The organism is Advenella sp. EE-W14 (genome assembly GCF_012923605.1).
GTDB classification, from domain to species: domain Bacteria; phylum Pseudomonadota; class Gammaproteobacteria; order Burkholderiales; family Burkholderiaceae_B; genus Advenella; species Advenella alkanexedens.
The window spans coordinates 1-57671 of record NZ_JAAVNG010000006.1 but is presented as its reverse complement, the minus strand read 5'-3'; the positions used below and the strand labels follow the sequence as shown (position 1 = coordinate 57671).

Annotated in this window: 58 protein-coding genes and 1 pseudogene; 21 read left to right on the top strand and 38 right to left on the bottom strand. The window is 51.2% G+C overall.

Going from position 1 to position 57671, the window contains the following annotated elements; genetic code table 11:
• Window positions 1-60: 60 nt before the first annotated feature.
• Window positions 61-2940, top strand: coding sequence for an excinuclease ABC subunit UvrA (uvrA, locus tag HCX92_RS02665; RefSeq protein WP_169293382.1), 2880 nt, complete (start codon window positions 61-63; stop codon window positions 2938-2940).
• On the opposite strand, the gene HCX92_RS02660 is transcribed toward uvrA, so the two are convergent.
• The 7 genes from HCX92_RS02660 to HCX92_RS02630 all read right to left on the bottom strand — a co-directional run bounded on the left by HCX92_RS02660 (window position 2920) and on the right by HCX92_RS02630 (window position 9532).
• Window positions 2920-4542: an acyl-CoA synthetase gene (locus HCX92_RS02660; protein ID WP_169293381.1), complete on the bottom strand. Its 1623-nt coding sequence runs from the start codon at window positions 4540-4542 to the stop codon at window positions 2920-2922. The two genes, uvrA and HCX92_RS02660, sit on opposite strands and share 21 nt — an antisense overlap.
• An 84-nt stretch (window positions 4543-4626) precedes the next feature.
• On the bottom strand, window positions 4627-5346 hold the full coding sequence (locus tag HCX92_RS02655) for an LrgB family protein (RefSeq protein WP_169293380.1): 720 nt from the start codon (window positions 5344-5346) through the stop codon (window positions 4627-4629).
• Window positions 5336-5719, bottom strand: a complete 384-nt coding sequence (locus HCX92_RS02650; RefSeq protein ID WP_169293379.1) for a CidA/LrgA family protein — start codon at window positions 5717-5719, stop codon at window positions 5336-5338. Before HCX92_RS02650 ends, HCX92_RS02655 begins: the two co-directional genes overlap by 11 nt.
• 69 nt (window positions 5720-5788) lie before the next feature.
• The gene (locus HCX92_RS02645) at window positions 5789-6613 is read right to left on the bottom strand and encodes a DNA-binding response regulator (protein WP_169293378.1); all 825 of its coding nucleotides are present in this window, start codon (window positions 6611-6613) and stop codon (window positions 5789-5791) included.
• Window positions 6614-6754: 141 nt separating this feature from the next.
• Window positions 6755-7879 carry a deoxyguanosinetriphosphate triphosphohydrolase gene (locus tag HCX92_RS02640; RefSeq protein ID WP_169293377.1) on the bottom strand — a complete coding sequence of 375 codons (1125 nt, stop codon included), beginning with the start codon at window positions 7877-7879 and terminating at the stop codon, window positions 6755-6757.
• Between the two features lie 6 nt (window positions 7880-7885).
• Complete coding sequence (aroB, locus tag HCX92_RS02635) at window positions 7886-8968, bottom strand: 3-dehydroquinate synthase (protein ID WP_169293376.1); 1083 nt, start codon at window positions 8966-8968, stop codon at window positions 7886-7888.
• Between the two features lie 3 nt (window positions 8969-8971).
• Window positions 8972-9532 (bottom strand): shikimate kinase, encoded by a 561-nt coding sequence (locus HCX92_RS02630; RefSeq protein ID WP_246587263.1) that lies wholly within the window; start codon window positions 9530-9532, stop codon window positions 8972-8974.
• Between the two features lie 156 nt (window positions 9533-9688).
• Here HCX92_RS02630 and HCX92_RS02625 point away from each other — a divergent pair, with 156 nt between their 5' ends.
• Window positions 9689-12139 (top strand): penicillin-binding protein 1A, encoded by a 2451-nt coding sequence (locus HCX92_RS02625; RefSeq protein WP_169293375.1) that lies wholly within the window; start codon window positions 9689-9691, stop codon window positions 12137-12139.
• A gap of 65 nt (window positions 12140-12204) precedes the next feature.
• On the opposite strand, the gene cyaY is transcribed toward HCX92_RS02625, so the two are convergent.
• Window positions 12205-12534, bottom strand: a complete 330-nt coding sequence (gene cyaY / locus HCX92_RS02620; protein WP_169293374.1) for an iron donor protein CyaY — start codon at window positions 12532-12534, stop codon at window positions 12205-12207.
• Between the two features lie 37 nt (window positions 12535-12571).
• On the opposite strand from cyaY, the gene HCX92_RS02615 reads away from it, so the two are divergent.
• The 4 genes from HCX92_RS02615 to cydC all read left to right on the top strand — a co-directional run bounded on the left by HCX92_RS02615 (window position 12572) and on the right by cydC (window position 17730).
• Complete coding sequence (locus tag HCX92_RS02615; protein WP_169293373.1) at window positions 12572-12817, top strand: lipoprotein; 246 nt, start codon at window positions 12572-12574, stop codon at window positions 12815-12817.
• A gap of 45 nt (window positions 12818-12862) precedes the next feature.
• Entirely contained in the window at window positions 12863-14155 is a 1293-nt protein-coding gene (gene lysA / locus HCX92_RS02610; RefSeq protein ID WP_169293372.1) for a diaminopimelate decarboxylase, read from the top strand.
• A 141-nt stretch (window positions 14156-14296) separates the two neighbouring features.
• The gene (cydD, locus tag HCX92_RS02605; protein WP_248289980.1) at window positions 14297-16012 is read left to right on the top strand and encodes a thiol reductant ABC exporter subunit CydD; all 1716 of its coding nucleotides are present in this window, start codon (window positions 14297-14299) and stop codon (window positions 16010-16012) included.
• Window positions 16009-17730 (top strand): thiol reductant ABC exporter subunit CydC, encoded by a 1722-nt coding sequence (gene cydC / locus HCX92_RS02600; RefSeq protein ID WP_169293371.1) that lies wholly within the window; start codon window positions 16009-16011, stop codon window positions 17728-17730. Before cydD ends, cydC begins: the two co-directional genes overlap by 4 nt.
• 198 nt (window positions 17731-17928) lie before the next feature.
• Here cydC and ccsB read toward each other — a convergent pair whose 3' ends face one another.
• The 3 genes from ccsB to HCX92_RS02585 form a co-directional block, all read right to left on the bottom strand.
• Complete coding sequence (gene ccsB, locus HCX92_RS02595) at window positions 17929-19281, bottom strand: c-type cytochrome biogenesis protein CcsB (RefSeq protein WP_169293370.1); 1353 nt, start codon at window positions 19279-19281, stop codon at window positions 17929-17931.
• Window positions 19282-19290: 9 nt separating this feature from the next.
• Window positions 19291-21381, bottom strand: coding sequence for a cytochrome c biogenesis protein ResB (locus HCX92_RS02590; protein ID WP_248289979.1), 2091 nt, complete (start codon window positions 21379-21381; stop codon window positions 19291-19293).
• 116 nt (window positions 21382-21497) lie between these two features.
• The gene (locus HCX92_RS02585; protein WP_169293369.1) at window positions 21498-22196 is read right to left on the bottom strand and encodes a c-type cytochrome; all 699 of its coding nucleotides are present in this window, start codon (window positions 22194-22196) and stop codon (window positions 21498-21500) included.
• Window positions 22197-22369: 173 nt separating this feature from the next.
• Here HCX92_RS02585 and yihA point away from each other — a divergent pair, with 173 nt between their 5' ends.
• The 5 genes from yihA to dsbD all read left to right on the top strand — a co-directional run bounded on the left by yihA (window position 22370) and on the right by dsbD (window position 26784).
• Window positions 22370-22993, top strand: a complete 624-nt coding sequence (gene yihA / locus HCX92_RS02580; RefSeq protein ID WP_169293368.1) for a ribosome biogenesis GTP-binding protein YihA/YsxC — start codon at window positions 22370-22372, stop codon at window positions 22991-22993.
• Complete coding sequence (gene hemB / locus HCX92_RS02575; RefSeq protein WP_169293367.1) at window positions 22990-24003, top strand: porphobilinogen synthase; 1014 nt, start codon at window positions 22990-22992, stop codon at window positions 24001-24003. Before yihA ends, hemB begins: the two co-directional genes overlap by 4 nt.
• Before the next feature lie 169 nt (window positions 24004-24172).
• Window positions 24173-24436: a SinR family protein gene (locus tag HCX92_RS02570; RefSeq protein ID WP_169293366.1), complete on the top strand. Its 264-nt coding sequence runs from the start codon at window positions 24173-24175 to the stop codon at window positions 24434-24436.
• A gap of 94 nt (window positions 24437-24530) precedes the next feature.
• Window positions 24531-24863, top strand: a complete 333-nt coding sequence (gene cutA, locus HCX92_RS02565) for a divalent-cation tolerance protein CutA (RefSeq protein WP_169293365.1) — start codon at window positions 24531-24533, stop codon at window positions 24861-24863.
• A gap of 10 nt (window positions 24864-24873) precedes the next feature.
• Window positions 24874-26784: a protein-disulfide reductase DsbD gene (gene dsbD / locus HCX92_RS02560; RefSeq protein ID WP_169293364.1), complete on the top strand. Its 1911-nt coding sequence runs from the start codon at window positions 24874-24876 to the stop codon at window positions 26782-26784.
• A 29-nt stretch (window positions 26785-26813) separates the two neighbouring features.
• Here dsbD and HCX92_RS02555 read toward each other — a convergent pair whose 3' ends face one another.
• The 27 genes from HCX92_RS02555 to HCX92_RS02425 all read right to left on the bottom strand — a co-directional run bounded on the left by HCX92_RS02555 (window position 26814) and on the right by HCX92_RS02425 (window position 46586).
• On the bottom strand, window positions 26814-27452 hold the full coding sequence (locus HCX92_RS02555; protein ID WP_169293363.1) for a glutathione S-transferase family protein: 639 nt from the start codon (window positions 27450-27452) through the stop codon (window positions 26814-26816).
• Window positions 27453-27460: 8 nt separating this feature from the next.
• Entirely contained in the window at window positions 27461-29164 is a 1704-nt protein-coding gene (locus tag HCX92_RS02550) for a Rieske 2Fe-2S domain-containing protein (protein WP_169293362.1), read from the bottom strand.
• A gap of 35 nt (window positions 29165-29199) precedes the next feature.
• Window positions 29200-30042, bottom strand: a complete 843-nt coding sequence (locus tag HCX92_RS02545; RefSeq protein WP_211182229.1) for an aromatic ring-hydroxylating dioxygenase subunit alpha — start codon at window positions 30040-30042, stop codon at window positions 29200-29202.
• Window positions 30043-30257: 215 nt separating this feature from the next.
• Complete coding sequence (gene rplQ, locus HCX92_RS02540) at window positions 30258-30647, bottom strand: 50S ribosomal protein L17 (RefSeq protein WP_169293361.1); 390 nt, start codon at window positions 30645-30647, stop codon at window positions 30258-30260.
• 159 nt (window positions 30648-30806) lie between these two features.
• A complete protein-coding gene (gene rpoA, locus HCX92_RS02535) occupies window positions 30807-31790 on the bottom strand; it encodes a DNA-directed RNA polymerase subunit alpha (protein ID WP_169293360.1) in 984 nt (327 codons plus the stop codon).
• 224 nt (window positions 31791-32014) lie between these two features.
• On the bottom strand, window positions 32015-32638 hold the full coding sequence (gene rpsD, locus HCX92_RS02530; protein WP_169293359.1) for a 30S ribosomal protein S4: 624 nt from the start codon (window positions 32636-32638) through the stop codon (window positions 32015-32017).
• Between the two features lie 17 nt (window positions 32639-32655).
• Window positions 32656-33054 carry a 30S ribosomal protein S11 gene (gene rpsK, locus HCX92_RS02525; protein ID WP_169293358.1) on the bottom strand — a complete coding sequence of 133 codons (399 nt, stop codon included), beginning with the start codon at window positions 33052-33054 and terminating at the stop codon, window positions 32656-32658.
• Window positions 33055-33069: 15 nt separating this feature from the next.
• Entirely contained in the window at window positions 33070-33435 is a 366-nt protein-coding gene (gene rpsM / locus HCX92_RS02520; protein ID WP_169293357.1) for a 30S ribosomal protein S13, read from the bottom strand.
• Window positions 33436-33467: 32 nt separating this feature from the next.
• Entirely contained in the window at window positions 33468-33581 is a 114-nt protein-coding gene (rpmJ, locus tag HCX92_RS02515; RefSeq protein ID WP_014752488.1) for a 50S ribosomal protein L36, read from the bottom strand.
• 24 nt (window positions 33582-33605) lie between these two features.
• Window positions 33606-33824: a translation initiation factor IF-1 gene (gene infA, locus HCX92_RS02510; RefSeq protein WP_169293356.1), complete on the bottom strand. Its 219-nt coding sequence runs from the start codon at window positions 33822-33824 to the stop codon at window positions 33606-33608.
• 5 nt (window positions 33825-33829) lie between these two features.
• On the bottom strand, window positions 33830-35164 hold the full coding sequence (secY, locus tag HCX92_RS02505; RefSeq protein ID WP_169293355.1) for a preprotein translocase subunit SecY: 1335 nt from the start codon (window positions 35162-35164) through the stop codon (window positions 33830-33832).
• A gap of 12 nt (window positions 35165-35176) precedes the next feature.
• Window positions 35177-35617: a 50S ribosomal protein L15 gene (gene rplO, locus HCX92_RS02500; RefSeq protein WP_169293354.1), complete on the bottom strand. Its 441-nt coding sequence runs from the start codon at window positions 35615-35617 to the stop codon at window positions 35177-35179.
• A 10-nt stretch (window positions 35618-35627) separates the two neighbouring features.
• Window positions 35628-35816 (bottom strand): 50S ribosomal protein L30, encoded by a 189-nt coding sequence (gene rpmD, locus HCX92_RS02495; protein WP_169293353.1) that lies wholly within the window; start codon window positions 35814-35816, stop codon window positions 35628-35630.
• Window positions 35817-35819: 3 nt separating this feature from the next.
• Window positions 35820-36341, bottom strand: coding sequence for a 30S ribosomal protein S5 (gene rpsE / locus HCX92_RS02490; protein WP_169293352.1), 522 nt, complete (start codon window positions 36339-36341; stop codon window positions 35820-35822).
• Between the two features lie 15 nt (window positions 36342-36356).
• The gene (gene rplR, locus HCX92_RS02485) at window positions 36357-36722 is read right to left on the bottom strand and encodes a 50S ribosomal protein L18 (protein ID WP_169293351.1); all 366 of its coding nucleotides are present in this window, start codon (window positions 36720-36722) and stop codon (window positions 36357-36359) included.
• Window positions 36723-36743: 21 nt separating this feature from the next.
• The gene (gene rplF, locus HCX92_RS02480) at window positions 36744-37277 is read right to left on the bottom strand and encodes a 50S ribosomal protein L6 (protein ID WP_169293350.1); all 534 of its coding nucleotides are present in this window, start codon (window positions 37275-37277) and stop codon (window positions 36744-36746) included.
• A gap of 10 nt (window positions 37278-37287) precedes the next feature.
• Complete coding sequence (gene rpsH / locus HCX92_RS02475) at window positions 37288-37683, bottom strand: 30S ribosomal protein S8 (RefSeq protein ID WP_169293349.1); 396 nt, start codon at window positions 37681-37683, stop codon at window positions 37288-37290.
• Between the two features lie 10 nt (window positions 37684-37693).
• On the bottom strand, window positions 37694-37999 hold the full coding sequence (gene rpsN, locus HCX92_RS02470) for a 30S ribosomal protein S14 (protein ID WP_169293348.1): 306 nt from the start codon (window positions 37997-37999) through the stop codon (window positions 37694-37696).
• An 11-nt stretch (window positions 38000-38010) separates the two neighbouring features.
• Window positions 38011-38550: a 50S ribosomal protein L5 gene (gene rplE / locus HCX92_RS02465; RefSeq protein WP_169293347.1), complete on the bottom strand. Its 540-nt coding sequence runs from the start codon at window positions 38548-38550 to the stop codon at window positions 38011-38013.
• 13 nt (window positions 38551-38563) lie between these two features.
• Window positions 38564-38884, bottom strand: a complete 321-nt coding sequence (rplX, locus tag HCX92_RS02460; protein WP_169293346.1) for a 50S ribosomal protein L24 — start codon at window positions 38882-38884, stop codon at window positions 38564-38566.
• A gap of 10 nt (window positions 38885-38894) precedes the next feature.
• Window positions 38895-39263, bottom strand: coding sequence for a 50S ribosomal protein L14 (gene rplN / locus HCX92_RS02455; protein WP_169293345.1), 369 nt, complete (start codon window positions 39261-39263; stop codon window positions 38895-38897).
• A gap of 314 nt (window positions 39264-39577) precedes the next feature.
• Complete coding sequence (locus HCX92_RS02450) at window positions 39578-40318, bottom strand: SDR family NAD(P)-dependent oxidoreductase (RefSeq protein WP_169293344.1); 741 nt, start codon at window positions 40316-40318, stop codon at window positions 39578-39580.
• Window position 40319: 1 nt separating this feature from the next.
• On the bottom strand, window positions 40320-41159 hold the full coding sequence (locus tag HCX92_RS02445; protein WP_169293343.1) for an ABC transporter permease: 840 nt from the start codon (window positions 41157-41159) through the stop codon (window positions 40320-40322).
• Window positions 41156-42415 carry an ABC transporter permease gene (locus HCX92_RS02440; RefSeq protein ID WP_246587253.1) on the bottom strand — a complete coding sequence of 420 codons (1260 nt, stop codon included), beginning with the start codon at window positions 42413-42415 and terminating at the stop codon, window positions 41156-41158. The genes HCX92_RS02445 and HCX92_RS02440 overlap by 4 nt, the downstream gene beginning before the upstream one ends.
• Window positions 42416-42485: 70 nt before the next feature.
• Complete coding sequence (locus HCX92_RS02435; protein WP_169293342.1) at window positions 42486-43598, bottom strand: ABC transporter ATP-binding protein; 1113 nt, start codon at window positions 43596-43598, stop codon at window positions 42486-42488.
• A gap of 18 nt (window positions 43599-43616) precedes the next feature.
• A complete protein-coding gene (locus tag HCX92_RS02430; RefSeq protein WP_169293341.1) occupies window positions 43617-44987 on the bottom strand; it encodes an aspartate aminotransferase family protein in 1371 nt (456 codons plus the stop codon).
• A 120-nt stretch (window positions 44988-45107) separates the two neighbouring features.
• Entirely contained in the window at window positions 45108-46586 is a 1479-nt protein-coding gene (locus HCX92_RS02425) for a PLP-dependent aminotransferase family protein (RefSeq protein ID WP_169293340.1), read from the bottom strand.
• Window positions 46587-46986: 400 nt separating this feature from the next.
• Here HCX92_RS02425 and HCX92_RS02420 point away from each other — a divergent pair, with 400 nt between their 5' ends.
• From HCX92_RS02420 to HCX92_RS02375, 10 genes and pseudogenes are all read left to right on the top strand, one after another.
• A complete protein-coding gene (locus tag HCX92_RS02420; protein WP_169293339.1) occupies window positions 46987-48030 on the top strand; it encodes an ABC transporter substrate-binding protein in 1044 nt (347 codons plus the stop codon).
• A gap of 158 nt (window positions 48031-48188) precedes the next feature.
• Entirely contained in the window at window positions 48189-49379 is a 1191-nt protein-coding gene (locus HCX92_RS02415) for an amino acid aminotransferase (protein WP_169293338.1), read from the top strand.
• 57 nt (window positions 49380-49436) lie between these two features.
• A complete protein-coding gene (locus tag HCX92_RS02410; protein ID WP_169293337.1) occupies window positions 49437-50870 on the top strand; it encodes an NAD-dependent succinate-semialdehyde dehydrogenase in 1434 nt (477 codons plus the stop codon).
• A 234-nt stretch (window positions 50871-51104) separates the two neighbouring features.
• Window positions 51105-51875 carry an ABC transporter ATP-binding protein gene (locus HCX92_RS02405; protein WP_169293336.1) on the top strand — a complete coding sequence of 257 codons (771 nt, stop codon included), beginning with the start codon at window positions 51105-51107 and terminating at the stop codon, window positions 51873-51875.
• Window position 51876: 1 nt separating this feature from the next.
• A complete protein-coding gene (locus HCX92_RS02400) occupies window positions 51877-52596 on the top strand; it encodes an ABC transporter ATP-binding protein (protein ID WP_169293335.1) in 720 nt (239 codons plus the stop codon).
• A gap of 31 nt (window positions 52597-52627) precedes the next feature.
• A complete protein-coding gene (locus tag HCX92_RS02395; protein WP_169293334.1) occupies window positions 52628-53845 on the top strand; it encodes an ABC transporter substrate-binding protein in 1218 nt (405 codons plus the stop codon).
• A gap of 107 nt (window positions 53846-53952) precedes the next feature.
• Window positions 53953-54840, top strand: coding sequence for a branched-chain amino acid ABC transporter permease (locus tag HCX92_RS02390; protein ID WP_200236323.1), 888 nt, complete (start codon window positions 53953-53955; stop codon window positions 54838-54840).
• Window positions 54837-55820, top strand: coding sequence for a branched-chain amino acid ABC transporter permease (locus tag HCX92_RS02385; protein ID WP_169293333.1), 984 nt, complete (start codon window positions 54837-54839; stop codon window positions 55818-55820). The genes HCX92_RS02390 and HCX92_RS02385 overlap by 4 nt, the downstream gene beginning before the upstream one ends.
• 181 nt (window positions 55821-56001) lie before the next feature.
• On the top strand, window positions 56002-56973 hold the full coding sequence (locus tag HCX92_RS02380) for a tripartite tricarboxylate transporter substrate binding protein BugE (RefSeq protein WP_169293332.1): 972 nt from the start codon (window positions 56002-56004) through the stop codon (window positions 56971-56973).
• A gap of 104 nt (window positions 56974-57077) precedes the next feature.
• Window positions 57078-57524 (top strand): annotated as a pseudogene (locus HCX92_RS02375) (tripartite tricarboxylate transporter TctB family protein); the annotation flags it as partial.
• Window positions 57525-57671: the final 147 nt, after the last annotated feature.

Sequence of the window (57671 nt, the reverse complement as noted above, 5' to 3'; positions counted from 1 at the left end):
ATATATTCCACTGACAAAAACCAGACTCATCTTACTGGAAGCTAGTATTAAACAATGGTAATGGATACATCCCCCGACACAAACGGTGATTTCAACAGGGATGCAATCCGCATCCGCGGTGCCCGCACGCATAATCTCAAGAATATTTCACTTGATTTACCCCGTCATAAACTGGTGGTCCTGACCGGCCTGTCCGGTTCGGGCAAGTCTTCCCTGGCGTTTGACACCCTGTATGCCGAAGGCCAGCGCCGTTATGTGGAAAGCCTGTCAGCCTATGCCCGCCAGTTCCTGCAGCTCATGGACAAACCTGATGTCGACCTGATCGAAGGTTTGTCGCCGGCCATTTCCATCGAACAGAAAGCGGCCGGCCACAATCCGCGCTCCACCGTTGGTACCATTACTGAAATTCACGATTACCTGCGCCTGCTGTTTGCCCGCGTGGGCACGCCCTATTGCCCCGAGCACGGTGAACCGCTACAGGCCCAAAGCGTGGCCCAAATGGTCGATTTCATCCTGGCCCTCAAACCCGACACCCGAATTGCCCTGCTGGCTCCCATTGCCCGCAATCGCAAGGGTGGCTTCGAAGATGAATTCGCTCAATTTCAGGCCCAGGGCTTTATTCGCGTTCGCATTAACGACACCATGGTCGAACTTGACCGCATTACCCCCCTGAACAAAAACGAGAAGCACAATATTGACGTGGTGATTGACCGCCTGAAAGTGCGTGAAGACAGCAAGCAGCGCCTGGCCGAAAGCATTGAAACCGCGCTCAAGCTGGCCGATGGCCGGGTGATTGTGCTGGACCTTGATGAAAATATCGAACACGCTTTTTCCAGCCGCTATGCCTGCCCTGTCTGCAACCACAGCCTGCCCGAACTGGAACCCCGGCTGTTCAGTTTCAACAACCCGGTGGGGGCCTGTCCACGCTGTGACGGCCTGGGTCATGTCCAGGTTTTTGATCCCAGGAAAATTGTCGCCTTTCCCGAACTCAGCCTGGCCAGCGGCGCCATCAAGGGCTGGGACAAGCGCAATGCCTTTACCCATTCCCTGCTGCACAGTCTGGCGATTCATTACGGTTTCGATATTGATGAAGCCTTTGAATCACTACCCGAGAACATACAACACATCGTGCTGTACGGTTCCGGTACAGAGGAGATTTCTTTCCTGTACCTGGACAACAAAGGACACAGCACCTTCAAGACCCATGCCTTTGAAGGCATTATTCCCAACCTGGAAAGACGCTGGCTGGAGACCGATTCCAGTGCCGTTCGCGAAGAGCTGGGCAAATACCGCACCCTGCAAAGCTGCCCCGAATGCGAAGGCTCGCGCCTGCGCGCCGATGCCCGGAATGTGCTGATTGGCAATGAAATACGGGAAGGCACCAAGCGCGGGCTGGGCATTTTTGAAGTGGAAGCCATGGCGCTTTCCGAATGTCTGGAATGGTTCCAGGCCCTGCAACTAAGTGGCGCCAAGCAGGAAATCGCCAGCCGGATCGTGCGGGAAATCCAGTCGCGCCTGCAGTTCCTGAATGACGTGGGACTGAACTACCTGTCCCTGGACCGCAGCGCCGACACCATCTCCGGTGGCGAAGCCCAGCGCATCCGCCTGGCCAGCCAGATTGGTTCCGGGCTGACCGGCGTCATGTATGTGCTTGATGAACCCTCTATTGGCCTGCACCAGCGCGATAATGACCGCCTTATCCATACCCTCCAGCATCTGCGTGACCTGGGCAATAGCGTGATTGTGGTGGAACATGACGAAGACATGATCCGGGCCGCCGACTGGGTCGTGGACATGGGCCCCGGTGCCGGAGAACACGGTGGCAGGGTCATTGCCCAAGGCACGCCCAAAGAGGTCGAAGCCGATCCGCAATCACTGACCGGCGCTTACTTAAGTGGCCGCCAAAAAATCAATGCCGGCAAAATCCGGCCTCTCGAGGCCGAACAACCTTGGCTGAAACTGTACGGCTGCACCGGCAACAACCTGAAGTCGGTGAATTTGCGCATTCCGGTGGGCAAGCTGGTTTGTATTTCAGGCGTTTCAGGTTCGGGCAAGTCCACCCTCATCAACGATACCCTGGCCACCATCATGGCCAGGGAGCTCAACCGTGCCCAGTCAGAGTCTGCCCCTTACTCCCATATCGAAGGGCTGGAACATTTCGACAAAATCATTAATGTGGACCAAAGCCCGATCGGTCGCACCCCGCGCAGCAATCCGGCCACCTATACGGGCCTGTTCACTCCCATTCGCGAATTGTTTGCCGGCACTCCGGAAGCCCGCACCCGTGGCTATGATCCGGGCCGCTTTTCCTTTAACGTCAAGGGCGGGCGCTGTGAAACCTGCCAGGGCGATGGCGTGATCAAGGTGGAAATGCATTTCCTGCCCGACATGTACGTGCCCTGCGACACCTGTCATGGCAAACGCTACAACCGGGAAACACTGGAAATCCGCTACCGTGGCCGCACCATCAGCGATGTGCTGGACCTGACCGTGGAACAGGCCCTTGAATACTTCAGTGCCGTGCCCCTGGTGGCCCGCAAGCTGCAAACCTTGATGGATGTGGGCCTAAGCTATATCCGCCTGGGGCAAAGCGCCACCACGCTTTCCGGTGGCGAGGCGCAACGCATCAAGCTGTCGCTGGAACTGTCCAAACGCAGTACCGGCAAGACCATGTATGTGCTGGATGAACCCACCACCGGCCTGCACTTTGCCGACATTGCCCTTTTGCTGAAAGTGATTAACCAGCTGGTGGAGGCCGGCAATACCGTGGTGGTGATCGAGCACAACCTGGATGTGATCAAGGCTGCCGACTGGGTGGTGGATATGGGCCCCGAAGGCGGCCAGGGCGGCGGCACCATTGTGGCCGAAGGAACACCACGGGATATTGCCAACCACCCCCAAAGCCATACGGGACGTTATTTAAAAATACTGCTGACGTAATTCCCGGCGAATGATTTTACCGGTGGTGGTCATGGGCAATTCACGCACAAAGTAAATCTGGCGCGGATACTCATGAGCCGCCACCCGGTGGCGAACGTGGGCCTGGATGTCCTTTTTCAGTTCCTCGCTTGGGGCAACGCCCTCGTTAAGTACCACAAAAGCGCTTACCACTTCCGTTCGCTCGGCATCGGGCAGGCCAATTACCGCCACCATGCTGACCGCCGGATGTCCCAGAATGCAGTCTTCTATCGGTCCCGGGCCAATCCGGTAACCGGCACTGGTGATCACGTCATCGTTACGGCCTACAAAGCGGATGAAGCCGTCAGCGTCACGCACACCTATATCTCCGGTCACCAAATAGGCACCGGCAAATTTTTCCCGGGTCGCTTCGGGGTTTTGCCAGTATTCCAAAAACATGACCGGATCAGGTGTCCGCACGCCAATATTGCCTTCCTGCCCGTTAGGCAAGGCATTTCCCTGTTCATCAACAATGTCCAGAACATGCCCTGGCACTGCTTTGCCAATACTGCCAATCTGCGGTTCAAACAAAGCTGAACAGGCGGAAACAATCATATTGCATTCAGTCTGGCCATAAAACTCGTTGATGGTAATCCCCAGATTGCGTTTACCCCATTCAATCAGCTCCAATCCCAGGGATTCGCCGCCACTGGCAATGGTACGCAGCTTAAGCTGCCAGCGTTGTTGCGGGTTTTCTATATGGCGCATCATTTTCAGTGCCGTAGGTGGCAGGAAAGTATGGGTTACCTGATGCCGCTCCATCAGCGCAAAGGCTGCTTCGGTGGTGAACTTTTCAAACCGGCAAGCCACCACCGGGATACCGTGGTGCCAGGCGGGCATCAGGACATCAAACAGGCCACCAATCCAGGCCCAGTCGGCCGGTGTCCACATGACGCGGTCTTTGCCCGACAGAAAATCATGGGACATTTCTACCCCGGGCAAATGCCCCAACAATACCCTGTGGGCATGCAAGGCGCCCTTGGGCTTGCCGGTTGTGCCAGAAGTATAAATAATCACGGCCGGGTCGTCGGCCAGCGTGTCCACCGGTGTAAAGTCAGCCGCCTCGTGCTGCAGGGTTGGCCAGAAAGCCTGGGCATGATGATCGGATTGCCCGGCATCGATATTGAAAACCGCCTGCAACTGGGGCAGGCTGCCACGTATGTCCTGTAATTTGGCCATCCCTTCCTGGTTGGTCACCAGCACCCTGGCCCCCGAATTGGACAGCCGGTACTGCAAGGCATCTATCCCGAACAGGGAAAACAGGGGAATCGCAATCGCCCCCAGCTTGTACACGGCAATGTGGGCAATCGCTGTTTCCACGCCCTGCGCCAGCAAAATACCCACCCTGTCACCCTTGCCTACGCCTGCTTTTTGCAGCACACGGGCAAACTGGTTGGAGTATTGCTTAAGCTGGTCAAAGGTATAACAGCTGATATCGGTGGGCGATTTTTCCTGGATCAGGGCCAGGCGACTGCTGCCATCGGCCCATTTATCGCATACATCCACCCCGATGTTGTAATTTTTCGGGATTTCCCATTTGAATTCCTGATGGGTTTGCCCATACGTTGGCTTCTGGATTAGCACCCTGTCTCCTGATTCCGGATTATTATTAACCTGATTCTAGCATCAGGCTTTTCGGTCCTGCCATCAGGGAAAATCATATTGATCCTAGAACAGGACAAAGTGCAAGGTCACCACCAGTGGCACCAGAAAAGCGGTCAGCAAGCCATTCAGGCTCATGCCAAGGCCGGCGAAGGTGCCTATTTCATTGCTGATCTGGAAACCACGCGCCACGCCAATCCCGTGCGCGGTCAGACCCAGCATGAAGCCCCGGATTTCCGGTGACTCGATCCGGATGACTTTAAAAATATAACGGGCGGTCATGACACCAAAAATACCGGTCCCCATGACCCCCACTGCTGCCAGTGAAGCCAGGCCACCCAGTTTTTCACTCACCCCCATGGCAATCGGCATGGTGGCCGATTTGGGGGCCAGGGAAATAATCAATACATCCTCAGCCCCTAACAACGCGGCTACCAGAACCACCGACAAGACCGCCACCAGCGAACCCGCCAGCAAACCGCAAACCAGTGGCAACCAGGCTTTTCTGACGCGTTCAAGCTGCCTGGCCAAGGGGACGGCAAGAGCAACCGTGGCAGGGCCAAGCAGAAACGAAATGTATTGTGCGCCCACCATATAGTCTTCATAGGAAACCCCGGTATACACCAGGAAAGGCACAATCAGCAGGACCGACAGGGCAACGGGATTGACCAGGGGATGAAAGCGGCTTTTTTGGGCCAGCCAGGCAACCAGGACATAAACCAGCAGGGTCAGCAAAATGCCGAACAAGGGTGTTTTGGTAAACGGGAGCCAGAACTCATTCAACATCGCTCACCGCCTTTTTCTGGTTGTGGGCCTGCTTTTCAAGATGCTTCATGACCTTGTGCATCACCAGCGCCCCCACCGCCATGGCCAGAACCGTACTAATGACGATGGCGACCACCAGGGCCAGCCACTGGCCCTTCAGCAGGGTGTAAGAAGTCATGATACCCACGCAAACCGGAATAAACATGACCATCATGGATTTGAGCAGTTGTTCGGAAGCGGCGGCAATATGATGATTCAGGCCCGGCTTGAGCAGCAGGGTAATAAACAAAAACACCATACCCAGCACCGGCCCGGGGATGGGTAAACCCGAAAGCACCGATACCCATTCCCCCAATGCCTGGAAAAAACATAAAATGGCCAGCGTCAGTAACATTACACCCCCTGATGGTGATTCTTGTTCAAATGCTGCCATCTTAACCGTTAACGCACAGGACTTCCAAAATCATGCGTGGACAGCCTGTTTGGCCTCTTCAACATTACCCTTGTATTTTCTGAATACAGAGGGAGAAACACCGTAAAACTGCTGGAATGCCGTTGAAAAGTTGGCCGAGCTTGAATAACCGATTTCTGCGGCAATGGTAAGGGTACGCAAGGAGGTTTCCAGCAACAGGCGTTTTGCCTCGTGCATGCGGGTATCACGCACGAATTCGAAAACACTGATATTGAGCTGGTCCTGGAAAGCCTTGGTTAAGCGCTTTTCATGCATGCCAGCCACTTCCGCCAAATGACTGATTGAAAGCGGCTCATTCAGATGCTCTTGGACATATTTTTGCACAATGGATACCACCAGGACATCATCCAGGGTTTCCTGGCAGGAGACAGGCCGGGGCGAAAAAGTGGACAATGAATTCATGTCCTGGCTCTGGTTCAGACTCATGGATTGAAGCAGGCGCTTTTTACTGGCCAAAGACAAATGCACGGTGATCCGGGCGATCACCTCGAAGTCGGAACAGTCGTTGGGAATGTAATCAACCGCCCCGCTACGAAAGGCTTCCAGACGATTTTCCGGATTTTCTTCCTGCCCGTAAAAAATCATGGGGATATCGTTGGTAAAAGGATTGGCTTTCAGGCGACGGCACAGCGTGACGCCATTCAGTTTGGGTAACTGTATGTTTGAAAGAATCAGGTCGGGACGATTGGCCACTGCCCGTTCATATCCCTGTAAGCCATCAAAAGCATGGCTGATGCGGCAGTTTTTTTCCCGCAGAATATTCATCAGTGCGTTACGTCCATGTATTTCATTGTCGATAATCAGTATATGGGACAATGAAAAATCATCATTAGCTTGCATAATTGTGGGGTTTTTAAATTAATAACAATTGAGTCATTTCTAATTGTAAACAAATCTACACAAGATTGTTTTTGATTTTATTTTTTGGCAAAACAAAAGTTATTAAAATAAAAACCATCAAATCAAAAACAATCTTTTATGCTCTTTAATTGCATACCGGTCCGTCATTCCAGCAATATAATCGGCTATCAAACGGGCCTGCCGGACTTCATCCTGCGCACGGTAATCCTTGGGTAACAAACGTGGATCTTCCAGAAAAGCACTATATAAATCAACGATAATGCGTTTTGCTTTACCTGACATGCGCATGACTTTGTAATGCCGGTAAAGATTTTCCATAAGGAACCGTTTAAGCTCGTTTGCCTGCTTTCTGATGGGGTCTGAAAATGCAACAAGCATGGGTGCATTATATACATCTTTTAGTGTTTCGATCTGAAATGTTTTGATATTAAGCGCTGTATTTTGTGCCAGATCAACAATTAGAGTATTTATTATCCGCCTGATTGTTTCGGAAATCAGCCTTTTTTCTGAAACATTTTGATATATACCACAAACATTTTGATAATGATTTGCAAACAACTCCACCGACAACAATTGTTCAACCGTGATCAAGCCTGATCGAAGCCCGTCATCGACATCATGATTGTTATACGCAATTTCATCGGCCAGATTCGCCAATTGTGCCTCAAGGCTGGGTTGTGTCTTGTTGATGAACCGCTGGGCGACCTCTCCGAGACTGTGGGCATGGGAAAGGGAACAATGCTTAAGAATACCTTCCCGCGTTTCAAAGCTCAGATTCAAGCCGTTAAATAAGGCGTAGCGCTCTTCAAGCTCATCAACCACCCTCAGGCTTTGCAGATTATGTTCAAAGCCGCCTGCTTGCGGCATTTTTTCACGCATACAGGCGTTCAGGGCATCCTGGCCGGCATGCCCAAACGGGGTATGCCCAAGGTCATGGGCCAGACAGATGGCTTCCACCAGATCCTCATTCAGACGTAATGTCCTGGCCAGCGCCCGACCGATCTGGGCAACTTCAAGGCTATGGGTAAGGCGAGTCCGGAACAGGTCGCCTTCATGATTGACAAATACCTGGGTTTTATATTCAAGCCGCCTGAAAGCAGAACAGTGAATAATCCGGTCTCTGTCTCGCTGGAACGGATTGCGACCTGGGTCTTCGATTTCCGGATGAATCCTGCCTCGGGTATCTTCGGATTTGGTTGCATAAGTTGCCAGCGTTGTCATGTTGATTTACCTTTCCTGTGTTGTTTTCTTCAAAACCAGCGCCAAGTCTTCCCGGGGAACCGTTTGACTTTTCGCCTGACCGATGCCCGGCATGACAATGAATTTGATTTTGCCTCCTTCTGCCTTTTTATCGATCTGCATCAGCTCGATCCATCGGTCTATTCCCAGATCGGGCGCGGTTACCGGGCAACCAATGGCAGCGACCAGTGCCCTGACCCTTTCAACGTCAGCCTGTGGAAAACCGCAAACCCTTGCCGACAGTTCGGCTGCCTGCACCATGCCACAACCCACGGCTTCGCCGTGTAGCCAGGTACCAAAGCCCAGACCGGCCTCGATGGCATGGCCAAACGTATGTCCCAGGTTCAGGATGGCACGCATGCCGGTTTCCTTTTCATCTTCCGACACCACATAGGCCTTGAGCTCGCAGGAACGCTGGACGGCATAACCGATGGCCTCAGGATCCAATGCTTTCAGCTTGGCCACGTTTTGTTCACACCACTCAAAAAATTCGGCATCCAGAATAAGACCGTACTTGATGACCTCTGCCATACCTGCTGCAATCTCACGTTCGGGCAGCGTACTTAGCACAGCGGTATCGATATCAACGGCAATCGGCTGGTAAAATGCACCAATCATGTTCTTGCCCATGGGGTGATTGACGGCGGTCTTGCCGCCCACCGAGGAATCCACCTGCGCCAGCAAGGTAGTGGGCACCTGAATGAAACGGATACCCCGCATATAGGTGGCCGCGGCAAAACCGCACATATCGCCAATCACGCCACCGCCCAGCGCCACAATAACGGCACGGCGGTCCAGACGCTGTTCTAGCAAAAAGGTATAAATACTGTTAAGGGTTTCCAGGGTCTTGTAGGCTTCACCGTCGGGCACCTCGAAGACGCTGATTTTCTTCCCGCTGGCTTCCAGTGACTGCAAAACGGTTTTTCCGTATAACCCAAATACAGTCGGATTGCTGATCAGAACCACCGAGGTGGCGTCAGGAGGAATGGAGGTACCTACCTGTTGCAATAAGTTGGGGGCAATATGAATGGAATACGCACCTCCTTCCGTGTTGACCTTGACAATACTCATACTCTACTCCTGATTTTTTTGCAACAAATTATGAATGGTTTTGACAACCGAAGAAATGGACCCTGAACCGGTTTCTATCGTCAGGTCGGCAACACTCTCATATAAGGATTCGCGCTGTGCCAGCAATTCGGCAATGCGGGCTTTAGGATTGGGTGTAGCCAGCAAGGGCCGGTTCCGGTCTTTGGCAACCCTTCGATAAAGCTCATCGGCACTGGCCTTCAGGTAAATCACGATGCCCCGACGACGCAAAATGGCCCTGTTGGCCTCTCTTAACACAGCGCCTCCTCCTGTTGCCAACACGATACCGTCAATCCGGGCCACTTCTTCAAGCACCATGCTCTCCCGATTACGGAACCCTTCCTCACCTTCAATGTCGAAGATGACGGGTATGCTAACCCCACACCGCCCGACAATCTCATGATCCAGATCCAGAAAATCCCGATTCATGGCCCGGGCCAGGGCCCGGCCTATTGTTGTTTTGCCTGCCCCCATCATGCCCACCAGGAATACCGGCTGCCTGGTGGACAGCCCGACTGGGGCAGTATCATGTATTATTTCACTCATATATTTAAAAATGTCGGTAATTTGAGACTTATTTTGCACAGTTTTGCATATTATCACTTGCAACCTAAGTGAGGAGCGCTAAACTGCACAATTCAGTTACAGAAACCCATGAGTTTTTCAGGAAATTCTGCCCACAAAGCTTTAAAATCCCGTGTAATGAGTAAAACTACCACACCCAAAAAAGAGAAATCGTCTTCCGGCTCATGGCTGGGACGGTTTATCATGAAATCCATCGTATTTTGCGCAGGCATCGGGCTTTGTGGCGCCTTGCTGGTCATCATGGCTATTGGTCTTACCTGGCCGAACCTGCCCGACCTTCAGGCCATGACCGATTACCGGCCGCGCATTCCCTTGCGCATCTATTCCGAAGACAAGGTCCTGCTGGCCGAGTATGGTGAAGAACGACGCAACGTCATGCGTTTCAACGAAATTCCCGATGTCATGAAACTGGCCGTGCTGGCCGCTGAAGACGACAATTTCTATAAACACAGCGGGGTTGACTGGTCTGGCGTAGGTCGGGCGGTCCTGGCCAATATCACCTCGGGCGCCAAAGCCCAGGGGGCCAGTACCATTACCATGCAGGTGGCCCGTAACTTCTACCTGTCATCCGAGAAATCGTTCATTCGCAAATTTTATGAACTTTTGCTCACCTACAAAATAGAAGACACCCTCACCAAAGACCAGATTCTCGAGCTTTATCTGAACCAGATTTACCTGGGCCATCGCGCTTACGGTTTTGCAGCAGCAGCCCGGACTTATTTTGGCATTCCCCTGTCAAAAGTCAGCATTGCCCAGGCCGCCATTCTGGCCGGTGTGCCAAAGGCACCCTCACGCTTTAACCCAAAGACCAACCTGAAACGTGCTATCGAGCGTCAGCACTATGTCTTGAGTCGCATGCTGAAACTGAACTACATCACCCAGGCGCAGTACGATGAAGCCATGAAGGAAAAAATCGTGGTCAAGACACGTGACAACAGCGCACCCGAAACCCAGTTTGCCCTGCATGGACAGTATGTTGCCGAACTGGCCCGCCAGCTCATGTACAACATCTACAAAGATAACGTGTATGGCCGCGGCCTGAATGTCTATACCACCGTCAATTCCAAAGACCAGGAAGCCGCCTATAAGGCTGTCCGTGACGGGATTCTCACTTACACCCGGCGTAAGCCTTATCCCGGCCCGGCGGCCCAGCTGGAATTGCCGGCAGGGTTTGAACAGAACCAGGAAAAAATGGAAGAGTTCCTGGATAAAGTCAAGCACGACTACCCGGACAGCAATGACATGCACACATACCTGGTGCTTTCCGCCAGCCCCACCAAGGTAGTGGCCATCCGTGATGCCGGCCATCCCATTGAACTAACCGGTGCCGCGCTGAACAATGCCAAACGTGCCCTGGTCGCCAAGCCCAATTCAAAACGGCACATCATGAGGGGTTCGGTCATTTACCTGCAAAAGGTCAAAGACAACTGGACCATTATCAATATGCCCGAAGTTGAAGGGGCGTTTGTAGCGCTTGATCCTACTAATGGGGCCATCAAAGCCATGATTGGCGGTTTTGATTTCAACCGTGGCGACTTCAACCGGGTTACCCAGGCCTGGCGCCAGCCCGGCTCAACCTTCAAGCCGTTCATTTATGCCGCCGGCCTGGAACGCGGTTTAACCCCTGAAACCAATATTTCAGACCAGCCGTTTTATTTAAGTGCGGCTAAAACCGGCAGCAAACCCTGGACACCCAAAAACTACGGGAACAGCTACACCTATAGCCAAACCATGCGCCAGGGCCTGTATAAATCCAAAAACATGATTTCCATTCGTATCCTTGAGGCCGTAGGCCCCGATTTTGCCACGGAATTCATTGAACGCTTTGGCTTTGATCCTGCCCGCCATCCCCCCAAAGGGGCCTACCTGACCATGGCACTGGGTGCCGGCAGCGTGACACCTTTGCAAATGGCCAGCGCCTATGCCGTATTTGCCAATGGTGGCTATCGCGTGAATCCTTACATTATTGATTATGTGACCGATCCCAACGGCACGGTCTTGATGAAGGCCCAACCGGCCAAGGCCGGCGATGAAGCCAATCGCGCACTTGACCCGCGTACGGCCTACGTCATGGATGACCTGCTGCGAGGCGTGGCCCGTAACGGTACGGCAGCCCGAACCCAGGCAACCCTCAAGCGCCCGGATATTGGCGGTAAAACCGGTACCACCAACCAATCCTTCGATGCCTGGTTTGCCGGCTATACGCCCAAAATGGTGGGGGTTGCCTGGCTTGGTTTCGACCAGCCCCGTTCCCTGGGTGATCGCGAAACGGGTGGTGGCGCGGCCATGCCCATCTGGCTCGATTACATGGCCAGTGTATTGCCGTCCATCCCGGTTACCAAACCAGGTCCCTTGCCACAAGGACTGGTCAAGGCAGGCGATAATTTCTACTATACCGAATTCCCTGCAGGGCAAGCCATTGCAAACCTGGGCGTAGGCGGTAGCGGTTATGCCCCTGGCACCGAAGAGGCAGGAGCGGCAAAACCAGCCGCACAGGGTAGCGCAGATGCGATTGGCAAGCTGATCGAATCCTTCAACCCTCTGGGTGGTCCTCCCATCCGCTTCTAGCCACACAAAAAAACGCTCATTTTCAACATTGAAATGAGCGTTTTTTTGTTGCTGCCTGGCCAGTCTTACAAGGTGACGGTTAATGGTTGACCGGCAATTTCAGAACACAGGGCGGAAACATTGGCCGCCAGATCCAGACCACCACGGGTATCCTGCCACACCTTGCCATCAAAACGGTAATGGAATGCGCCACTGGGCGCAGCCACCCACATTTCCTGCAAGGGAGCCTGGCTATTGATGACGACATGCCGGGTACTGTCAAACACAAGGGTAAGCACCTGACCACTGCGATTCGCATCAACATCAATATCCAGATGTTCGAACCAGCCATCAGCCTGGGCCTGAATCTTGTCTAAAATATCGTCTGCACGTGCAAGAAATTCTGATTCAGTCATAATATCAATTCTTTAGAAAAATTTTTGGAGTCGTAAATTGCCTGCGTTTATAAAAATACACCGCAGTCTTTCAATTGCATCCCTGCTTGGCTTAAGTTTGGGGCTTTCCGCCTGCGGATACAAGGCACCTCTATATTACCCTACCCAAGAACAATTACAGCAAATAGAAGCACGCGAACAAAGGATAAAGGCACGCAAGGAAGCTGCCAAGGCTGCCGCCCGACAAGAAAAGGAACAGGCCCGTGCCCGGGAGCAGGACCCCAACACCACACTCCCTCAATAATTCCGTTTATTTTCATACACCGTTAATTCTGATTATCACTTTGCAATGACCACACAATCCCAACCCTTACCCACTCCCGCCGGTTCACCTTTCTTTCATTACGAAAACAACACCCTGCACGCTGAAGGTGTTTGCCTGGAAACCCTGGCCCGGGAACTGGGTACCCCCCTGTATGTTTATTCCCGAGCTGCACTCAAGGCAGCCTGGCAATCCTACCAAAATGCCATTGGCAGCCGTGACACCCTGGTTTGTTATGGCATGAAAGCCAATTCCAATCTGGCTGTCCTGAACGAATTTGCCAAATTGGGCAGCGGATTTGATATTGTTTCCGGCGGTGAACTGGCCCGCGTCCTGAAAGCGGGCGGGCAAGCCTCCAAAGTCGTTTTTTCAGGTGTTGGCAAACAGGACTGGGAAATTGAAGCAGCGCTTGAAGCCGGCATCAAATGCTTCAATGTGGAATCAGTCGCCGAACTTGAGCGCATCTCTGAAGTAGCCACGCGACTGGGAAAAACGGCGCCGGTTTCCTTGCGCGTGAATCCCGATGTCGATGCCAAAACACACCCGTATATTTCAACCGGCATGAAAGAAAACAAATTCGGGATCGAAATTGGTGCCGCGCCAGCCGCTTATCAAAAAGCCAATACCCTGCCCGGTATTAAAATCGTGGGTGTTGACAGCCATATCGGCTCGCAAATTACCGACGTCAGCCCCTATCTTGACGCCCTGGACAAAACCCTGGATCTGCTTGACATGCTTGGCCTGCAGGGCATCAAGGTGGAGCATCTGGACATCGGTGGCGGTTTGGGCATCCGCTACACGGATGAAATCCCGCTGGACCCCAAAGAATTGCTTGAGCCTGTTTACGAAAAAATGGCGCAACGTGGCTATGACCACTTGCAGCTGGTGCTTGAACCGGGTCGCTCCCTTGTCGGCAATGCGGGTGTCCTGCTCACGCGTGTCCAGTACCTCAAGCATGCCGAAGCGCGCAATTTTGCCATTATTGATGCGGCCATGACCGACCTGATGCGCCCCGCCCTTTATGAGGCCTACCATGGGCTGCTGGCTGTCAAGCCACGTGCACAAACCCCTGAAACCTACGATATCGTGGGCCCTGTTTGTGAAAGTGCCGACTGGCTGGCCAAACAGCGCAGCATTGCCTTGGAACAGGACGACATTCTGGCGCTTGAGTCCGTGGGTGCTTATGGTTTTGTTATGTCAAGCCAATACAATACCCGTCCACGGGCCGCTGAGGTCATGGTGGATGGCAAGAATTTCCACATTATTCGCCAGCGCGAAAAACTGGAAGACCTGTTTGAAGGCGAACAGCTCCTACCCTGAAAAACGAGAATCCCCTCATTTCTCAGCAGCCTGCCTGCCGCTTTGAATATCCCCCTTGCGGGGGTATTTTTCTATTTGTTACGAAAGACAAGTTATAATTCAATTTATCGATTGCGGTCACACAACCATGTTTAATTAGAGATGTCAGAAACTCCCTCCAAACCAGAAGCTGCCATTCAGAATCGCTGGTTATCAAGTCTCTGGAAAATGGCACCGTTTGGCATGATATGGGCCATTGGTGCCCCCCTAATGGCAGGGGGAGTCTTGGTATTCCAGGCCTGGATACTGGCAAAAACCCTCGACCAGGCCATCCGCTTATCAGTTCCCCCCACCGAGTTATGGGGGCAAATGTTGCTGATTGCCCTGCTGATTGCCCTACGGGCCTTGATGATCTGGTCTGGCGAAATGGCCGCTTCCCGGGCTTCCGAGCACATCAAGCAACAATTGCGGCAACGGTTTTTTGCGCAATTGCTGGCCCGGGGGCCTGCCTGGAGCAGGCAAACGCCGGCCGGCGCCCTCACCACGGCCATCCTCGACCAGGTGCAGGCACTTGACGGCTATTTGCAGCGTTTTCTGCCCGCCACCATTTCCGCGGTTTTTCTGCCCCTGGCATTTGCCGTTGTCATCCTGCCTATCGACTGGATCGTCACCCTGGTGTTCTTATTCAGCGCCCCCATGATTCCCCTGTTTATGGCCCTGATCGGCATGCGTGCCGAGGCCGCCAACCAAAAACACCAACAGGCGTTAAGCCGTCTGTCAGGCATTTTTGCCGACCGGATTCGTGGTCTGTTCACCCTGGCCTTAATGGGACGCACCCAGGACGAAATCAAGGCCGTACATTCGGCCAGCAAAAGCTTAAGCGACACCACCATGAAAGTATTGCGAATTGCGTTCCTTTCCTCGGCGGTCCTTGAGCTGTTTGCCGCACTGGGTGTGGCAGGGGTGGCCATTTATATCGGCCTAAGCTATTTGGGTATGCTGGGCGCCCATTTTTCGGGCAATACCCTGCAACAGGGCCTGTTCTGCCTGTTACTGGCCCCCGAAGTGTATATGCCGCTACGCCAGATGGCCGCCAGTTACCATGACCGGGCCACCGCCAAGGCGGCAGCACAGGGCTTACACCAGTTGTATGAGCAACTACCCGCCCACCACGACGACACTCACCCGGCACTTATCACACCCTCAGCCATTATCCAGCGCCAGGCACGCAACGGTAGCGGGCTTGTTTTGCAGGCACAGGAACTTGCCGTGCAAACCCCGCAGGGCCGGGATATTTTATTACCCGCCCACTTTACCTTGCGGGTCGACCAGCCCATCGCTTTAATGGGTGAAAGCGGCATTGGCAAAACCTCTTTGCTTGAGACCCTGGCCGGACTGCGACCCTACGCCAGCGGTCAACTGGTGCATTATTTTGCCAAAAACGAATATGTCTTGATTGGCCAGCAACCTTTTATCGGCCTGGGCAGCATCCGGCAGTTTTTATTGGCGGTCAATCCACAAGCTACCGAACAGCAATTATGGTCTGCCCTTGAACAGGCACAGGCAGCCGATTTTGTAACCAACCTGGCACAAGGATTGGATACCGTGCTGGGTACACGCGGACACGGCGTGTCTGGCGGGCAGGCCCACCGGCTTGCGCTGGCCAGGTTGTTTTTAACCGACCCTGCCCTGATCATGCTGGACGAGCCCACTGCCTATCTTGACGGGCAAACCCGTGATGCGGTTATCCAGGCCATTTTACGCTTTGCCCGGGGCCGTGCCTTGCTGGTGGCCACCCACGATGAGGCACTGGCAATGCAAATCGGGCAAACCTGGCGTATTCAAGATCAAACACTTATTATCAAGGAAAAAGCGTGAAATTGTGGTGGCAATTGGCCGAACCCTGGATTAAACAACATTGGCGCCTAAGCCTGCTGGCCCTGTTCCTGGCTTTATCGACCGTTTTTGCCGGCGTGGGTCTGCTAACCGTATCCGGCTGGTTTTTAACCGGTGCCTTTCTGGCCGGCTCGGCACAGGCGTTCAATCTGTTTCTCCCCTCGGCACTGGTGCGCGGGATGTCCATGTGGCGCATTGCCTCGCGTTATGCTGAACGGGTCTGCGGCCATATGGTCACCCTGGACCTGCAGGCGGAAATCCGTACCGGCAGTTTTGCACGCCTGGCGGCTTTCAAACCGGCCCAATTGGCGCAATACCGTGACGGTGATTTACTGGCCCGCTTAATTAACGATATCGAACGGCTGGACACTTTCTTCTTATTGATTATCACCCCGGTGTTTACGGCAGTCATTGCGGGCGCTTTTTTCAGCCTGCTCATGGGCACGGCATTACCCATGGTGGGCTGGATCCTGCTCCTGGTGTTGTGCCTGGCATCCGGTGTACTGCCCTATTTGCTGGCTCGTCAAACCGCCAAAGCCGGTCTGGATGTACAGGCTGCCAATGCCGAATTGCGGGCACTGGCTCATGAAGCCATTGCCGCGCATACCGACCTGCTGGTGTTTGGCATGACACCTATGGTACAAGAACAATTTGACCAGGCCGGCCTGCGCCTGGCAAAAGCACAGCAAAGGCTTACCCAGGCCGGCAGTTTTGGCACGCTGGTACAACAACTGTTAATGGGTGCACTGGTACTGGCTCTGTTATGGCTGGGCGCCAACGCACAGGCGCAACAGGAATTGTCCGCCCCGGTATGGGTGGGGCTATTGCTGGGGGCCATGGGCCTGTTTGAAATTTTATCACCCATCATGCGTGGCGCGGCAGGCCTGGGAGCCGTACAGGCCGCTGCCCGGCGTATTCAGGACATCACCGCTGGCACAGCAGCCAATACACCAACAGAAACCGACAAAGCCCTACCAACCGCAATGCTGCCCGCAACCGGCACATTACAGTTACAAGACATATGCGTTGCCTATGACAACAAACCGGTTTTAAACGGGCTTGATCTTTATGTCGATCATGGCCAGCGCATTGCCATCCGCGGCTTGAGCGGTACAGGTAAAACCACCCTGTTAATGGCCATCATGCAAATACAGCCATTATCATCGGGCACCATTACTTATGGTGGCGTAAATTTAAGTACGGTCAGCAGCCCAGTACTGTACCGGCACATGGCTCTGTTATCACAACACTCTCCGGTGTTTATGGGCACCATTGCCCACAACCTGCGCCTGGCCGATCCTGAGGCCCCTGACGAACGTTTATGGGAAGTGTTGAAACAGGTACATTTGGCCGCTCATGTTGAACAAATCGGTGGCCTTGATGCCTGGGTTGGCGAAGGAGGCAACACCCTGTCTACCGGCCAGATCCGCCGCTTATGCCTGGCCCGCGTTTTGTTGTCCAAGGCAAGCGTCTGGCTGCTTGACGAGCCCACTGCAGGGCTTGACAAGGCCACCGCCGATGCCTGGTTTACCAACCTGCAACAAGTGGCCAAAGACCGTACGGTGCTTATTGTGACCCATGCCGATGTGCCAGAGGGTGTGGTAGATGCAAGCTATATATTGACCGATGGACGTTTGCAGTTTCAAGCGCAGCAAAAGGCACAAAAGAACGTAGAAAAAAACACGGAAGAATGGGTGTAGCACCTGCCAGGCGATGCAACAACCTGGCAAGCGCCCCCTTTCAACCAAGGACCCGGTTTTAGCATTTTGCCCAAACAGGAAAAAACGGTGGCCAAATATAATATATATGGCCACCGTTTTTCTGTCCCGAAACAAACCGCTTTGCGCTGGCTACCTGTTTGGCCCGCTCATGCGGAAAGTCCCTGCATTCAGAAGCGCTTAAAGCTCACCGTATGAATGCAACCCTGACAGGAAAATATTAACCCCCAGGAAAGCAAAACTGGTAATGATCAGCCCAGCCAGAGCCCAATAAGCGGCTACCGTACCACGCATACCTTTCATGAGCCGCAGGTGCAGCCAGGCCGCATAGTTCAGCCACACAATAAATGCCCAGGTTTCCTTGGGGTCCCACTGCCAGTAAGTACCCCAGGCATCAGCGGCCCACAGGGCACCCAATACGGTGGCAACCGTAAAGAACGCGAATCCCACCGAAATGGCCCGATACATGATGTCGTCCAGGACCTCCAGAGGCGGCAATTTGCTGGCAATGGTTTTACGGGCCAGCAAAATGCAGGCCACAATAATAATGCCAATGCCAAAATACAGAATCCAGAATCCGAAGTTTTCCTTGTCACTGAAAATAAACGGTTCTGACACCATGGCCCCCCCGACCAGTAACAGGGGAACCAGGGGCTTCCAGGAAACGGTTTCCCCATGCAGCTTGACCAGATAGGCAAACCCGACCATTGCCGACAGTGCAAAAGTACCATAGCCAATAAAGTTGGCCGGTACGTGCAGTTTCATCCACCAACTGCGCAAAGCGTTATTCAACGGGGTAATCACCGCCGCATCACGCTCAAACGTGTACCAAAGCAGGAAAATAACCGCTGCGGAAATCACCAGCAGGACAAACCCGCCCAAAGCCCGCGTGTTATAGCGTTTTTCATAATACAGGTAAAAAACAGCCGTAATCAGACAGAACAGAACAAAAACCTCGTACAGATTACTGACCGGAATATGCCCCATATCGGGGGCAATAAGATGGCCTTCACGCCAGCGAACCAGCAGGCCGGCAAAACCGAAAAACACACCTGCCCAGGTGAAAGCGGTCCCCATCCAGGCAGCGGTTGGGCTGATATAGCCCACCCAATACACCACAGTAGCCATGAAAAACAGGGCGCACATCCATAAAATGGCCGATTGTGATGACAACAGATATTTCAGCAGGAACTGGTTATCAGCCTGTGCCAGATTACCGTCATACAGGCCAATGGCCAGCAGGGCCGCCAGGCCACAGGCAATCATGAGCACCCGCAAGGGGCGCCACAGCCAGCCGACCCAGGTCACAAAAATGGTGGAACCCGCCAGAATGTATTTCTCGTAAATATCCATTTCATTGGGATAAGTCACAATGGCATACGCTGCCCCTGCCACCAGGATCAGAAAGAAAACCAGGTCGGTCCAGTCGGGCTTGCCGCGCAAGACCCGATTATCACCGGTTTCTGACATTTGATCTTCCCACTTCGCGGATGGACGCGTTCCCGGGGAAGAGTGTACCAAGGTATTGGACATATTCAATTCCTACTTTTTAGCCAAATCTGAAAAGTCTTGCCTGAAACGCTCGAACTCACGATTGAAGTCCAGCGTTCTTTTCTGTGAAGTCATTGCTGACATGATTTTACTGCTATTTGCCGTGTCACCCGGTTTAATCCACATCCAGATCCGGCGGTCACGGATATAAAACATGGCAAAAACACCGATAATCAGGAACAATGAACCCAGGTAAACAGAGCTTTTTCCCGGAGAACGGGTAGCCTGCAGGACACTGGCCTGAATATGCTCGAAAGTTTTGAGCTGCAGCATGACCGGCGCCGGATAGGCACTTAAATCGGACAAGGCGCGCAGGGATACATCAAACCAGCGTGCCTGTTTTTCCGCCTCTTCGCGACTGTTTAAAGAGACAGGCGCCAGGCCCGCCTCAATGCGTACCAGATTGCGCAACTCAACCGCACTGAACAACAGATAATCGCGCAGGATTTTTTTCATGGGTTCCCGCAAATTTTCGGGAACCCGTTCCGCTTCGGGAACATCGGTCCCATCCACGTATTGGTCAATCCCCATGAAACCGCCTTTGGCAAATATCTCAAGGGCCTGTTCAGCCAAGGGGGTAATCATGTCGGCATTAAAGCGCTCATCTCGGGATTTTTCAGCAAAAGCACGAGCGGCCTTGCGCCTCATTTCAGGATTTTCAAATGCGGCGCGCATGGCCATGAATTCATCGAGCGTACCATTGTCATCGGCAGGCATGCGCACATAACGGAACATGCCCTCGCCCGGCAACTGAATTCCCGCCAGGAAAACCAGCGAATCATCAAGCAGCATGGGCAACATGTAATTATTATATTTGACCGACTGGTTCTTATCATCACTCAGCGTATAAGCAACGCTGGGACCCACATTTTGCACCTCACGCTCTTTACCCGCCGCACTACCGGTCACCGCCAGAATCTGCTCTTCAAAACTTTTCGGCTGCGGATTGCCGGCATTCAGGTTTTCAACGTTGATAGGTTTGAAATCATCAATCGTAACCCGATACTCTTTGTTTTCCCCATTAATCGTGGTGGTCAGTTTAGAGGTGCCGGCCACCTCCATATTCAACTCAAAGGTTTCAGTTGTCTGCCCGTCCAGTGGGTAGCCTGTTAGCAGCAACTTGGAACCACCGTCATGGAAACTGGACTGATAAAGGGTAATACCGTCCTTGGAAAAAGGATGGTTCACCTCGATAATACGGTTTTCAACTTCCTTGCTTGCCAGATCGGTAATGGTCACGTCACTGGCAAAGCGCTTGGGCATCCCATTGGTTTCGTAATACTCGATAATGAACTTGTTCAGCTTGATATCGAACGGCAACACCTGCAGGAATTGCTCACCGCCCAGTCCCAGCAAGGCGTAGCTGGAATTGCCACCCTCTGAAATGGAGACATTGCCACGGAAACTGGGGTTGGAGGAAGAAAAACGGGTTTCCTCCGCGACATCGGAAATATACTTCGCGGTAGCGGGAATAGGTGCTTTGCTGCCAAACCAGATTTGCAGGCGATTGGGCAGCTCACTATCAAGCAAACCACCAATACAGATCACGACAATGGCAACGTGAGCAAAAACATATCCCAGACGGTTGGCACTACCCTTTTTGGCAGCCAGCAACACACCATTTTCAGACACTTTTTCACGGAAGCGGTAACCTTCTTTTTTCAACCACGACTTGGACATGCGTACAGTGGTTTCCTGATCGAAACCGACTTCCACATTCAATTTATGGGGAAACGCCCGCAAACTGCCCTCACGGATATACTCACGAAAGGAGCGCATGTCCTTGATCATTTTAGGCGTATTGCGAAGCAGGCAAACCGTGGTGGATATCACCAGAAAACCCATAATGACCAGGAACCACCAGGTATTATAGATTTGCGACACCCCAAATTTACTGAAAACAGTGTACCAGAAGGTGCCGAACTGATCAGTATATTGAAGCTCGGTCTGGTTTTGTGGCAACACCGTACCAATAATACTGGCGACACAGATAAATGAGAGCAGGCTCACCGCAAAGCGCATGGAGCCCATCAGTTCAAAAAAATCAGCAGTCCATCTTCTGCGGGTGGTATTTTTTGCCATCGTCAATTATTAATTCATAAGAAAATAGGGAGTGCCAACGTATGGACTCCCTATCTTAGATAACACTATCTGTAAAAGTTCCCCCGTATGTGTCGGGAGTAAACACTTGAACAAAATTAGCGGATACCGGCTGCGTAATCGGCAACCGCTTTCATGTCTGCACGGTTCATGCGGTTGGCAATCACGCCCATCATGTTTTCAGTGCCACCATTTTTACGATAACCGTCTGCAAAGGCAAGCAGCTGGGCCTCGAGGTACTCGGGGTGCTGACCGGACAAAGCGGGGAACGCGGAAGGCATACCCTTGCCGGTTGCGCCATGACAGGAAGCACAGGCAGGAACATTACGCTCGGGGATACCGGCACGCCAGATTTCCCGACCACGCTGCACCACTTCATGATCGGCACCCAGTTTGGCGGTTGCTGGCTGGGCAAGTGTTTGCTTGCTAATGTACATAGCCAGGTTCTGCATGTCTTGGGGCGTCATTTGGGCAACAATAGGTGCCATCATGGTGGGGTTACCCTGTGCATCAACCCGATTACTGGTTTTGGCACCTTCGGGGGTCTGGAAATTCTTGAGCTGGTTGATGATGTACTCATAGGGCATTCCGGCCAGACTTGGATACATGGGAACCATGCTGTTGGCAGCAACGCCATGGCAGGCCACACAGGCCAGAATACCACGTGACATGTCGCCATTGGCATACAGTTCCTCACCGGCCTTGGCATCAGGCTTGGCGGCAAAGCTGGAAGCGCTCATGGCCAGTCCCATGGCAACGCCACTTGTCACTAAAATTTTTGATAAAACTTGCTTCATGAATACCCTCTATGATCACAGCGGATCAGTACGCATTGGTCTAAATTAGCGTCTATTGTAAAAGATAATGCTTATAAACGTAGGAGTATAAACCTCAATCACTAAATTTAGGCGATTTTTATGGATAAGGATTATACAATAGAGACTTATTTTTTATTTATTCGAGTGAACTTGTGTCAATTTTACATCGGGCATCCTTCTTTACCTCAGCTGCAAAGCTGCATCAGCTGCCTCCACCGTCGGTTCCCGAAGTATGTTTTGTGGGCCGCTCCAATGCAGGCAAATCCTCGGCCATCAACGTGCTGGCCAACCAGAAAAGGCTGGCATTTTCCAGTAAAACACCCGGACGCACCCGCCTGATCAACATGTTTGGTCTTCCGGATCCCCTCGACCCCGAACACCCATTGGGCTTTCTGGTCGATCTTCCGGGCTATGGCTATGCCTCGGTTGCGCGTGATGCCCGTGAAGAATGGGCTGATGTGCTGGGTGCCTACCTGCGTGAACGTACCTCCCTGGCCGGCATCGTGCTGCTGGTTGATATCCGCCGTGGTGTCACCGACCTGGACCGCCGCCTGGCCAATTGGATCGCCCCCACCGGCAAACCCGTTCTTGTATTATTGACCAAGGCCGACAAACTACCCTATGGCCAGCGCCTGAAAGCCGTTGCTGCCGTGCGCAAAGACCTGGCCGATATCGGTGCCCTGAATGCCATCCCTTTTTCAGCCACCCACCGTATCGGACTTGAAGAGGCCGATCTCAAAATTACCAACTGGATTTCACCAAAGGTTGTACCATGAGCTCAATTATTACTGCCGATTTTCCCGCTTCACGCCCCCGTCGCAACCGCCGCGATGACTTTTCACGCCGCCTGGTGCGGGAAAACATTCTCTCAGTCAATGACTTGATTTACCCCGTCTTTGTGAAAGAAGGCAACAATCTGCACGAACCCGTACTGTCCATGCCTGGCATCGTGCGTTACTCGCCCGACTCCATCTTGCCCGTGGCCGAAGAGTGCGTCAGGCTGGGTATTCCGGTATTGGCCCTGTTCCCATCCATTGAACCCTCCCTGAAAACCCCCGACGGCATCGAAGCCACCAATCCCGAAGGTTTGATCCCGCGTGTGGTGGCCTCCCTGAAAAAAGAATTCCCCGAGCTGGGCATTTTATGTGATGTGGCCCTTGACCCTTACACCAGCCACGGCCAGGATGGACTGATTGACGACAGCGGTTATGTCCTGAATGAACCCACGGTTGAGATACTGGTCAGACAAGCCCTGGTGCAGGCCGAGGCCGGTGCCGATTATGTCGCTCCCAGTGACATGATGGACGGACGCATTGGCGCCATTCGCCAGGCACTGGAAGCCCACAATTTCATTTACACCCGTATCATGGCCTATTCAGCCAAGTACGCCAGTGCTTTCTATGGCCCGTTCCGCGATGCCGTGGGTTCTGCCAGCAACCTGGGTAAATCCGACAAAATGACTTACCAGGTGGATCCGGCCAACCGCAATGAAGCCCTGCGTGAAGTGGCCGCCGACATCCGCGAAGGTGCCGACCTGGTCATGGTCAAGCCTGGCATGCCTTATCTGGACATTGTTCGTGACGTCAAGGAAATGTTCCGCATGCCCACCTATGCCTACCAGGTCAGCGGTGAATACGCCATGATCAAGGCGGCAGCCATTAACGGCTGGCTGGATCACGACAAAGTCATGATGGAATCCCTGCTTTGCTTCAAGCGGGCCGGTGCCGATGGCATCCTGACTTACTTCGCCATAGAAGCCGCCAAAATCCTGCAACAGCAGAAATAAATACCTGGCGGCTATCCCTCCGCCGCTTCAGGAATTTCATCCAAACTGTCTGGCCGACCAGCAACCGGCCGGACAAATATCAAGATCGCCGGTTTTATTCATGGCTATTCTTGCCAATTGTCATTAATATAAGCATTAACTATTTCAACAATCAGCAAGAGGCAATACCATGAAAATCCTGATCACTTACGACCTGCGCCTGCTGGGCTCACGTTTTACACGCTTAAAAGAAATCATCGACGAGCATTTCCCCAATCGCTGGCATTGTTTTGACAGCAGTTATATTGTCTCCACCGATCTGGATGTCAACCAGGTGCGCGACCTGCTTTTGCCCGCCCTTAGTGTTAACGACTGCCTGCTGGTTAGCGAGCTGGGCAGTAACTGGGCAGGCATTGGTATTTCTGAAAAAAACCGGCTACTGCTTGAAAACTAATTCCAAGCAAAGCCTGTTTCCTTAATCCGGGTCAGGCCAGTCTGCCCGTTCTTACGCTAAAATGACCTTTGTACTTATTTCAAAGGTCATTTTCATGAAAACAGAGACTGGCAATTGCGTTGTTATTTACAGTACCGTACCCGACCTGCTTCTGGGCAAACGCATTGCCCATATCCTGGTTGAAGAGAAACTGGCTGCCTGTGTGAACCTAAGTGCGCCAGGCCTGTCTATCTACCTTTGGGAAAATGTGGTGGAAGGCACTGAAGAAATCACCTTAACCATAAAAACCACCCGGGAACGCCAGCAGGCATGTATTCAGAAAATTGCCCAGCTGCATCCTTATGAAGTACCCGAAATCATTGTGTTGCCCATCCTGGATGGACACGCCCCCTATTTATACTGGGTCCAGCAACAAACAAAAATTTGAGTCAAGCCCCATGATTGCACCGCTGTACAAAAAAATTCTCTGGTTATTTTCTGTTTTCACCCTGTTTTTTTTCACTGCCCTGTCTCCTCTGCAGGCGGAAGAAGACTTTCTTGATCCCGAAAAGGCATTTGTGTTTTCAGCACAAATGCAAACCGACAACCAGCTGAAAATCCGTTTTGACATTGCGCCCAAATACTATATGTATCGCGAGCGCTTTGAATATCATGTTCAAGATGATGATGACAGCGCCACACAGACGGGCCAGCTATTGGGCACCCCCGTTTACCCGTCTTCCGGACAGGTCAAATACGACCCCACTTTCGACAAGGAAATGGAGGTCTATTACAACCATGTTGAAATCCTGCTACCCCTGAACAAAAGTGACCACCCTTTCACCCTTGAACTGATTGGCCAGGGTTGTGCCGATGCCGGCCTGTGCTATCCGCCCATGAGCTATGAAGTTGGCTTAAGCCCCACCGCAACCGGCTATGAGATTACCGCCGGCAAAGGTGCCATACTGGGCGGCCCGCCCCTGGTATCCACCAGCACCAACACGGCCGACAACAATATTTCCCTGTTTGATGCCGGCGATACCGATATTGCCGCCTGGCTGAACGATGCCAGCCTGCTGAAAATCATCCTGCTCAGCTTTGCACTGGGGGTTCTGCTATCCTTTACGCCCTGCGTACTGCCCATGCTGCCCATCCTTCTGTCTATTGTGGTGGGTGATCGCAAGTCCATCGGCAATGCCGCCGTCTCACGTTTCAGGGGTCTGAACCTGACCCTGATGTACGTACTGGGCACATCGGTTGTTTATACCATCCTGGGCATTCTGGCCGCCTCTATTGGTGCCGTGCTGGCCGCCTGGATCCAGAACCCGTGGGTACTGGGCCTGTTTGCCATTGCCCTGGTGATTCTGGCCATTGGCATGTTTGGTGCCTTTACCATTCAAATGCCCGCCAGTCTGCAGTCTTCCCTTAACGAAAAGGTTTCCCGCATGCCGGGTGGCCGCATGGGCAATGCCTTTTTCATGGGCATAATTTCCGCCCTGATCTGTGGTCCTTGTGTGGCGGCTCCTCTGGCCGGCGTGCTGTTGTTCATTTCACAAACCGGCGACTTGAGCACCGGTGGCCTGGCCCTGTTTGTACTGGCCTGGGGCCAGGGCACGTCCCTGTTAATCCTGGGCACCTCTTCAGGCGCCTTGTTACCCAAGGCCGGGCCCTGGATGGACAGTATCAAGAACTTCTGCGGCCTGCTGTTGCTGGCCACCGCTGTCTGGATGATCATGCCCATCACCCCAGGCTGGTTCGACATGCTGGCCTGGGCTTTCCTGTCGATGTGTCTGGCCCTGTTACTGGGTGCCTTCAGTCCCTTACCCAACCATAACAGCATTCTTAAACTGCTGTTCAAGGCAACCGGCCTGCTGTTTGCCTTATGGGCCGTTCTGCTCATGCTGGGGTTGGCTACCGGAGGGCAAAGCGTGCTCAGCCCGCTCAAGGGCTTAGGCGCTGGCGCTGCCAACAGCCAGACATCTGCCGTACGGGGCAGCATCGCAGTCGTGGAAGAGACCCCGTTTGTCCGGATTAAAACACTGGCCGAGCTTGAAAACACAGTGGCCAATGCCGGCAAACCCGTCATGCTGGATTTTTATGCCGACTGGTGCATCTCCTGCAAGGAAATGGAGCTATTCACCTTTTCCGACCCCTCCGTGAAGCGCAAACTGGACCAGATGCTGCTTCTGCAGGTGGATGTCACCAAGAACAACGAAGCCGATCGCGCACTGTTAAAACGCTTCAAACTGTTTGGCCCACCGGGTATTATCTTTTTCAATCAGCAAGGCCGGGAACTGGAAAGGATCCGCGTTGTGGGCTTTCAGAATGCCGAAAAATTCTCAGGGACCTTGGATAAAGTGTTGAATTGAAACAGGCAAGCCATACCGCATAAAGCGCCTTAATTGTTTTCCACACTAAAAATGCCTGGCATGGCCGTAAAGCCATTGATCCCCTTGACCCGATCTGTCCAGCGACGCAAAGCCGGGTAATCCAGCAAAGAGATACCGGCCTCATCAGAGAGCATAATATGGGGAAAGCAGGCCAGATCGGCAATGGTGGGATGTTCACCGGGGCACAGCCACGCATGACCGTTTTTTTCGGCAAACCACAGATGTTCGTCGATAACCGTCAGCAATTGCCGGGCTTTCCGGCACTGCGGCGCCATATTTCCACCCTTTCCAAACACTTGTACCCAGCGTGCGGCCGAAACCGTTTCATTCAGGTCATTGGCAAATGACAGCCATATCTGGACACAGGCAATCCGGGTCGCATCCTCAAGCGGATACCATTTCCCCCTGGGAGCATATTTGCAGGCAAGATAAACCAGAATGGCCTGTGAATCACGCACGATAAACCCGTTATCGTCCAGCACCGGCACTTTGGCCAAAGGATTGATGACGCGAAAACGGGCCTGTTGATGCTCGCGCCCCGGCACAAGCTCAACCGGGGTAAGCTGGTGCTCCTGCCCCAGAATGCTCAGAAACAGGCGGACCTTATAACAATTTTCCGACAATTCGCAATCGTACAAATTCAACATGCCCGCTCCTAGATATCCAGTACCAGATCATCGCCTGCACTGCGAGATACACAGGGCATCATGCAATGACCGCTTTGTTTTTCTTCTTCACTTAAATAAAAGTCCTTGTGCTCAATCTTGCCCGAAAGAACTTTGGTATAACAGGTGCCGCACACCCCCTGTTCACATGAAGTTTCAATATCCACGCCATATTCCCTCAGGGCATCGGTAATGCTGACACCGGAAGGAATAATATAACTTTGGCCCGACCGGGCCAGGGTAACCCGAAAGGTGTGCTCATCCTGGTGATCGACCCGGTTGATAAAAAGCTCATGACGGACCTGAATATGCGCCCAGCCATTTTCCTGAATGACCCGCAGGGCTGTATCAAGCAGGCCTTTGGGACCGCAAATATACACATTAGGCTGCTCGGGAGTAACTTTGGACAGAATACTGAAAAGCTGCTCGGCCACCTGATCTGGCTGCATGGCTTGATAAAACGAAACATTGGACAGTTTGTTAAGCTGATCCACAAACGCGCGGGAATAGATATTACGTACGAAATAATGCACATGATAGGGCAATTTCTCATGTTCCAGCTGATTTGCCATGGCAACAATCGGTGCCACGCCAATTCCTCCGGCAATCAGCGTACCGCCTTTGCCGGGCACCAGACGAAAATGATTCTTGGGTGCTGAGATTTCCAGTACGCTGTCTTCCCTGACTTCGTTATACAAAGACGCCGAGCCTCCTCGGGATTCAGGCTCAAGCTTGACCCCAATCAGCAGTTCCTGCGCTTTCGTATCCCACTCCACCAGGGAGAACTGCCGCACCAGGCCTCGCGGCGTGCGGACATCAATGTGCGCGCCCGCCTCGATCCCCTTGAAACGGTTGAATGATGGCAAATGCAACCGAAATGAAGCCACCTGTTCGGCAATTTCCTTGCGCTCGACAACCCGCGCCGGTAACCAGCGCGGCAAAGCCTGCACCGGTTGGGGGGCAATAAGCGGCTCTTGTTCCGTGATATCCCGGTCGGCCTCCAGTTCAAGCTTCAGGCTTGTCAAGGCCTCATTAATGCGACGTGTCCACTTCAATTCATCATCACTTTGATTGCACATCACATGAATGACGGTTTTTTCAGTATGTGCCGGCTGCAACATGAACAGCACTTCAACAGTTTGCAGCATGTATTCCTGCCAACAGACATGCATCATTAAACCATCTTCCTGCACCTGAAAAGTTTGCCTGTCGACATGCCGGTCGTAGTGACAGAAACCCTGCAACTGCGTCCGTACAGACGCCAATGGCGCATTGACGGTAATACTGCGCAAGACACTGGATGGCAAGGCAAAGGGGTGAACCAGCGTGCCGGGCTCACTTAAATAATCACGGGTAAGATTGACCCAGACAAAACCGTTTTTTTCCACCACGGAAAAACTTTTGGCACAGGCCGAGTGCGGCATACTGCCATCGGGGATGGCAGGAACCACTGAACACTGACCGTCACCGGAGTGGAACTGCCAGCCATGGTACTGGCACTTCAGACTCTTGCCGGTATTGATACCCAGGGTCAAGCGCATGCCACGATGTGGGCAGCGGTTTTCCCAGGCATTGACCTCACCCTTGTCTGTCCTCCATAAAGCCAGTTCCACACCATGCAATTGGGCATGAAACACATGACGCAAGACCAGTTCATCAGCTCGGGCAACGGGAAACCATTTATCTTCAAACATATTCAACTCTTATCAGCATTAAGACAGACTGTATGTCAGGATTTCTGAAAAGTACCATAGACCACGCCTTGCTCGCTTAGCCACTGCCGGTAAGCCAGCGAAGCGGCATCTGCAGCCGTTGATATTTCAAAATCAGGGAACAGAGGAAGCTTACGCGGTACCTGATTATTCAATATGGCAAGATCCTGGCCAATAATACCCTGCTGAAACCGACGCAGCGCTTGCGTGCTGGCGCTGTCATCCAGGCAAGCCATGGGCATATGAACAATACTGCGGTCTTCATCACAGGGCTGCACAAAAATACATACCAGGTCTTTTTTGGCTGGCTGCAAGGGGCAGGTTTTATACAATAAGGCACTAAACGGACTGCACACCCGGTAAACATACGAAATAGTCATGTGCCCTTCATGACTGAAGGCTGCCATGGGTTGATGAAACGCTGCACCCCGGACATAAAGCCCATTATTTTCAATTTCAACATGGTAAGGCTTGACGGCCGTATACGGCATTTCACCCAGCGTCCCTTCATGGACAAACGGAAAATGAGCTATGTCCAGAAAATTTTCCATCACTCGTAAACCGGACGCACGCACGCATACCGGCACCGTCGCCAACACACGCCGGTCAGTCTCGTGAAATTCGGGAATTTCAAACATGGCTGGCGGTGTGCCCAGGCTGACCCAATAAGTGTAATACTGCCTGAGCACGGGTAGCGGCCGTCGGGTATCTCGCCCAATAGCATAAAAGGTGGCATTATCATCCAATCCATATTCAATGGGCTGCCCCAGTAACCGCGTATGGTAAACCTTGCCGGCAACGGGCATGTTTTCCGTTGCAACCGGATACCATTGATCAAGCACAACCGATTCGATTTTCATATTCACACCTTCACAACCCATGGCAGCAGACCTGCCATTATCAATTACAATGCAACCCGGGCTGCACACGATCATATTACGCGTTTTATCGCCATTGTGTCACGTTGGCCCAAATCAGCCAATATAAAGCAATAACCATACCATGACATGATCCAGCGCAAAAAAAGCACCCGCTAAGGGTGCTTTTCATGATACCTGAATGATTGATTGCTCAATTACTCGGCGTCAACAACTTCGTCTGCAACTTCTGGACGGTCAACCAATTCCATGAAAGCCATAGGTGCATTGTCGCCTTGACGGAAACCCATTTTAAGGATGCGGGTGTAACCACCGTTACGCTCCTGGAAACGAGGACCGATTTCAGCAAACAGTTTAACTACAGCATCACGATCGCGCAAACGGGCAAATGCCAGGCGTTTATTGGCCAGGGTTGGCTCTTTGGCTAAAGTGATCAGGGGTTCGATGACACGGCGCAGCTCTTTGGCTTTAGGCAATGTTGTTTTGATCGCTTCGTGCTGGATCAGGGATACAGACATGTTGCGGAACATAGCCAGACGATGGCTGCTTGTACGATTTAATTTACGTAAACCACTGCGATGACGCATGATATATTTCCTATGAATCTAAATTTAAGATGATCGGCTGATCATCCGGTTAGCCCAGCTCTTCTATCCGTTTTTGAAATGATGACCAAAGACGGCGGTCCGGTTGATTAAATATTGCCAATCAGCTTCTAAAAACCGATTGGCAACAAATGCTTTGCTTTATGGGCGTTCCAGGCCAAGTGGTGGCCAGTTTTCAAGTTTCATGCCCAGCGTCAGGCCGCGTGCGGCCAGGACTTCTTTGATTTCGTTGAGTGATTTGCGACCCAGGTTAGGTGTTTTCAGCAATTCATTTTCGGTACGCTGGATCAGATCACCAATGTAGTAAATGTTTTCCGCTTTCAGGCAGTTGGCCGAACGTACGGTTAGCTCAAGATCATCAACAGGACGCAGCAGTACAGGGTCAATTTGTGGCGCACCACGTACCGGTGTTTCGTAAGTTTCGGTTGCACCTTCAAGAGCGGCAAACACGGAAATCTGGTCCATCAGGATACGGGCAGCCTGACGCACGGCCTCTTCAGGTGTAATCACACCGTCTGTTTCGATATCGAGAATCAGTTTGTCAAGGTCGGTACGCTGTTCAACACGGGCGCTTTCAACGGCATAGCTGACACGACGGATGGGACTGTAAGACGCGTCCAGGATAATACGGCCAATGGTATGGGCCTTATCGTCTGCCAGGGCACGGACATTACCAGGCACATAGCCACGGCCCTGCTCTACCTTGATCTGCATTTCCAGCTTACCATTTTCGGTAAGGTTGGCAATAACGTGATCAGGATTGATGATTTCAACATCATGAGGAAGTTCAATGTCGCTGGCCAGAACAGGACCTATACCACTTTTACGCAAAGTGACGGTTACTTCTTCACGGTTATGCAGCTTGAATACGACACCTTTCAGGTTAAGCAGGATGTCAACCACGTCCTCACCGACACCAGGCAGGGTTGAATATTCATGTACAACACCGGTAATTTGCACTTCGGTGGGCGCGTAACCGGTCATGGAAGACAACAGAATACGGCGCAGGGCATTGCCCAAAGTATGGCCAAAACCGCGCTCAAACGGCTCCATGACAACTTTAGCGTGGTTATCGGTAACTGGGATGACGTCAATGGAACGTGGTTTAAGAAAAGCCTGAGACATTACATTTCCTTTTCAATACCCTCGGCTCGTTACACCGATAAGGCTGATGGATAAGATAAAAGTATAAAAAAAACAGACTGATTGCGAAAATATGTGCAGATCAACCTATTGGAGAACCGGAAAATTATAACTTATTTTTATTATTTTCATGCAATTGCCAACGCAAGCATGGATAGAAGATAAAAAGCAGAAAAGGCCAAAACCTTTTCTGCTTTTTCACGATATTAACGAGAATACAATTCAACAACCATTGATTCATTAATATCACGCGCAACATCTGCACGATCCGGGGCTTGTTTGAATGTGCCGCTCAATTTGGCAACATCAACTTCAACCCATTGTGGCAGACCATTACCGGTTGCCAGATCCAAAGACTCTTTAATACGAGCCTGGCCTTTGGACTTTTCACGTACGGAAATGATGTCTCCGCTTTTGATCAGCATTGAAGGAATGTCGGCTTTGTGGCCGTTCAGTTCAATAGCTCCGTGGCTAACCAGCTGACGTGCTTCGGCGCGTGTAGAGCCAAAACCCATGCGGTATACCACGTTGTCAAGGCGCGATTCCAACAACTGAATCAGGGTCTCGCCTGTGTTACCACGGCGACGCTCAGCTTCAGCAAAGTATTTACGGAATTGTTTTTCAAGTACGCCGTACATACGTTTGAGTTTTTGTTTCTCGCGCAACTGCAGACCGTAATCGGAAGTACGGGCACCGGAAGTGCGACCGTGCTGACCAGGTTTGGAATCCAGTTTACATTTGGAATCCAAAGAGCGACGTGCACTCTTCAGAAATAAATCAATACCTTCACGACGTGAAAGTTTACATTTTGGTCCAGTATATCGTGCCATTATGTTCCCTTAATATATTAGATACGGCGGCGTTTAGGAGGGCGGCAACCGTTATGCGGAACTGGCGTGATATCAGAGATGCTTGAAATTTTGATACCCAGCGCATTCAATGCACGCACTGAAGACTCACGACCAGGACCTGGGCCCTTGATGCGAACTTCAAGTGTTTTGATACCATATTCCAATGCTACACGTCCCGCTGACTCGGCTGCAACCTGCGCTGCAAAAGGCGTCGATTTACGTGAGCCTTTAAAGCCCGCGCCACCCGACGTCGCCCATGACAAGGCATTGCCTTGACGGTCAGTAATTGTGATGATTGTATTGTTAAAAGATGCATGAACGTGCGCAATGCCGTCCGATACAACTTTTTTAATTTTTTTGCGAGCGCGATTTGCGCCGCTAGAAGCTTTCGCCATAATAACCTACCCCGATTATTTCTTCAGTGATTGAGCTGCACGACGTGGTCCTTTACGGGTACGCGCATTCGTACGAGTGCGCTGACCACGGACGGGCAGTCCACGTCTGTGGCGCATGCCACGATAAGTTCCCAAATCGATTAAGCGTTTAATCGAAAGTTGTACTTCACGTCGCAAATCACCCTCGACTGTGAACGTACCTACCTGTTCACGAATTTTCTCGAGTTCTGCATCTGTCAGGTCTTTGACTTTTTTATCGAATGGTACACCTGATGCTTCGCAAATCTGACGAGAGCGGGTGCGTCCAATACCAAAAATAGCGGTTAGACCGATTTCTGCATGTTGATGCGGCGGAATGTTGATGCCTGCGATACGGGCCATGACTGTTCCTCGTTAAGTCGTTAACGCAGGGATTAACCCTGGCGTTGCTTGTGACGCGGATCTGTACAAATAACTCGTACAACTCCGTGACGTTTAATGATCTTGCAATTACGGCAGATCTTTTTAACCGATGCCATTACCTTCATTGGTTGACTCCTAATTGTTCCCGCTTATTTAGAGCGGAATACGATTCTGGCGCGTGAAAGGTCGTATGGGGTTAATTCCACAGTAACCTTGTCACCCGGAAGAATCCGAATATAGTGCATACGCATTTTGCCAGAAATATAGCCTAAAACCACATGGCCATTCTCCAGTTTAATACGAAAAGTTGCGTTAGGGAGGTTTTCAATAACCTCTCCCTGCATTTGTATGACGTCGTCCTTTGCCATGATGATTATCTCATTGGTAAGTTCGTACCCTTGAAACTGGTTTTCTTGAGTAACGAATCATATTGGTGCGACATCATGTAGGCCTGAACCTGGGCCATAAAATCCATGGTCACCACCACAATAATTAACAGTGAGGTGCCACCCAGATAAAACGGTACATTCTGCCATTGCATCCTCAGGAATTCAGGAACCAGACACACCAATGTGATGTAAATGGCGCCCACCAGCGTTAAACGCATTAATATTTTGTCAATATATTTTGCTGTTTGCTGACCTGGACGAATACCCGGTACAAATGCACCACTTTTCTTCAGGTTATCTGCTGTTTCACGACTGTTGAAAACCAAAGCCGTATAGAAAAAACAGAAAAATATAATCAAAGCAGTAAATACAGTGACATAAAGCGGTTGACCAGGCTGCAAAGCAGCTGATATATCACTTAGCCAACGAATTTGGCCTGCACTTGAAAACCAATTCGCGATCGTGGCCGGAAACAAAATAATTGACGAAGCAAAAATGGGAGGAATAACACCCGCCATGTTCAACTTCAGTGGCAAGTGAGAACTTTGTCCACCATAAATTTTATTTCCAACCTGACGTTTGGCATAGTTCACGGTAATGCGGCGCTGACCACGCTCGACAAATACAACCAAGGCGGTTATCGCCACGACCAGCGCAAAAATGAACAACGCTGCAACCGTTCCGATCTGATTCTGGCTAACAAGCTCGAACATGCTTGCCAGTGCAGTAGGCAAACCGGCCACAATACCTGCAAAAATCAGGATTGAAATACCGTTACCCAAACCACGTTCGGTGATTTGCTCACCCAGCCACATTACAAACATGGTACCCGTTACAAGGGTAACCACCGTCGTGAAGACAAACATCACTCCCGGGGTGATTACCAGATTGGGTTGTGCCTGCAAAGTTGCTGCAATACCAAATGACTGTACCAACGCTAATACAACAGTGAAATAGCGGGTGTACTGGGTAATCTTGCGACGACCCGATTCACCCTCTTTTTTCAAGGCTTCCAGGGATGGAACAACCGCTGTCACCAGCTGCATGATGATCGATGCAGAAATATACGGCATGATACCCAATGCAAAGACAGAGAAGCGCTCGAGCGCACCACCGGAAAACATGTTAAAAAGACCCAGAATCCCGTCTGACTGTGTATTGAACAGTTCCTGCATGGCACCAGGGTTGATGCCAGGAACAGGAATATGTGTACCGAAACGGTACACAACCAGAGCAAGAATCAGGAACACAAGTCGCTGTTTAAGGTCGCCGTATTTTTTACCGCTACCTGCTTTACCTGCTGCCTGCGCTTTAGCCACTTTTACCCCTTTTTAAGCGAGTGAACCGCCAGCGGCTTCAATTGCTGCGCGTGCACCTGCTGTGGCGGTCAGGCCATTCAGAGTTACTTTGCGAGACAATTCACCTGACAGGATGACCTTGGCGTAACGAACGCTTTGACCAACAACACCAGCTTGTTTTAAAACCTGAACGTCGATGACATCAGCTTCGAGTTTCTGCAAATCAGACAAACGCACTTCTGCGTGCAAATGCTGACCCAGTGGAGTGAAGCCGCGTTTTGGCAAACGACGTTGCAAAGGCATCTGACCACCCTCGAAGCCGACTTTATGAAAGCCACCTGAACGTGATTTCTGACCTTTATGACCACGACCTGCTGTTTTACCCAAGCCAGAACCAATACCGCGTCCAACGCGACGTTTGGCATGCTTGCTACCAGCAGCAGGAGCTAACGTATTGAGTTGCATTTCAGACATCTCTATTCCTTTAGGCTTCTGATACTGACACGAGATAATCCACTTTACGGATCATCCCACGAACTTCGGGCGTATCAAGCAACACACGGCTGCTGTTCACTTTACCCAAACCCAGACCACGAACGGTATCGCGGTGATCGCGTTTGGTGCCAATGACAGAGCGAACCAGTGTTACTTTAATTTGTTTATTCTGTGCCATGATTTACCCCAGAATTTCTTCAACGGATTTACCGCGTTTGGCAGCCACCTCTGATGGTGTCAAACATGCGTTCAAGCCGTTCAAGGTTGCACGTACCAAGTTGTATGGATTGCTTGAGCCCAAGCTTTTTGCAACCACGTTACGTACACCCATTACTTCGAAAATTGCACGCATTGGGCCACCGGCGATAACGCCAGTACCTTCTGCCGCTGGAGAGATCAGAACGGTGGATGCACCGTGCTTACCTACTACAGTGTGATGCAGGGTGCCATTATTCAGGGCAATCTTGACCATGCCACGACGGGCCTGTTCCATTGCTTTCTGAACAGCTACCGGCACTTCACGTGCTTTACCTTTGCCCATGCCGATGCGACCATCGCCATCTCCAACCACGGTTAACGCTGCAAAGCTCATGGTGCGACCACCCTTGACTACTTTGCTGACGCGGTTAACCGCGATCATTTTTTCGCGAAAACCGTCATCGCGTTCTTGTTCAGGGGCGTTTTTGCCTTGTGCTTTAGCCATTTGACAATTCCTCGCTTAGAACTTGAGGCCGGCTTCACGCGCGGCTTCTGCCAACGCTTTAACACGGCCATGATAACGGAAACCCGAACGGTCAAATGCGACCGATTCGATACCTGCTGCTTTAGCTTTCTCGGCAACACGCTTACCTACGATAACTGCAGCCTCGACGTTGCCGCCGCTTTTTTTGCTATCAGCCAGCTCTTTGCGAACTTCAGGTTCAAGAGTAGATGCGCTGAATAACACTTTGTCGCCTTCTGGCGAAATAACGTTCGCGTAAATGTGCAAATTGGAGCGATATACAGATAAGCGATGCATACGCAATTCTGCAATCTTCCGGCGTGTAGCCACTGCACGACGCAAACGGGATACTTTCTTGTCCATGATTTATCCTTGCCTGCGCTATTATTTCTTCTTAACTTCTTTGATGGTGACCTGCTCATCCGCATAACGAACACCTTTGCCTTTGTAAGGCTCTGGCGGACGATAACCGCGGATTTTGGCAGCAACCTGTCCTACTACCTGTTTGTCGTAACCTTTCAGAACGATTTCTGTCTGGCTTGGACATTCGGCTTTTACGCCTTCTGGCAGAGGATGGATGACATCATGAGAGAAGCCAAGATCCATTTTCAGCGCATTGCCCTGAACCTGTGCGCGGAAACCCACACCGATCAGAGTAAGACGACGCTCAAAACCTTTGCTGACACCGGTAACCATGTTGTTTACCAGGGCACGCAATGTACCTGACATTGCCTTGGCATGGCGCGACTCATTAGTAACTGCGAAAGACAATTTGCCATCATCAAGCGTAATGGCTACATCGCCACTCAGTTCCTGGTTCATTTCGCCCAAGGGACCTTTCACATTGATGTTATTGGGTGCAATTTTAACTTCCACACCGTTAGGTACAATAACTGGATATTTTGCTATACGTGACATTGAATTCTCCTTATGCCACATAACACAGAACTTCGCCACCCACGCCTTCGGAGCGTGCTTTACGGTCTGTCATGACACCGCGCGAAGTTGAAACGATTGCTACACCCAGACCGTTCATCACCTGAGGGATAGAACCACGGCCTTTGTAGATACGCAAACCAGGACGTGAAACGCGGTCAATGCGCTCGATCACGGGACGGCCTGCATAGTATTTCAGTGAAATTTCAAGCTCGGGCTTGGTTTTTTCACCTTTGATTTCGAAGTTTTCGATATAACCTTCATCTTTCAGCACAGCAGCAATAGCCACTTTCAGCTTAGAGGAGGGCATAGATACCGAAACTTTCTCGACTTGCTGTGCGTTACGGATACGCGTCAACATATCGGCGATTGGATCGCTCATGCTCATTTATATTCTCCTACCAGCTTGCTTTAGTCATACCAGGCACTTCACCGCGCATTGCCATTTCGCGCAGTTTGTGACGAGTCAAACCAAACTTGCTGAACACGCCACGAGGACGGCCAGTAATTACACAACGATTACGCATGCGTGTTGGATTGGCATTGCGAGGTAATTGTTGCACTTTCAGACGTGCGACATAGCGCTCTTCGTCTGATTTAGATGTGTCGTTAATGATCGCTGTCAATTCGGCACGCTTGGCTGCATATTTTGCAACCAGTTTTGCACGTTTGATATCGCGATTGATGAGTGATAGTTTTGCCACGTCATCGCCCCTTAGTTACGAAACGGGAAGCTGAATGCTGTGAGCAGCGCTTTCGCTTCTTCGTCAGTCTTAGCAGTTGTAATGATGCTGATATTCAGACCACGCAGTGCATCAATTTTGTCGTATTCAATTTCAGGGAAAATGATTTGCTCTTTAACCCCAACGTTGTAGTTACCACGACCATCGAAAGCACGACCGGAAATACCGCGGAAGTCACGTACACGTGGCAGTGCCACTGTAACCAGACGATCCAGGAACTCATACATGCGTTTGCCACGCAGAGTAACCATACAACCGATAGGATAGTCTTCACGAATCTTGAATCCGGCAATCGCCTTGCGGGTTTTGGTTACGACAGGTTTTTGCCCTGCAATTTTGGTCAGGTCAGAAACAGCATGCTCAATAACTTTCTTGTCTGCAACTGCTTCGGAAACGCCCATGTTCAAAGTGATTTTGGTAATGCGAGGCACTTCCATGTCACTTTTGTAATTGAATTTTTCTTTCAATTCGCCAGCAATTTTGCTGATGTACAAATCTTGTAAACGAGCCATTATATTGTGCCCCTTACGCTTTCACGCCAACGACAGCGCCGTTGGAGCGATAAATACGGACTTTATGACCATCCACTTCTTTAACACCAACACGATCAGCTTTACCTGTTTCTGGGTTAAACAAGGCCACATTTGAAATGTGGATAGGCATTGTTTTATCAACAACACCACCAGGATTGTTTGTCATGGGATTAGGTTTTTGGTGTTTTTTCACGACGTTAACGCCCTCAACCAGAACGTGGTCAGCACCGACGCGAGCCAGCACAACGCCACGACGCTTTTTGTCGCGTCCGGTCAATACGATAACTTCATCACCTTTACGGATATTGTTCATCGTTACCCTCTTATAACACTTCAGGTGCCAGAGACACGATCTTCATAAAACGCTCTGTACGCAATTCACGCGTTACAGGGCCGAAAATGCGAGTACCGATTGGCTCCAGCTTGGCATTGAGCAATACAGCTGCATTACCGCCAAAACGGATTAATGAGCCATCCTTACGACGAACGCCTTTGGCGGTACGTACGACCACCGCGTTATAAATTTCGCCTTTTTTGACGCGTCCGCGCGGTGCTGCATCTTTAACACTAACTTTAATAATGTCACCGATGGAAGCATAACGGCGCTTGGAGCCACCTAATACCTTGATGCACATGATACGGCGCGCACCGGTATTATCAGCCACGTCTAGCGTGCTTTGCATTTGGATCATGATTATTCCTGTTCCAACTTAGTTACATATACCGCCAAACAAAATGTGGCGGACCATATTCGCTTTCGCTATTCATATAACCAGTTTTGGTCCCGTCAGGCCGCTTGGCGTTAGACCAAACCACCCTGGGTTGAAATCTGCTTAAATAAGAACTCTCCACCCACTGTAGAATGAGCGAAGTCTATTAATATAAACCATAACGCATTCTTTGGCAAGTTATTTGACTGTTTATTTTCTGGATAACACTTTAAAAACAACAATATATCACACTTTTCCAGCCGTACTTCGCCCTTTGGGAAGGGTTTTTGTGCCGTTTAGACGTGCTGACCACCGTTGATTTGCAGTTCCGAACCATTAATGTAGGAAGACTCTTCACTGCATAAATAATAAATGGCCTGCGCCACTTCCTGAGGCGTTCCCAGGCGGTGCATGGGAATCTGGGTCTCAACAATTTTATGCGTATCCGGAGAAAGAATGGAGGTATTGATCTCCCCCGGTGCTATGGCATTGACCCTTACCCCCTGCGGGGCAAACTCATGTGCCTGCTCGCGGGTCAGCGCCGCCAGACCCGCTTTTGACGCGGCATAGGCCGCACCGGCAAAGGGGTGAACCCGTGATCCGGCAATTGAAGTGACATTCACGATACTGCCACCGGCTTTTTTCAGTTCGGGAAACAGGTAACGCGACAGCAGGGCTGTTGAAACCAGATTCACCCGCAGTACGTTCACCCAGGTGAACTCATCGGTATCCAGTACGCCCAGGCGCCCACCTCCTTCTTTCTTCGGTGAAATACCGGCATTATTTACCAAGGCATGCAATTTTCCATCAGGCAGCTTTTGCCGCACCGTCTCGACCAAATCACGCAAGCCATTCAAATCGGACAAATCAGCCTGAATGTGACTTTCCCTGGCGTCTGCCCACCTGCATTCCTCCGAAAAAGGCTGACGCGATACGGTAAAAATACGCCATCCCCGCTCTTGGAACAGCTTGACGGTCGCATGTCCAATGCCACGGCTCGCGCCCGTCAACAATACATATCGAGTTTGCTCTGCCATACTATTCTCCGTTCGCCAGTCCCAGGCGCATTTTTTCACTGCGTCTCCTGAGCCACTCCAGCGTCAGGAGCATAACGACTGAAAAAAGAATCAATAAAGTGGCCGCTGCGGCAATAGTGGGGTTCAGATTTTCACGAATGCCACTGAACATGACCCGGGGCAAGGTAAACTGTTCGGGCCCCGCCACAAATAAGGTCAATACCACCTCGTCAAAGGAAATACCAAAGGCGAACAGGCCACCTGAAATAACACCGGGCGCAATAATCGGCAAAGTGACCCTGAAAAACGCATAGACCGGGGACGCCCCCAGACTGCTGGCCGCCTTGACCAGATTCTGGTCAAAACCCTCGAGTGTGGCCAGTACGGTAATCACCACAAACGGCACACCCAGCACCGCATGCATTACGATCAGCAGCCAGATATTATTGGCCATACCCAGAGGTGCAAAAAACAGGTAAGCCGCCACCCCCACAATCACAACCGGCACCACCATGGGTGAAACCAGCAAACTCATCAGAAATGCCTTGCCAAAGAAATTGGCACGGTTGAATCCCAATGCCGCCAGTGTTCCCAGCACCATCGCAATCAATGTGGCCACGGGTGCCACAATCAGGGTGTTTTTCAGGCCCAGCATCCAGGTGGGCGATGAAAAGAAATTTTCATACCAACGCAGGGAAAAGCCCTGAACAGGATAAACCAGAAATGCACTCTCACTGAATGATAATGGCACAATCACCAGTACCGGTGCTATCAGGAACAGTAAAATCAGTGCACAAATAATCCGGTGCAAATAAAACCAAACCCTTTCCACAGTCGTACGGTTTTCTTTGGTTTTTTTCATGCGAGCCTCACTTTGCCACTGCCAACCAGACGGTTGTACACGGCATAAAGAATAAGCGTGGCCAGCAGCAGGAACCCACCCAGGGCAGCCGCCAGACCCCAGTTAATCGAACCGTTTGTATAAAAGGCGATGAAGTAACTGATCATCTGATCTTTGGGACCGCCCAGCAATGCAGGGGTAATGTAATAACCAATGGAGGTAATGAACACCAGCAGGCACCCGGCACTGACACCCGCCACGGTCTGGGGAAAATAAACCTTCCAGAAACTGATAATGGGGTGACAGCCCAGCGACACGGCCGCTCGGATATACGTGGGGGAAATCCCTTTCATAACACTGTATATGGGCAGAATCATGAACGGCAACATAATATGCACCATGGCTATGTACACCCCGATCCGGTTGAAGACCAATTGCACCGGCTGCTCTATAAGACCCGCCCACATTAAGAATCCATTGATAATTCCGCCATTTTGCAGCAATACAATCCAGGCTGCGGTTCGCACCAGCAGAGACGTCCAGAATGGCAATAACACCAGGATCATGAGAAGGTTACTGGTTTTGGCCGGCAAAGTTGCCAGCAAATAAGCCAGTGGATAAGCCAGGACCAGGGTACAAAGCGTCACCACCAGCGCCATTTTGAAAGTACGCACATAGATATCCAGAAAAACGGACTCTGACGGTCCTGCACTGACAATCTCATTGCGTGCGTCATATTTCATATCCAGGGCCGTCAACAGGTAAAAAGCGGTAAACTCACCCGAATTGCGCTTAAGCAGCGCCCAAATGACCGGATCGGCCCAGCTGGCATCAATTTTTGCAAATTCGTCCCGATAAGAGCTCACCGTTTCAGGAAGCGGCATTCTACGCACCGTCTTTGACAACAGGCTACGGGCACCGGGTTCTTCAAAATTCAGCCTGCGCATCAAGTCACCCGAGGTTTTCGCCTGCTTGGCCACGGTCAGGTCCTGGGCCAAAGCCCTGTAAAAACTTTCCTCTAGTGGCTGCCCCACTTCCCAGGCTCGCAACTGTTCGGTTGTCATGGGCAATACGGAAACCACTTCGGGGTTTTCAATGCTTTTATTCAAAAAAGCCAGAATAGGCACCACAAACAGTAACAACAGAAAAACAACCAAAGGAAGTACCAGGCCAAAGGCCTTGACTTTATTGCGCTTTGTTGATTTTGAAAACTTGACTTGCAAGGCTGCCGCCTCGCTGGCGGACAGAACCGGTTTTGTTATTGCCATCTGACTCATAATCCCTTCCTCTGGACTTATCCCTTCCCCTGGACGCTTGACGGACTAGCTCGAACACCTCAACCCGACATTACTGATAGGGGTCAAGAATACGAACAAATTCACGCTTCCAGCCTACATTAATCCGATTACCCACTTTCAGGGTCTGGCTCAGCAAGGCAATAGGCTGCTTGACCACAAAATTCGGATTGTCATACAGATTCAGACGCAAACGGACATGATCCCCAAAATAAACGAATTCCAGAATTTCACCCTGGCCGTTTTGTTCGGTACTGCCGGCAGGTGGATCAATCACGACACGCTCGGGGCGAATGGAAACCGACACCATATCACCAGCCTTGAGGGACGGATTGGCCAGCACGCCCTGCATTTGTGTACCATTGTCAAGCAGAACCGTGCCATACTCATTTCCAACCTCGGTAATACGGCCATGCGTACGGTTATTCTCACCAATAAAATTGGCAACGAATGCAGTGACCGGCCGCTCATAAAGCTCTTCGGGTGAATCGATCTGCTGGATGACACCATCATTGAAAACCGCCACGCGATCGGACATGGTCAGGGCCTCGCCCTGGTCGTGGGTGACATAGACCACCGTAATGCCCAGCTTGTTGTGCAACCGCTTGATCTCGTATTGCATATGCTCACGCAATTGCTTGTCAAGCGCACCCAAGGGCTCATCCATCAGCACTACCTGGGGCTCGAATACCAGTGCCCTTGCCAGAGCCACCCGTTGCTGCTGCCCACCTGAAAGCTGGCTGGGAAAACGGTTGCCGAACTGATTCAGTTGCACCATGGCCAAACCGTTTTCCACCCGTTTTTTTATCTCGTCCTTGCCCATCCCCCTCACTTTCAGGGGAAAGGCCAGATTTTCAGCCACTGTCATGTGCGGAAACAGGGCATAGTTCTGAAACACCATGCCAATATTGCGTTTATAAGCAGGTACATCGTCCAGCGAACGCCCTGCCAGCTCTATGGTGCCCGAGGTAGGCGTTTCAAAACCGGCAAGCATCATCAGGCTGGTTGTTTTGCCTGAACCTGACGGACCCAGCAATGTCAGGAACTCACCATGTTGTATATCCAGATTCAGGTTTTTAACAATCATGGAGCGTCCGTCATAGCTTTTCTGAACATTCCTGAAACGCACCAGAACATCCGTATTATTGCTGTCAGGTCCAGACATAAGCATTATCTCCTCTGTTTAGCCATTCAATCTTTCATGAACAATATCAAGCGCCTGTTTGAATTTATCCACCATCTCATCCACCTGCTCAACCGTAATGATCAGGGGTGGGCAAAAAGCAAGCGTATCGCCGATATTGCGTGAGATGACGCCCAGATCCTGCAATACTTTGCCTACCATGGTGCCCAGCTGTCCCGGGACTTCCAGCGCTGTTTTCTTGGCTTTGTCGATTACCAGCTCAACACCGGCAATCAGGCCAACGCCACGCACCTCACCCACCAGCGGATGATTTTCCAGCTCATGCAATCGCTTGAGCATATGTGCACCCACGGTTGCCGCATTTTCCACCAGATTGCGCTCTTTAATAATATTCAGGTTTTCGATGCCAACCGCCACCGCCACCGGATGACCGCCTGCGGTAAAACCATGTCCCAGCACGCCCAGCTTGTTACTTTCATCGGCAATCGGATTGAACATTTTCTCATTCAGCAAAATAGCGGACAAAGGCTGGTAAGAAGAAGAAATTTGTTTGGACAGCACCAGTACATCGGGTTTCAGGCCAAAAGTTTCAGAAGCGAACATTTTCCCGGTACGGCCAAAGCCACAAATCACTTCATCAGCAATAAAAAGGATGTCATGCTTTTCCAGAACCGCCTGGATTTTCTCCCAATAAGTAGCAGGCGGCACAATCACGCCACCCGCCCCCATAACCGGTTCGGCAATGAACGCGGCAATGGTTTCAGGGCCTTCTTTCTGGATCAGGTTTTCCAGTTCCTGGGCCATACGGGTTGAAAACTGTTCTTCACTTTCGCCTTCCTGTGCATCACGCCAATAATGCGGACATGCCGTATGCAAAATGCGATCGATAGGCAAATCAAAGCCGCGATGATTGCCTGGCAGACCGGTCAGGCTGGCAGACGCTACGGTAACGCCGTGGTAGCCCTTAAGGCGACTGATGATTTTCTTTTTGTTGGGCAAACCCAAAGCATTGGAACGATACCAGACCAGTTTGACGACCGTATCATTGGCCTCGGAGCCGGAGTTGGTAAAAAACACCTTGCTCATGGGCACTGGTGCGATATCAATGAGCATTTTGGCAAATTGGGCAGCCACATCATGGGTTTTATGCGTGAACTGATGATAAAACGGCAATACTTCAAACTGACGCATGGCGGCCTGGACCAGCCTTTTTTCGCTAAAGCCCAGGGCCACACTCCATAATCCAGCCATGGCCTCCAGATATTTCCGGCCATGAATATCTTCAACGTAAACCCCATCTCCCTTGACGATGACCAACGGCCCCTGTTCCTGATGCTTGCGGGCATTGGTATAAGGGTGCAAGTGGTAATTGATATCGTCACTTTCCTGCTGAATTAATGTATTTTCCATTTGGGTCTCCGTAACAGTCGAATATTGCACAATCAAGTCAGTTCTGTTTTTTTATCCTAAGACAGGAAACCACAATCGGCTATATCCACTTGTGTAATTTTGATCAGGCCAGTTGCATTTTCAGGCACCACTGAAGAACAATCCACGCTCGCCTTCAATGAAAACTTGCTGCAGGCGATCAACCGCTCCGGCAATATCCCGGGTAGGTACGCCACCATAGCCCAGTACCAGGCAAAGCCCGTGTTCCGTGGGTTTGCGGAATTTGACCTGACGCACAATCATGCCGTGGCGACGGGCACAAAGCGAGAACTGTTCGAAACTTAACAAAGTATTGAATCGGGCCATTAGGTGCAAACCCGAATTACCCTGTGAAAGGGTCACTTTATTGCCGAAAACCGCTTTGAGCCTTTCCCGGAACAAGGCGCCACGCTCAAAATAAATAGCCCGCATTTTCTTGATATGCCGGTAGAAGTGGCCTTCATTGATAAATTCAGCCAGGGACGCCTGCAACTGCAACATGCCTGGCAAGTACAGGTTTGAAATGGCCCGCCGCATGGCGGGCGCCAGCCCTGGAGGCACCACCATATAGCTCAGACGCACCCCGGAAAACATGGTTTTACTGAACGTACCGAAATAAATGACATGATTGCCCTGATCCAGGCTTTGCAAAGAGGGCAAATGCAAGTCATCATGCCTGAACTCACAGTCATAATCGTCCTCTATCACCCAGAGCTGATGCTTTCGGGCAAGCGCCAGGATCTTCTCGCGCCGCTCCATCGACATGGTGACACCGGTGGGGTACTGGTGTGAAGGCGTGACATAGATGAATTTGCCGTTTACGGCAATCATGTCATCCTCCAGCGCGATTCCCTCTTCATCAAGCGGTATGCAGTTAACCTTTACCCCCCCTGCCTCAAATACCGACTCGGTCGCCCAATAAGGCGGATCCTCAATATAGGCCTGCTGCCCGGGGTCACTCAGCAGCCGGGTACATAAATCCAGCGACTGGGGCGTGCCAAAGGTCACAATAATCTGGTCGGGATCACACTGCAGGGAGCGGGAAATGGCCAGATAAGCGGCAATGGCCTTACGCAATTCCACATATCCGCCCGACTCGGCGTAGCCCGACAGGTGAAGATATTTTTTTGAATAATATTTGCCCAGGATTTTTCGCCAGATATGAAACGGGAACTCGGAGACATCGGGGATACCGGGCACAAACTCCCCCTTGGGTTGCGGCGGACTGCTTTCCGACAACAGCAACCTGGCTCCCCTTTCGGAATATACCCAGGACTTCATGACAGGCGCATTGCCGGAAGGCACCAGCGGTGTGACCACCTTTGAGACATACGTGCCACTGCCTTCCCTGCTGTACAGATAACCTTCGGTAATCAGGCGCTCATAAACCAAAGAAACGGTAATTCGCGAAATACCCGCCTCTTTGCTCAGAAAACGGGAAGAAGGCAGCTTTTTGTCTGGTGGCAATTTACCATTGTTGATCAGATCATGAATGATTTGATAAAGCTGACGTTGCAATGGGGTTTTATCATCACGATTCAGCTTTTCAAGCACCAGTTCAGCTAATGGAATTTCAAACATAAGACTCGCACATCAATTATTATTTTCATATTTAATTCAAAATTGAAATTGTTGTTTTTTTATAACCATGAACTAAAAAAGCATCAGACAATCCCATTCCAAATTCACGCTTCATTATCCATGAGCATTTATGGTTGTAATAACCAGTTAACGATTTATTGCATTTCATTTATATGATTCATTGCATTTATATTCATTTTAATAATCCCGCAATCCATATCCACCAATCCTGCAGCCACCTCATCATCTCACGGGAAAACCCCTATTTCCTTTAAAAAACAAAAATTGCGATGATGTCACCATCATCACTTTTCTTCAGGCTCAACCTTCAGGGTTCCGCCCAAAAACCGGCCTGACACGGAAAATGATTCAATAATGCCAAACACAAGGATGTGAAATTATGCTCAAACATGCTCGTTCAGCCATTGTTACAGGCTTCATACTCAGCGCCTTTACTGCTGCCGCCTCTGCTCAAAGTCTTACCGTTGTTTCTTTCGGTGGCGACTCAAAAGCCGCCATGGAAAAAGCCTACTTTCAGCCTTATGAAAAAGAAACCGGTACCCGAATCAATGCCGTGGACTGGAACGGCGAGATGGGAAAAATCAAAAGCATGATTGACACCAACAGCGTCCAGTGGGATGTGGTAGAGGTTGAAGCCCCTGAACTGGAGCGCGGTTGCTCCGAAGGCCTGTTTGAGGAAATTGATTACAGCAAGGTTCTTCCGGAATCCGCTTTTATCGAACACGCGGCACAGGAATGTGGCGTGGGTACATTTATCTGGTCTGTGGCCCTGGCCTACAATAAAGACAAGCTCAAGGAAGGACCAAGCTCTTGGGCCGATTTTTGGGATATTAACAAATACCCCGGCAAACGGGCTTTGCGCAAAGGGGCCAAATACACCCTTGAAATTGCCCTGATGGCCGATGGCGTCTCTCCCAAAGACGTTTACACAGTACTGGCAACCCCTGAAGGCGTTGACCGTGCCTTCAAGAAACTGGATGAAATCAAGCCGCATATCCAGTGGTGGGAGTCGGGTTCACAACCCGGTCAATACCTGGTTGCCGGTGACGTCGTCATGTCTTCGGCCTACAATGGCCGGATTGCCCAAGCCATCAAACAGGACAAGCGCCCCCTGGACATCGTCTGGAACCAGAGTCTGTATGCACTTGATTACTGGGCCATTCCCAAAGGAGCCCCCAATATTGAGAGGTCCCTCGACTTTATCAAGTTTGCCAGCCAGCCCAAAAACCTGATCACCTACTCCTCCAACATTCCTTATGGCCCGCCCACCCACGAAGCCATCAATGCCCTGCCGGATGACATTGGCAAAGACTTGCCCAGCTCCAAACAAAACATTGAAAACGCCATTGCGCTGGATGTCAATTTCTGGACCGATTACGGCGATGCCCTTGAGCAGCGCTATAACGCCTGGGTAGCGCAATAAGCAAGCAGTTAAAAACAAAAAAACCACCTGATCATCTCCTGGCTTTCCCGCCAGGAGATGATTGCATTCTGACTGGCAAACCCATGCATGGAACCCGGCTTTTCCATGGTACAGTTATTTTTTTCCACGCACGCATATTTTTAACTAGAAGGAAAGCCATGTTTGAGCATTTAGCACCTTATGCCGGAGACCCCATTTTCAGAATTGGTGATATGTTCCGCCAAGACCAGCGCCAGAATAAAGTGGATCTGACCGTTGGGCTTTATTATGATGGCAAAGGCCGGATTCCCATCCTGGACAGTATCCATCAAGCCGAACTGAAACGTGCTCAGCAACCCGAAACCCGCCAATATTTACCCATGGAAGGTTTACCCAGCTATCGTAGCGCCGTACAAAAACTGCTTTTTGGCACTGAATGCGCTGCCCTGAACGAAGGGCGCATTGTGACCATGCAAAGCGTGGGAGGCACCGGTGCCCTGCGTATTGGCGGAGAGCTCCTGCACTTGGCCAGCCCCAACAGTGAAATCTGGATCAGCAACCCGGGTTGGGATAACCACCACGCCATTTTTGAGGGTGCCGGCCTGAAAACCCACACCTACCCCTATTACGATTCCGTCAAAGGCGTGCTGCTATTTGACGAAATGAAGCAAACCTTCCAGAACCTTGCCGCTGGCAGCATTGTGCTGCTGCACCCCTGCTGCCACAATCCGACCGGCGCAGACCTGTCCACCACGCAATGGGAAGAAATTGCCGATATCATTGTGGATCGCAAACTGATCCCGTTCCTGGACATCGCCTATCAGGGTTTCAGCAACGGCCTGGATGAAGATGCCTTTGCCGTGCGTCTGCTGGCTGCCAAAAACATTCCCATGCTGGTTGCCAATTCGTTTTCCAAGAATTTTTCTTTTTATGCCGAACGCTGTGGTGCACTTTCAGTGATTTGCCAAAATACCCATGAAGCCGACCGGGTACTCGGACAAATCAAACTGCTGGTACGCCGTATTTACTCCAACCCGCCCTTGCATGGTGCCCGCATGATCTCCGATGTGCTTAACGACCCGGAGCTGTTTGCCCTATGGGATAGCGAAGTCAATGAAATGCGTACCCGCATCCGGAACATCCGCCAGAAAGCCTACGATATCCTGCACGCGCAGGCACCTCACTTCGACAGCTCGTTCATCATTAAACAAAATGGCATGTTCAGCTACACCGGTTTAAGCCTGGCACAAATTGAAAAACTGCGTACCGATTATGGTGTTTACCTGATCGACTCAGGCAGGATCAGTGTACCCGGCCTTAACGAAAACAACGTGACCTACTTTGCCGAATCGGTCAGCAAAGTAGTCTAAAACCCAAATTTCAAATAAAAAGTTTTATTCAAAACACTAACTGAGGATTGAAAGAAAATGAGTCAATATGAAGCACTGAGTCTGTATATAGATGGCGAGTTTATTTCTGGTGGAGGACGCAAAACCCAGGACGTCATCAACCCGGCAACCCTTGAAGTGCTGGGGCAACTGCCTCATGCCAGTGAGGCGGATCTGGATCGTGCCCTGTCCGCTGCGCAGCGGGCGTTCGACTCATGGAAGCACAGCTCTCCCATGGAGCGCTCCGCCATTTTACGCAAGGCTGCCCAATTATCCCGTGACCGTGCCCAGGAAATTGGCCTGAACCTGACCCGCGACCAAGGCAAACCTTTGGCCGAAGCGGTAGGTGAAATCATTTCATGCGCCGACCACTGCGACTGGCATGCCGAAGAATGCCGTCGCATTTACGGTCGGGTCATTCCTCCCCGCACACCCAATGTGCGCCAGATCGTGGTACGTGAGCCGATTGGTGTATGTGCCGCTTTCACTCCATGGAACTTCCCTTACAACCAGGCTATCCGTAAAATTTCAGCAGCGATTGGCGCCGGTTGCTCCATTATCCTGAAAGGCCCCGAGGACTCCCCCAGTGCCGTCATGGCGATTGCCCGCATCTTTCACGACGCCGGCCTGCCCAAAGGGGTCTTGAATATTGTTTGGGGTGAGCCCGCCAAGGTATCCGACTACCTGATCCGCTCCCCGATCGTACGTAAAGTCTCCTTTACCGGCTCGGTACCGGTTGGCAAACAGCTGGCTGCCTTGGCAGGTGCCCACATGAAGCGCATCACCATGGAACTGGGCGGTCACTCTCCCGTACTGATCTTTGATGATGCCAATATCGAACAGGCAGCCAAGAGCCTGGCCAAGTTCAAGATCCGCAATGCCGGTCAGGTCTGCGTGTCGCCCACCCGCTTTTATGTCCAGGAAAAAGCCTATGACCAGTTCCTGGATATTTTTGTTGGTGCCTTGAAAAACATCCAGGTGGGTGATGGTACGGCCCAGGGAACCGAGATGGGTCCCCTGGCGCACGAGCGTCGCATTGGCAGCATGAGCGCTTTTGTCGAAGATGCCAGACAGCGTGGCGCAACCATTGAACTGGGCGGTGACCCCCTGTCACAAACCGGTTATTTCTTCCCGCCAACCGTTGTTACCAATATTAAAGATGATGCCAAGCTTATGACCGAAGAGCCTTTTGGCCCGATTGCACCGGTGGTTAAATTCAGCAACACCGATGAAGTTCTGGCCAGGGCCAACAGTCTGCCTTTCGGCCTGTCTTCATACGTCTTTACCAATTCACTGCAAACCGCCACCAAAGTATCCAATGCTCTTGAGGCGGGGATGGTCAATATCAACCACTTCGGTTCTGCCTTGCCTGAAACTCCCTTTGGTGGCGTGAAAGACAGTGGCATCGGCAGTGAAGGCGGTACCGAAACCTTTGACGGATATTTGGTCACCAAGTTTATTACACACATATAACAAACAAGCGGTTTTTACACTTTCACCGCTATTGAAAAATTATATATTTATATCTAAAACCGCGAAAAACCTTGTTTTTCGCGGTTTTTCTCTTTTCTACCCGCTTTAATCTTAAATCCTTATGGAAAGCACCTATAGCGAGCCAATCTGTTTCTAACGCATACTCATCCTGTACCAAAGGCATGGGGAGACACCTGTGTTTTCAATCACTATTTTTTAAAATTAATGCATAACATGAGTGATTTAATCTTAGAAACAAAAAACCTGACCAAGGAATTCCTTGGTTTCGTGGCGGTAAATGATGTAAACCTGCAGGTGCAGCGCGGTCATATTCATGCGCTCATCGGTCCCAACGGCGCAGGTAAAACCACCTGCTTCAATTTGCTGACCAAATTCCTGCGTCCCACCGCTGGCAATATTCTTTTTAATGGCACCAATATTACGGCTGAAAAGCCGGCTCAAATCGCACGCAAGGGCATTATCCGCTCCTTCCAGATTTCAGCCGTTTTCCCCGAGTTGACGGTGCTGGAGAATGTACGCATCGGTCTGCAACGCCAGCAGAACAATTCTTTTCACTTCTGGAAAAGCAACAGATGCCTGCATGAGCTTGACGACCAGGCCAGGGAATTGCTGGCCGAAGTTGACCTGCTTGAATTTGAAAATGAAATCACCTCCAACCTGCCTTACGGGCGCAAACGGGCATTGGAGATTGCCACCACGCTGGGCATGAAGCCCGAACTCATGCTGCTTGACGAACCTACTCAGGGTATGGGGCATGAAGATGTGGACCGGGTCACCCAACTGATCAAAAAAGTCAGCGTCGGCCGCACGATCCTGATGGTCGAACACAATATGAACGTGATTTCCTCGATTGCCGACAAAATCACCGTTCTGGCACGGGGCGCCACGCTGGCCGAAGGCAGTTACCAGGAAGTTTCACGTAACCCCGCCGTGATGGAAGCTTATATGGGCACTTCCGAAGGTCAACTGGAAGGGGCTCACTGACATGACAGCACTCGCACTTGAAATCAAGGATTTGCAGGCCTGGTATGGTGAATCGCACATTCTGCATGGCGTCAACATCAGCATTCCCAAAGGAAAGGTCATTACCCTGCTGGGGCGTAACGGCGCAGGCCGTACCACCACCCTGCGGGCCTTGCTGGGACTAACCGGCACCCGCAAAGGCTCCATCAAGATCCATGGTGTTGAAGCCATTAACCTGCCCACCCATAAAATCGCCCATCTGGGTATTGGTTATTGCCCCGAAGAACGCGGCATCTTTGCCAGCCTGAGTTGTGAGGAAAACCTGCTTTTGCCTCCGCAGCTCAATGGCCGCACCGCTGGCGACAAAGGCATGTCCCTGGCGGAAATCTACGAAATGTTTCCCAACCTGCTCGAGCGCCGCCACTCACCGGGAACCCGACTGTCGGGTGGTGAGCAGCAGATGCTGGCGGTGGCCCGGATTTTACGCACAGGTGCCAATATCCTGTTGCTGGATGAAATTTCAGAAGGTCTTGCTCCTGTCATTGTCCAAACCCTGGCCCGCATGATCACGACCCTGAAAGCCAAAGGTTTCACCATTGTGATGGTCGAACAGAACTTTCGCTTTGCCGCCCCCCTGGCCGATCATTTCTATGTCATGGAACATGGTGAAATCGTGGAACAATTCCCGGCTTCCGAGCTGGCCGCCAAACAGGACACTCTCCATACCCTGCTGGGTGTCTAAGCTATTTTTCATTCTATCCCCGGAGACAAACATGAGAATAAAGAATTCAACAAAATTGAAAAAAACAGCCTTGGCTACGGCAATTACCCTGTCCACACTGGGCCTTGCCCAAGCCCAGGGAATTTCCGATGACATCATTAAAATCGGCTTCATTACCGACATGTCCGGTGTGTATTCCGACCTGGACGGCCCTGCCGGTGGCGAAGCCATTAAAATGGCCATCGAAGCCGCTGGCGGTGAAATCAATGGAAAAAAAATAGAACTGGTGACCGCTGATCACCAAAACAAAGCTGACGTGGCATCGGCCAAAGTCCGTGAATGGATCGACCAGGACAAGGTTGACATGATTATCGGTGGCACCAACTCAGCCACCGCACTGGCTTCGGCTGCCGTTGCCGCCGAAAAGAAAAAACCCTATATCTCGATCGGTGCCGGCGCAACAGCCCTCACCACCACCCACTGCACCCCATTTACCATTCACTATGCCTATAACACCAAGGCACTGGCCAATGTAACCGGTTCTGCCGTTTATAACCAGGGTGGTAAAACCTGGTTCTTCATCACCGCCGATTACGCTTTTGGCCACTCCCTTGAACAGGACACCATCAATGTGGTGAAAGCCGCCGGTGGCACCATCAAGGGCACGGTTCGCGTGCCATTAAGCACCACCGACTTCTCCTCTTACATGTTGCAGGCCCAAACCTCTGGTGCTGAAATCCTGGGCTTGGCCAACGCGGGGGGCGACTTCATCAACTCCATCAAGGCCGCCAGCGAATTTGGCGTAACGCCAGGCATGAAACCAGCCGGGCTGCTGGTATTCATTAACGACGTGCACGCACTGGGCCTGCAAGCCACACAGGGTCTGTACCTGACCGCCCCCTGGTACTGGAACCAGGATGACGAGTCACGGGCATGGGCCGCCAAGTTCGAGGAACGCATCAAGCGCAAACCCTCATTCGTTCAGGCAGCCGACTATACTGCAGCCGAAACCTACCTGAAAGCCGTCAAGGAAATCGGCACCGATGACGGTGAAGCCGTCATGAAATGGTTCAAGTCCAACACAATTAACAACTTCTTCGCCAAAGATGGCATCGTCCGGAAAGACGGGTTGATGGTCCATGACATGTACCTGATGCAGGTCAAGACACCGGAAGAATCCAAAGGCCCATGGGATTACTACAACGTTGTTGACAAAGTTTCAGGAGAAAAGGCTTTCGGTCCCGCGAGCGAATCCACCTGCAAACTGTAAACGGCACTTCATACAGATTCGCACTGTAGTCATGACAGCCTCTACCCGGGGCTGTCACAACACCAGTTAAAACATGTGGTCAATAAATAAACTGAACGTTATGCATTATGATTGATATTTTCGGCATCCCTATTCAAGCCTTTCTTGGCCAGATTTTGCTGGGCCTTGTAAACGGTTCTTTTTACGCAATTCTCTCATTGGGTCTGGCCGTCATTTTTGGCCTTCTCAATGTCATCAACTTCGCCCATGGTGCTTTATACATGCTGGGCGCCTTCCTGGCCTGGATGGGACTGCAATACCTGGGGCTTAATTACTGGGTCATGCTGATTGTCGCCCCTATTCTGGTTGGCATTTTTGGCATGATCATCGAACGCTTGCTGCTGCGCCATTTATACAAGCTCGACCATCTTTATGGCCTGCTGCTTACCTTCGGCATTGCCCTGTTGATCGAAGGCGTTTTCCGCAGCTTTTATGGTGTCTCGGGCCAACCCTATCCCACCCCGGAAAGCCTGCGTGGTGCGGTCAACCTGGGCTTCATGATCCTGCCCATTTACCGTGGCTGGATTGTGCTGGCGTCCATCATTGTTTGCCTGTTCACCTGGTTCATGATTGAAAAAACCCGTCTTGGCTCGTTATTGCGTGCCGGTACTGAAAACCCCAAGCTGGTTGAAGCATTTGGCATTAACGTACCGCTTATGATTACCCTGACTTATGGTTTTGGTGTTGCCCTGGCCGGTTTTGCCGGTGTGCTGGCCGCCCCCGTGCTGCAAGTATCCCCCCTCATGGGCGCCAACCTGATTATTGTCGTGTTTGCGGTCGTTGTTATCGGTGGCATGGGCTCCATCATGGGTTCTATTGTGACCGGTCTTGGCCTGGGGGTGATTGAAGGACTGACCAAAGTATTCTGGCCTGAAGCTTCCAGCACCGTAGTCTTCATTATTATGGCCATTGTTTTATTACTCCGCCCTGCCGGACTTTTTGGGAAAGAAAAATGAATCGACAAATCCTTGGCTATGCATTATTTGCCATTGTGGCCGCCTCATTGCCTGCGTTCGGCATATACCCCATTTTTGTCATGAAAATCCTGTGCTATGCCCTGTTTGCATGCGCTTTCAACCTGCTTCTGGGCTACGTTGGCCTGCTCTCTTTCGGACACGCCGCTTTCCTGGGCAGTGCCGCCTATGCAACAGGCCATGCCATTAAAGTATGGGGATTTTCACCCGAGCTGGGTATTCTTTACGGCATCCTGATTGCCGCCATCCTTGGTTTCGTGATCGGGGGTCTGGCGATCCGGCGCAGCGGTATTTACTTCACCATGATCACGCTGGCAATGGCCCAAATGGTTTTCTTTTTCTATCTGCAAGCACCATTCACCGGTGGTGAAGACGGTTTGCAAGGCGTGCCCAGAGGCTATCTCTTCGGCCTGCTCGACCTGAAAAACGACCTGAACCTTTACTATGTGGTAGTTGGCATCTTCATGATTGGTTATTTCCTCTGCTGGAGAACCGTCAACTCGCCCTTTGGTCAGGTCCTGAAAGCCATCAAGGAAAATGAACCCCGTGCCATTTCGCTTGGCTATGATGTAGACAAATACAAGCTGCTGGCTTTTGTCCTGTCCGCTGCCATTGCCGGACTGGCCGGTGCCACAAAAACACTGGTTTTTGTGTCAGCCACGCTATCCGACGCCATGTGGCAAATGTCAGGTATCGTTGTATTAATGACCCTGATCGGCGGTGTAGGTACCTTCACCGGTCCTGTCATCGGTGCCTTCATTGTTGTCATGCTCGAAAACAAGATTGGTGATTTGGGCCGCATGATTGCCAATACGACTGGCGTACAATGGTTTTCAAGCCTGGGTGAATCGGTTACGATTGTCATGGGACTCATCTTTATCATCTGCGTGATGGCCTTCCGAAAAGGAATCGTGGGAGAACTATCACATTTTTTCACCGCAAGACAAACTAAAAGCCAATAGTTACAAATAACTCTTAAACCTTGCAGGCGACCCGCAAATTTCTAGGCAATTACCCTTATTATTTGTATTTATGCTTGCAAGGTTCCGCTTGTTCTTACTATTATCTGCCCTTCTTCGAAATAGATTATTTCTATAAGTATATTTTTTCGATGCAGATTTTACAAATTGTCAAGGAATTTATATGAAAAAATCCCTTTTAACCGCAGTTTTCAGTGCTGCCGCCATCATAAGTGGCACGTCATATGCAGCTGACTTCCCAAGCAAACCCATTCGCGTTATTGTTCCTTTTGCGCCTGGCGGCTCTACCGATATCGTAACCCGGATCGTCACTGCCAAAATGAGTGACATCCTGGGCAAACCAATGGTAGTGGAAAACAAAGCCGGTGCGGGTGGTGCCATTGGCGCCTCTGAAGCTGCGCGCGCCAAACCTGATGGCTATACCCTATCCATTGCAACCGTTTCAACCCTGGGCGTCAACCCTGCCTGCAAACCCGAAGGACTGGGTTATGACCCCCTGAAAGATTTTGCGCCGGTTTCCAACTTCGTCAACGTGCCCAACGTACTTGAAGTCAACCCCAAATTTCCTGCCAATGACTTCCAGTCCTTCCTGGCCGAAGTCAAGGCCAATCCCAACAAATACTCTTACGGTTCATCGGGCACCTGCAGTGTTCTGCACCTGTTTGGCGAAGCCTTCCGCCTGGCCACCGACACCGACATCGTTCATGTTCCCTATCGGGGTTCAGGCCCGGCAGTTACCGATGCCGTGGGTGGACAAATTGGTATTTTGTTCGACAACCTGCCATCCTCTTTCCCACAAATCGAAGCCAAAAATCTTCGTCCTCTGGCAATTGCATGGGAAGAACGTCTGGACAGTATGAAAGATGTTCCCACCTTTAAAGAGCTGGGTTACCCTGAATTGAACCAACCCGTCTGGTATGGTCTGCTGGCACCTGCCGGTACTCCCGAAGACGTGATTGCCACCCTGAATAAAGCAACGCTTGATGCATTGAAAGACCCCACCGTGATTGCTGCCCTGGAAAAACAAGGGGCCTTCCCAGCAGGTAACTCACCTGAAGAATTTGCCAAGGAAATCCAGCAACAGTATGACTGGGCCAAGGATGTTGTAAAAAAAGGCAATATTGAATTGCAGTAATCCCTGCGATTTTTATAAAAAAGCGGATGAAAGCCTCATCCGCTTTTTTGCCCGATCCATTATAAATCTCACACATTTCATCTATTTAACTAAGGTTATAAGTTATGCACATTAAGAATCAACAGGACTTCTGGTCCGGCTTGATGTTCATCGCTCTAGGAATTGGCTTTGCCCTGTTCGCCACGAGCTATGACATGGGCACGCCTGCCCGTATGGGGCCTGGCTATTTTCCATTCTGGCTGGGTGTCGTCCTGGCCTTGCTGGGCGGTGTGGTCACCATTGGTTCACTGCGTGGTGAAGAAGCCGATGACCATCATATTGGCAAATTCGACTTCGACATTCTTGCCCTGATCATCGGCTCGATTGTAGTGTTCGGTGTCATGCTGGATAACCTGGGCCTGTACATCTCACTGGTGCTGCTGGTTATTTTCAGCAGCCTGGCCAGTCACGAGTTCAGCCTTAAAATCGCCATTGGCAATGCCATTTTCCTGGTGATCTTCACCTGGCTGGCTTTTGTCAGGGGCCTGGGCCTGATCTTCCCGCTGTGGCCGGTTCCCTTTGCCGAATGGCCCACCTATGCAATGATCATTATTCCGTTATCGATTATTGTTGGCTTCGTTATCCTGATCATAAAAATTAAAGGGAGCAAATAATCATGATGGAATTGCTGGAACACTTGTCCCTGGGCTTTTCAGTGG

Coding starts and splice junctions, on each gene's coding strand:
- HCX92_RS02640 (WP_169293377.1), bottom strand. CDS start 7,879: ATGACAACGCTGGCAACTTATGCAACCAAATCCGAAGATACCCGAGGC.
- HCX92_RS02590 (WP_248289979.1), bottom strand. CDS start 21,381: ATGGCAAAAAATACCACCCGCAGAAGATGGACTGCTGATTTTTTTGAA.
- hemB (WP_169293367.1), top strand. CDS start 22,990: ATGAGCTCAATTATTACTGCCGATTTTCCCGCTTCACGCCCCCGTCGC.
- HCX92_RS02420 (WP_169293339.1), top strand. CDS start 46,987: ATGCTCAAACATGCTCGTTCAGCCATTGTTACAGGCTTCATACTCAGC.
- cyaY (WP_169293374.1), bottom strand. CDS start 12,534: ATGACTGAATCAGAATTTCTTGCACGTGCAGACGATATTTTAGACAAG.
- HCX92_RS02450 (WP_169293344.1), bottom strand. CDS start 40,318: ATGGCAGAGCAAACTCGATATGTATTGTTGACGGGCGCGAGCCGTGGC.
- rplN (WP_169293345.1), bottom strand. CDS start 39,263: ATGATCCAAATGCAAAGCACGCTAGACGTGGCTGATAATACCGGTGCG.
- rpmJ (WP_014752488.1), bottom strand. CDS start 33,581: ATGAAGGTAATGGCATCGGTTAAAAAGATCTGCCGTAATTGCAAGATC.
- HCX92_RS02555 (WP_169293363.1), bottom strand. CDS start 27,452: ATGTTGAATTTGTACGATTGCGAATTGTCGGAAAATTGTTATAAGGTC.
- infA (WP_169293356.1), bottom strand. CDS start 33,824: ATGGCAAAGGACGACGTCATACAAATGCAGGGAGAGGTTATTGAAAAC.
- HCX92_RS02425 (WP_169293340.1), bottom strand. CDS start 46,586: ATGTTTGAAATTCCATTAGCTGAACTGGTGCTTGAAAAGCTGAATCGT.
- HCX92_RS02585 (WP_169293369.1), bottom strand. CDS start 22,196: ATGAAGCAAGTTTTATCAAAAATTTTAGTGACAAGTGGCGTTGCCATG.
- HCX92_RS02410 (WP_169293337.1), top strand. CDS start 49,437: ATGAGTCAATATGAAGCACTGAGTCTGTATATAGATGGCGAGTTTATT.
- HCX92_RS02430 (WP_169293341.1), bottom strand. CDS start 44,987: ATGGAAAATACATTAATTCAGCAGGAAAGTGACGATATCAATTACCAC.
- HCX92_RS02405 (WP_169293336.1), top strand. CDS start 51,105: ATGAGTGATTTAATCTTAGAAACAAAAAACCTGACCAAGGAATTCCTT.
- rpsM (WP_169293357.1), bottom strand. CDS start 33,435: ATGGCCCGTATCGCAGGCATCAACATTCCGCCGCATCAACATGCAGAA.
- HCX92_RS02545 (WP_211182229.1), bottom strand. CDS start 30,042: ATGAAAATCGAATCGGTTGTGCTTGATCAATGGTATCCGGTTGCAACG.
- HCX92_RS02570 (WP_169293366.1), top strand. CDS start 24,173: ATGAAAATCCTGATCACTTACGACCTGCGCCTGCTGGGCTCACGTTTT.
- rplE (WP_169293347.1), bottom strand. CDS start 38,550: ATGGCTCGTTTACAAGATTTGTACATCAGCAAAATTGCTGGCGAATTG.
- HCX92_RS02385 (WP_169293333.1), top strand. CDS start 54,837: ATGAATCGACAAATCCTTGGCTATGCATTATTTGCCATTGTGGCCGCC.
- HCX92_RS02445 (WP_169293343.1), bottom strand. CDS start 41,159: ATGAAAAAAACCAAAGAAAACCGTACGACTGTGGAAAGGGTTTGGTTT.
- rpsE (WP_169293352.1), bottom strand. CDS start 36,341: ATGGCTAAAGCACAAGGCAAAAACGCCCCTGAACAAGAACGCGATGAC.
- cutA (WP_169293365.1), top strand. CDS start 24,531: ATGAAAACAGAGACTGGCAATTGCGTTGTTATTTACAGTACCGTACCC.
- ccsB (WP_169293370.1), bottom strand. CDS start 19,281: ATGTCCAATACCTTGGTACACTCTTCCCCGGGAACGCGTCCATCCGCG.
- HCX92_RS02435 (WP_169293342.1), bottom strand. CDS start 43,598: ATGTCTGGACCTGACAGCAATAATACGGATGTTCTGGTGCGTTTCAGG.
- rpsH (WP_169293349.1), bottom strand. CDS start 37,683: ATGAGCATGAGCGATCCAATCGCCGATATGTTGACGCGTATCCGTAAC.
- HCX92_RS02440 (WP_246587253.1), bottom strand. CDS start 42,415: ATGAGTCAGATGGCAATAACAAAACCGGTTCTGTCCGCCAGCGAGGCG.
- rpsD (WP_169293359.1), bottom strand. CDS start 32,638: ATGGCACGATATACTGGACCAAAATGTAAACTTTCACGTCGTGAAGGT.
- HCX92_RS02380 (WP_169293332.1), top strand. CDS start 56,002: ATGAAAAAATCCCTTTTAACCGCAGTTTTCAGTGCTGCCGCCATCATA.
- rpoA (WP_169293360.1), bottom strand. CDS start 31,790: ATGTCTCAGGCTTTTCTTAAACCACGTTCCATTGACGTCATCCCAGTT.
- rpsK (WP_169293358.1), bottom strand. CDS start 33,054: ATGGCGAAAGCTTCTAGCGGCGCAAATCGCGCTCGCAAAAAAATTAAA.
- rplR (WP_169293351.1), bottom strand. CDS start 36,722: ATGGACAAGAAAGTATCCCGTTTGCGTCGTGCAGTGGCTACACGCCGG.
- uvrA (WP_169293382.1), top strand. CDS start 61: ATGGATACATCCCCCGACACAAACGGTGATTTCAACAGGGATGCAATC.
- cydD (WP_248289980.1), top strand. CDS start 14,297: ATGTCAGAAACTCCCTCCAAACCAGAAGCTGCCATTCAGAATCGCTGG.
- HCX92_RS02655 (WP_169293380.1), bottom strand. CDS start 5,346: ATGTTGAATGAGTTCTGGCTCCCGTTTACCAAAACACCCTTGTTCGGC.
- HCX92_RS02625 (WP_169293375.1), top strand. CDS start 9,689: ATGAGTAAAACTACCACACCCAAAAAAGAGAAATCGTCTTCCGGCTCA.
- rplX (WP_169293346.1), bottom strand. CDS start 38,884: ATGAACAATATCCGTAAAGGTGATGAAGTTATCGTATTGACCGGACGC.
- HCX92_RS02400 (WP_169293335.1), top strand. CDS start 51,877: ATGACAGCACTCGCACTTGAAATCAAGGATTTGCAGGCCTGGTATGGT.
- HCX92_RS02395 (WP_169293334.1), top strand. CDS start 52,628: ATGAGAATAAAGAATTCAACAAAATTGAAAAAAACAGCCTTGGCTACG.
- HCX92_RS02650 (WP_169293379.1), bottom strand. CDS start 5,719: ATGTTACTGACGCTGGCCATTTTATGTTTTTTCCAGGCATTGGGGGAA.
- HCX92_RS02415 (WP_169293338.1), top strand. CDS start 48,189: ATGTTTGAGCATTTAGCACCTTATGCCGGAGACCCCATTTTCAGAATT.
- rplO (WP_169293354.1), bottom strand. CDS start 35,617: ATGTCTGAAATGCAACTCAATACGTTAGCTCCTGCTGCTGGTAGCAAG.
- HCX92_RS02630 (WP_246587263.1), bottom strand. CDS start 9,532: ATGAGTGAAATAATACATGATACTGCCCCAGTCGGGCTGTCCACCAGG.
- rplQ (WP_169293361.1), bottom strand. CDS start 30,647: ATGCGTCATCGCAGTGGTTTACGTAAATTAAATCGTACAAGCAGCCAT.
- HCX92_RS02390 (WP_200236323.1), top strand. CDS start 53,953: ATGATTGATATTTTCGGCATCCCTATTCAAGCCTTTCTTGGCCAGATT.
- rplF (WP_169293350.1), bottom strand. CDS start 37,277: ATGTCACGTATAGCAAAATATCCAGTTATTGTACCTAACGGTGTGGAA.
- dsbD (WP_169293364.1), top strand. CDS start 24,874: ATGATTGCACCGCTGTACAAAAAAATTCTCTGGTTATTTTCTGTTTTC.
- lysA (WP_169293372.1), top strand. CDS start 12,863: ATGACCACACAATCCCAACCCTTACCCACTCCCGCCGGTTCACCTTTC.
- HCX92_RS02550 (WP_169293362.1), bottom strand. CDS start 29,164: ATGTTTGAAGATAAATGGTTTCCCGTTGCCCGAGCTGATGAACTGGTC.
- aroB (WP_169293376.1), bottom strand. CDS start 8,968: ATGAGTATTGTCAAGGTCAACACGGAAGGAGGTGCGTATTCCATTCAT.
- rpmD (WP_169293353.1), bottom strand. CDS start 35,816: ATGGCACAGAATAAACAAATTAAAGTAACACTGGTTCGCTCTGTCATT.